48 protein-coding genes, 11 tRNA genes and 3 rRNA genes (2 of these 62 running past the window's edge) are annotated in these 57,671 nt (G+C 46.5%); 58 read left to right on the top strand and 4 right to left on the bottom strand.

What is annotated here, in order from left to right; translation table 11 throughout:
- From dnaX to ACR8BL_RS15770, 50 genes are all read left to right on the top strand, one after another.
- Positions 1-1,308, top strand: the 3' portion of a protein-coding gene (gene dnaX, locus ACR8BL_RS16015; RefSeq protein ID WP_434748545.1) for a DNA polymerase III subunit gamma/tau. It extends 438 nt beyond the left edge of the window; the window shows 1,308 of its 1,746 coding nt (coding positions 439-1,746); the start codon falls outside the window, past its left edge; its stop codon occupies positions 1,306-1,308.
- 61 nt (positions 1,309-1,369) lie between these two features.
- The gene (locus ACR8BL_RS16010; RefSeq protein WP_366291911.1) at positions 1,370-1,681 is read left to right on the top strand and encodes a YbaB/EbfC family nucleoid-associated protein; all 312 of its coding nucleotides are present in this window, start codon (positions 1,370-1,372) and stop codon (positions 1,679-1,681) included.
- A 35-nt stretch (positions 1,682-1,716) separates the two neighbouring features.
- Positions 1,717-2,316: a recombination mediator RecR gene (recR, locus tag ACR8BL_RS16005; RefSeq protein ID WP_434748544.1), complete on the top strand. Its 600-nt coding sequence runs from the start codon at positions 1,717-1,719 to the stop codon at positions 2,314-2,316.
- A 200-nt stretch (positions 2,317-2,516) separates the two neighbouring features.
- Positions 2,517-2,786 carry a DUF2508 family protein gene (locus ACR8BL_RS16000; protein WP_434753142.1) on the top strand — a complete coding sequence of 90 codons (270 nt, stop codon included), beginning with the start codon at positions 2,517-2,519 and terminating at the stop codon, positions 2,784-2,786.
- Between the two features lie 47 nt (positions 2,787-2,833).
- Entirely contained in the window at positions 2,834-3,103 is a 270-nt protein-coding gene (locus ACR8BL_RS15995) for a pro-sigmaK processing inhibitor BofA family protein (protein ID WP_434748543.1), read from the top strand.
- A gap of 392 nt (positions 3,104-3,495) precedes the next feature.
- Positions 3,496-5,051, top strand: a 16S ribosomal RNA gene (locus ACR8BL_RS15990).
- A 130-nt stretch (positions 5,052-5,181) separates the two neighbouring features.
- Positions 5,182-5,298 (top strand): 5S ribosomal RNA (rrf, locus tag ACR8BL_RS15985).
- Between the two features lie 34 nt (positions 5,299-5,332).
- Positions 5,333-5,409: transfer RNA gene (locus ACR8BL_RS15980), tRNA-Ile, on the top strand.
- 91 nt (positions 5,410-5,500) lie between these two features.
- A tRNA-Ala gene (locus ACR8BL_RS15975) sits at positions 5,501-5,576 on the top strand.
- Positions 5,577-5,778: 202 nt separating this feature from the next.
- Positions 5,779-8,704: ribosomal RNA gene (locus tag ACR8BL_RS15970) — 23S ribosomal RNA — on the top strand.
- The 16S, 23S and 5S rRNA genes sit together here with 10 tRNA genes alongside, the layout of an rRNA operon.
- Before the next feature lie 80 nt (positions 8,705-8,784).
- Positions 8,785-8,876: transfer RNA gene (locus tag ACR8BL_RS15965), tRNA-Ser, on the top strand.
- 42 nt (positions 8,877-8,918) lie between these two features.
- A tRNA-Met gene (locus tag ACR8BL_RS15960) sits at positions 8,919-8,995 on the top strand.
- A gap of 9 nt (positions 8,996-9,004) precedes the next feature.
- A tRNA-Val gene (locus ACR8BL_RS15955) sits at positions 9,005-9,080 on the top strand.
- A gap of 5 nt (positions 9,081-9,085) precedes the next feature.
- Positions 9,086-9,161, top strand: a tRNA-Thr gene (locus tag ACR8BL_RS15950).
- A 9-nt stretch (positions 9,162-9,170) separates the two neighbouring features.
- A tRNA-Asp gene (locus ACR8BL_RS15945) sits at positions 9,171-9,248 on the top strand.
- A gap of 19 nt (positions 9,249-9,267) precedes the next feature.
- Positions 9,268-9,340 (top strand) — tRNA-Phe (locus ACR8BL_RS15940).
- A gap of 11 nt (positions 9,341-9,351) precedes the next feature.
- A tRNA-Tyr gene (locus ACR8BL_RS15935) sits at positions 9,352-9,437 on the top strand.
- Between the two features lie 7 nt (positions 9,438-9,444).
- Positions 9,445-9,517 (top strand) — tRNA-Lys (locus ACR8BL_RS15930).
- 150 nt (positions 9,518-9,667) lie between these two features.
- Positions 9,668-10,864 carry a PucR family transcriptional regulator gene (locus ACR8BL_RS15925; RefSeq protein ID WP_434748542.1) on the top strand — a complete coding sequence of 399 codons (1,197 nt, stop codon included), beginning with the start codon at positions 9,668-9,670 and terminating at the stop codon, positions 10,862-10,864.
- A 103-nt stretch (positions 10,865-10,967) separates the two neighbouring features.
- A complete protein-coding gene (locus ACR8BL_RS15920) occupies positions 10,968-12,092 on the top strand; it encodes an ABC transporter ATP-binding protein (protein ID WP_434748541.1) in 1,125 nt (374 codons plus the stop codon).
- Between the two features lie 402 nt (positions 12,093-12,494).
- Positions 12,495-13,433 carry an HPr(Ser) kinase/phosphatase gene (gene hprK, locus ACR8BL_RS15915; protein ID WP_434748540.1) on the top strand — a complete coding sequence of 313 codons (939 nt, stop codon included), beginning with the start codon at positions 12,495-12,497 and terminating at the stop codon, positions 13,431-13,433.
- Between the two features lie 191 nt (positions 13,434-13,624).
- Positions 13,625-14,659 carry a prolipoprotein diacylglyceryl transferase gene (gene lgt / locus ACR8BL_RS15910; protein WP_434748539.1) on the top strand — a complete coding sequence of 345 codons (1,035 nt, stop codon included), beginning with the start codon at positions 13,625-13,627 and terminating at the stop codon, positions 14,657-14,659.
- A gap of 6 nt (positions 14,660-14,665) precedes the next feature.
- On the top strand, positions 14,666-15,322 hold the full coding sequence (gene ppaX, locus ACR8BL_RS15905; RefSeq protein WP_434748538.1) for a pyrophosphatase PpaX: 657 nt from the start codon (positions 14,666-14,668) through the stop codon (positions 15,320-15,322).
- Entirely contained in the window at positions 15,319-15,861 is a 543-nt protein-coding gene (locus tag ACR8BL_RS15900; RefSeq protein WP_434748537.1) for an acyltransferase, read from the top strand. The genes ppaX and ACR8BL_RS15900 overlap by 4 nt, the downstream gene beginning before the upstream one ends.
- 572 nt (positions 15,862-16,433) lie before the next feature.
- Entirely contained in the window at positions 16,434-17,633 is a 1,200-nt protein-coding gene (locus ACR8BL_RS15895; protein ID WP_434748536.1) for an ATP phosphoribosyltransferase regulatory subunit, read from the top strand.
- A gap of 1 nt (position 17,634) precedes the next feature.
- On the top strand, positions 17,635-18,294 hold the full coding sequence (gene hisG, locus ACR8BL_RS15890) for an ATP phosphoribosyltransferase (protein WP_434748535.1): 660 nt from the start codon (positions 17,635-17,637) through the stop codon (positions 18,292-18,294).
- A 142-nt stretch (positions 18,295-18,436) separates the two neighbouring features.
- A complete protein-coding gene (gene hisD / locus ACR8BL_RS15885) occupies positions 18,437-19,741 on the top strand; it encodes a histidinol dehydrogenase (RefSeq protein ID WP_434748534.1) in 1,305 nt (434 codons plus the stop codon).
- Positions 19,734-20,375: an imidazoleglycerol-phosphate dehydratase HisB gene (hisB, locus tag ACR8BL_RS15880; RefSeq protein ID WP_434748533.1), complete on the top strand. Its 642-nt coding sequence runs from the start codon at positions 19,734-19,736 to the stop codon at positions 20,373-20,375. The genes hisD and hisB overlap by 8 nt, the downstream gene beginning before the upstream one ends.
- A 3-nt stretch (positions 20,376-20,378) precedes the next feature.
- A complete protein-coding gene (gene hisH, locus ACR8BL_RS15875; protein WP_434748532.1) occupies positions 20,379-20,993 on the top strand; it encodes an imidazole glycerol phosphate synthase subunit HisH in 615 nt (204 codons plus the stop codon).
- Between the two features lie 27 nt (positions 20,994-21,020).
- On the top strand, positions 21,021-21,755 hold the full coding sequence (gene hisA, locus ACR8BL_RS15870) for a 1-(5-phosphoribosyl)-5-[(5-phosphoribosylamino)methylideneamino]imidazole-4-carboxamide isomerase (protein WP_434748531.1): 735 nt from the start codon (positions 21,021-21,023) through the stop codon (positions 21,753-21,755).
- A 30-nt stretch (positions 21,756-21,785) separates the two neighbouring features.
- Entirely contained in the window at positions 21,786-22,547 is a 762-nt protein-coding gene (gene hisF, locus ACR8BL_RS15865) for an imidazole glycerol phosphate synthase subunit HisF (protein WP_253498773.1), read from the top strand.
- Positions 22,540-23,286 carry a bifunctional phosphoribosyl-AMP cyclohydrolase/phosphoribosyl-ATP diphosphatase HisIE gene (gene hisIE, locus ACR8BL_RS15860; protein WP_434748530.1) on the top strand — a complete coding sequence of 249 codons (747 nt, stop codon included), beginning with the start codon at positions 22,540-22,542 and terminating at the stop codon, positions 23,284-23,286. The genes hisF and hisIE overlap by 8 nt, the downstream gene beginning before the upstream one ends.
- 14 nt (positions 23,287-23,300) lie before the next feature.
- A complete protein-coding gene (hisJ, locus tag ACR8BL_RS15855) occupies positions 23,301-24,140 on the top strand; it encodes a histidinol-phosphatase HisJ (RefSeq protein WP_434748529.1) in 840 nt (279 codons plus the stop codon).
- Between the two features lie 89 nt (positions 24,141-24,229).
- Entirely contained in the window at positions 24,230-25,177 is a 948-nt protein-coding gene (locus tag ACR8BL_RS15850) for a ribose-phosphate diphosphokinase (RefSeq protein ID WP_434748528.1), read from the top strand.
- Between the two features lie 262 nt (positions 25,178-25,439).
- Complete coding sequence (locus ACR8BL_RS15845; RefSeq protein WP_434748527.1) at positions 25,440-27,701, top strand: helix-turn-helix domain-containing protein; 2,262 nt, start codon at positions 25,440-25,442, stop codon at positions 27,699-27,701.
- A 497-nt stretch (positions 27,702-28,198) separates the two neighbouring features.
- On the top strand, positions 28,199-29,785 hold the full coding sequence (locus tag ACR8BL_RS15840) for an extracellular solute-binding protein (RefSeq protein ID WP_434748526.1): 1,587 nt from the start codon (positions 28,199-28,201) through the stop codon (positions 29,783-29,785).
- A gap of 105 nt (positions 29,786-29,890) precedes the next feature.
- Positions 29,891-30,787 (top strand): ABC transporter permease, encoded by an 897-nt coding sequence (locus tag ACR8BL_RS15835; protein WP_434748525.1) that lies wholly within the window; start codon positions 29,891-29,893, stop codon positions 30,785-30,787.
- Positions 30,788-30,865: 78 nt separating this feature from the next.
- On the top strand, positions 30,866-31,738 hold the full coding sequence (locus ACR8BL_RS15830) for a carbohydrate ABC transporter permease (protein ID WP_434748524.1): 873 nt from the start codon (positions 30,866-30,868) through the stop codon (positions 31,736-31,738).
- Between the two features lie 55 nt (positions 31,739-31,793).
- On the top strand, positions 31,794-32,747 hold the full coding sequence (locus ACR8BL_RS15825; protein ID WP_434748523.1) for a sugar phosphate isomerase/epimerase family protein: 954 nt from the start codon (positions 31,794-31,796) through the stop codon (positions 32,745-32,747).
- 135 nt (positions 32,748-32,882) lie between these two features.
- Positions 32,883-34,628 carry a hypothetical protein gene (locus tag ACR8BL_RS15820; protein WP_434748522.1) on the top strand — a complete coding sequence of 582 codons (1,746 nt, stop codon included), beginning with the start codon at positions 32,883-32,885 and terminating at the stop codon, positions 34,626-34,628.
- 209 nt (positions 34,629-34,837) lie between these two features.
- Entirely contained in the window at positions 34,838-36,577 is a 1,740-nt protein-coding gene (locus ACR8BL_RS15815) for a tetratricopeptide repeat protein (protein ID WP_434748521.1), read from the top strand.
- A 194-nt stretch (positions 36,578-36,771) separates the two neighbouring features.
- The gene (gene trxB / locus ACR8BL_RS15810; RefSeq protein ID WP_434748520.1) at positions 36,772-37,731 is read left to right on the top strand and encodes a thioredoxin-disulfide reductase; all 960 of its coding nucleotides are present in this window, start codon (positions 36,772-36,774) and stop codon (positions 37,729-37,731) included.
- A gap of 165 nt (positions 37,732-37,896) precedes the next feature.
- On the top strand, positions 37,897-38,928 hold the full coding sequence (locus tag ACR8BL_RS15805) for an AI-2E family transporter (RefSeq protein WP_434753141.1): 1,032 nt from the start codon (positions 37,897-37,899) through the stop codon (positions 38,926-38,928).
- A 406-nt stretch (positions 38,929-39,334) separates the two neighbouring features.
- Positions 39,335-40,285, top strand: coding sequence for an ROK family glucokinase (locus ACR8BL_RS15800; protein ID WP_434748519.1), 951 nt, complete (start codon positions 39,335-39,337; stop codon positions 40,283-40,285).
- Positions 40,286-40,336: 51 nt separating this feature from the next.
- Positions 40,337-41,236 (top strand): RNase adapter RapZ, encoded by a 900-nt coding sequence (gene rapZ / locus ACR8BL_RS15795; protein WP_434748518.1) that lies wholly within the window; start codon positions 40,337-40,339, stop codon positions 41,234-41,236.
- Between the two features lie 13 nt (positions 41,237-41,249).
- On the top strand, positions 41,250-42,236 hold the full coding sequence (locus ACR8BL_RS15790) for a gluconeogenesis factor YvcK family protein (RefSeq protein ID WP_434748517.1): 987 nt from the start codon (positions 41,250-41,252) through the stop codon (positions 42,234-42,236).
- 6 nt (positions 42,237-42,242) lie between these two features.
- A complete protein-coding gene (gene whiA / locus ACR8BL_RS15785; RefSeq protein ID WP_434748516.1) occupies positions 42,243-43,175 on the top strand; it encodes a DNA-binding protein WhiA in 933 nt (310 codons plus the stop codon).
- Positions 43,176-43,399: 224 nt separating this feature from the next.
- Complete coding sequence (locus ACR8BL_RS15780; RefSeq protein ID WP_342553700.1) at positions 43,400-43,669, top strand: HPr family phosphocarrier protein; 270 nt, start codon at positions 43,400-43,402, stop codon at positions 43,667-43,669.
- 171 nt (positions 43,670-43,840) lie between these two features.
- A complete protein-coding gene (locus ACR8BL_RS15775) occupies positions 43,841-44,596 on the top strand; it encodes an SIMPL domain-containing protein (protein ID WP_434748515.1) in 756 nt (251 codons plus the stop codon).
- 368 nt (positions 44,597-44,964) lie between these two features.
- A complete protein-coding gene (locus ACR8BL_RS15770; RefSeq protein WP_434748514.1) occupies positions 44,965-46,062 on the top strand; it encodes a stalk domain-containing protein in 1,098 nt (365 codons plus the stop codon).
- 232 nt (positions 46,063-46,294) lie between these two features.
- On the opposite strand, the gene clpP is transcribed toward ACR8BL_RS15770, so the two are convergent.
- Both clpP and ACR8BL_RS15760 read right to left on the bottom strand, forming a co-directional pair.
- Positions 46,295-46,891, bottom strand: a complete 597-nt coding sequence (gene clpP / locus ACR8BL_RS15765; RefSeq protein ID WP_434748513.1) for an ATP-dependent Clp endopeptidase proteolytic subunit ClpP — start codon at positions 46,889-46,891, stop codon at positions 46,295-46,297.
- Positions 46,892-47,070: 179 nt separating this feature from the next.
- A tRNA-Arg gene (locus tag ACR8BL_RS15760) sits at positions 47,071-47,145 on the bottom strand.
- Between the two features lie 497 nt (positions 47,146-47,642).
- Between ACR8BL_RS15760 and ACR8BL_RS15755 the strand changes: the two genes are divergently transcribed.
- The 6 genes from ACR8BL_RS15755 (at position 47,643) to eno (ending at position 55,034) form a co-directional block, all read left to right on the top strand.
- A complete protein-coding gene (locus ACR8BL_RS15755; RefSeq protein ID WP_434748512.1) occupies positions 47,643-48,668 on the top strand; it encodes a sugar-binding transcriptional regulator in 1,026 nt (341 codons plus the stop codon).
- 126 nt (positions 48,669-48,794) lie between these two features.
- A complete protein-coding gene (gap, locus tag ACR8BL_RS15750; protein ID WP_062837744.1) occupies positions 48,795-49,802 on the top strand; it encodes a type I glyceraldehyde-3-phosphate dehydrogenase in 1,008 nt (335 codons plus the stop codon).
- A 149-nt stretch (positions 49,803-49,951) separates the two neighbouring features.
- Positions 49,952-51,133, top strand: coding sequence for a phosphoglycerate kinase (locus tag ACR8BL_RS15745; protein ID WP_434748511.1), 1,182 nt, complete (start codon positions 49,952-49,954; stop codon positions 51,131-51,133).
- A 33-nt stretch (positions 51,134-51,166) separates the two neighbouring features.
- Positions 51,167-51,919 (top strand): triose-phosphate isomerase, encoded by a 753-nt coding sequence (gene tpiA / locus ACR8BL_RS15740; protein WP_434748510.1) that lies wholly within the window; start codon positions 51,167-51,169, stop codon positions 51,917-51,919.
- A gap of 1 nt (position 51,920) precedes the next feature.
- Positions 51,921-53,465: a 2,3-bisphosphoglycerate-independent phosphoglycerate mutase gene (gene gpmI / locus ACR8BL_RS15735; protein WP_434748509.1), complete on the top strand. Its 1,545-nt coding sequence runs from the start codon at positions 51,921-51,923 to the stop codon at positions 53,463-53,465.
- 282 nt (positions 53,466-53,747) lie between these two features.
- Positions 53,748-55,034: a phosphopyruvate hydratase gene (eno, locus tag ACR8BL_RS15730; protein ID WP_434748508.1), complete on the top strand. Its 1,287-nt coding sequence runs from the start codon at positions 53,748-53,750 to the stop codon at positions 55,032-55,034.
- Between the two features lie 150 nt (positions 55,035-55,184).
- On the opposite strand, the gene ACR8BL_RS15725 is transcribed toward eno, so the two are convergent.
- On the bottom strand, positions 55,185-55,553 hold the full coding sequence (locus ACR8BL_RS15725; RefSeq protein ID WP_434748507.1) for a hypothetical protein: 369 nt from the start codon (positions 55,551-55,553) through the stop codon (positions 55,185-55,187).
- 99 nt (positions 55,554-55,652) lie between these two features.
- A complete protein-coding gene (locus ACR8BL_RS15720) occupies positions 55,653-56,453 on the bottom strand; it encodes a DUF6597 domain-containing transcriptional factor (protein ID WP_434748506.1) in 801 nt (266 codons plus the stop codon).
- 211 nt (positions 56,454-56,664) lie between these two features.
- Between ACR8BL_RS15720 and secG the strand changes: the two genes are divergently transcribed.
- Entirely contained in the window at positions 56,665-56,898 is a 234-nt protein-coding gene (gene secG / locus ACR8BL_RS15715; protein ID WP_434748505.1) for a preprotein translocase subunit SecG, read from the top strand.
- Between the two features lie 581 nt (positions 56,899-57,479).
- Positions 57,480-57,671 carry the start of a ribonuclease R gene (gene rnr / locus ACR8BL_RS15710; RefSeq protein WP_434748504.1) on the top strand. 2,613 nt of this gene lie beyond the right edge of the window, so the window shows 192 of its 2,805 coding nt (coding positions 1-192); it begins with the start codon at positions 57,480-57,482; the stop codon falls past the right edge of the window.

Raw genomic sequence — 57,671 nt, 5'->3', positions numbered from 1 at the left:
CCGCCACATGTAATGTTTATTTTGGCAACGACAGAACCACATCGTTTGCCGGCTACGATTATATCGCGCTGTCAGCGATTTGACTTTCGCCGGGTATCCCTGGAGGAGCAGACAGCTAGACTGACTTTGATCTGTGAACAGGAAGGTATGGAAGCAGATCATGATGCATTACAGTACATTGCCCGTTTATCTGATGGGGGGATGAGGGACGCGCTCAGCGTTCTGGATCAAATCTCTTCATTTACCGATGGGCGAGTAACGTATCAGCAGGTTATGGATATGACTGGTGGTATTGCCTCGGAGCAATTTGCCAAGCTCGCAGCTTCCTTGCTCAAAGGAGATGTCGGTCATATTTTACAGATGATTGAAGGCTTTATGCACGAGGGTAAAAGTGCGGACAAGTGCATGGAGAATCTGCTCTATTACTTCCGTGATCTGCTGATGATCAAAATGGTACCGGATGCGGACAAGCTGACGGATCGAGTGCTGAATCCGGAATCGTTTCGAGATATGGCGGAATCCTTCACGAAGGAACAGTTGTTCCAGATGATCGATACGCTGAATCGGTACCAGAGTGAGATGAAATATGCAGTTCAACCGCAGACATTATTTGAGGTGGCTCTGCTTAAACTGTGTAGTATCCCGGCTTCAGGTGGAGCGGTTGTATCGGTTGGGGCAACTTCTCCATCAACACCAGCTGATGCCGGAGAGATCAATCGGTTGAAACAACAGCTAACCGAGCTCGAGAAGAAGCTTGACCGGGCGCTCAAAAGCGGTTTGTCGGGTGGAGAGGCTGCTTCAAGTGCTCCTGCTCGGCCAGCATCGCGCGCGCCAATGTCCAGGGCTAACGCCCCGGTGAAGCTCCCGGCAAATTTGGATCAATATATTGCGCGCAAAGGGTCTCCGGAGTTCGCGGAGATCAGCAAAAAGTGGAGCCAGATTCTGCAGCGTGTTAAAGAGGAGAAGGTTACGGTTCATGCCTGGTTTATGGATGGAGAACCGGTTTCGCTGCTCGAAGACAACGTGCTGGTCGCTTTCAAAAACAACATCCATCGTGAAACAACAGAGAAGCAGGCGAATCGTGATGTCATTGAGCGGGTGCTTTCCGAACAGCTCGGGCGTCAAGCGCGACTTGTGACGATGATGCTCAGAGATTGGACTGGCGCGATGGAAGGAGCTTCTGAGACGCCAAAGGAGGATTTTAAGCTTGAACCTGAGCATGAAGATGGTGGTTCAGGTGATAAGCAGCCTTGGATTGATGAAGCTATTCAGTTATTTGGCGAGGGTCTTGTAGTCATTAAAGAGTAGTGCAATGAAATAAATGAAGTGTGTATATATTGAGATAACCACAATAAAGGAGATGACGGATATGAATAACATGAACCAAATGATGAAACAAGTGAAGAAAATGCAGGAGCAGATGTTGAAAGCGCAGGAGGAGCTTGCGGACAAAACAGTCCAAGGGACTTCTGGTGGCGGGGTTGTAACAGCTGAAGTAAATGGACATAAAAAACTGCTCTCTATTACCATCAAGCCTGAAGCGGTAGATCCGGAAGATGTTGAAATGCTTCAAGATCTTGTGATGACTGCTGTTAATGATGCTATGGCCAAAGCGGATGAGATTGCCAATAAGGATATGGGCAAATTTACAGGCGGCATGAATATTCCGGGGTTATTTTAATTTAAATTAATCCTGTCCAAAGGAGACACAACCGATTGTATTATCCTGAACCGATAGCTAAGCTGATTGACGCCTTCACCCGTCTTCCGGGGGTGGGTCCAAAGACGGCGGCGCGTTTAGCTTTTCATGTGCTTAACATGAAGGAAGATGACGTTATTGATTTTGCCAAAGCACTCGTCAGTGTGAAGCGTAATCTTCATTATTGTTCTGTGTGTTGTAATATTACGGATACGGACCCTTGCCGGATTTGTCAGGATAAGTCGAGAGATGGTTCTGTCATCTGTGTAGTTCAAGATTCGAAAGATTTGGTGGCTATGGAACGTACCAAGGAATTTGATGGATACTATCATGTATTGCAGGGGGCAATCTCTCCGATGGAGGGAGTCGGTCCGGATGATATACGTTTGAAAGAACTCTTGACGCGTTTGAGTGATGAACGGGTTAAAGAATTGATTCTGGCGACGAACCCGAATATTGAGGGTGAAGCTACAGCGATGTACATTTCCCGTCTAGTGCGTCCATTTGAGATTAGTGTTACCCGTATTGCCCATGGACTGCCTGTGGGTGGAGATCTGGAGTATGCGGATGAGGTTACACTCTCGAAAGCGTTAGAAGGTCGCAGGGAAATGCGCTAAGGGTCATTGTTGTCTTTCAGCGTGATAAAGATGTAATTTTTTATAAAACTAAATGTACAAATCGATTGTAACTACAGGGGAGAGCCGCGAGCTCTCTCTTTTTTTTTGCGTTAAAACATAAGTCAAAGTTCTAAGTTTGTCCCCTTCTTGATATGTATGAGAATGTGCTGTGTAGAAGAAAAGGAGGGGGAATTGTGTTGATGTGGCGTTTAACTCAAAGGTTAGGGGAGAAGCGGAAGAGAGAGCTGGCGGATCTGGAGGCGGAGCAGATTTATGTGGATGTGCAGAAGGCTAAACAGGAGTGGGAACGTGCGATGAGACAGTTTGAAGACGCGCTGGGAGAGGACGAGATTGATTATGCCATCTATGTGCTTGAAGCGGCAGAGAGGAAATATCAAATTCATTTAAAACGGGCGAAAAGGTTAATTGGGGTGGATATGGCAACTACTAAGCAAGAAGTTAGCATTTAGTGTGGTACGTTTAGAGGGTGTCTCGATTACAGTTGGAGGTGATGAATATGAAGAGCATTATTCTGGGAAGTATATTGGTGGCATCTCTGTTGGCACTTGTTATCGTTTTGTTTAGAAAACGAATAGGATTATCGATTTTTACATCGATCGGAATTCATCTGGTACTGGTGGCAGCTGGAATCTATATCGTAAATTACTCTGGCTGGGTAACAGGGATGTATATCCCGTTGAACCCTGCAACGATAGGGACGGTTACTGTTTTAGGTCTACCGGGCGTTGGGCTATTGTTAGGGTTGAAGTTTTCTTTGTTTGGGTAGTTGACTATTGGGAAAGATATATGGTACATTATATCTCGTTGCTTTGCTTGCTTGGTTACACGCTTTACTTGAAACGAACGAAGTTCACTGTGAACTTCGAAAAATAATTTCAAAAAAAGCTTGACCGAAACAAACAGAGTGTGGTATATTATAAAAGTCGCCGCTGAGACAAAATGGTGACAAAAAAACAAGTTTGATCTTTGAAAACTGAACAACGAGTGAGTGAACATTCTGCTTGCAGAATGAACGCGAAAGTTCGAGACAAGCCTTGGCTTGGGTCGACTGGAGCACAAATGAGATTTTTAATCTCGTCAGATTCAAAATGAGCTTATCGCTCTTTTCAATACCCCGATGAGTTTGATAGCGTTTAACGACGCTGACCAAATTCATCTTCATTGGAGAGTTTGATCCTGGCTCAGGACGAACGCTGGCGGCATGCCTAATACATGCAAGTCGAGCGGACTTGAAGAGAAGCTTGCTTCTCGGACGGTTAGCGGCGGACGGGTGAGTAACACGTAGGCAACCTGCCCTCAAGCTTGGGACAACTACCGGAAACGGTAGCTAATACCGAATACTTGTTTTCTTCGCCTGAAGGAAACTGGAAAGACGGAGCAATCTGTCACTTGGGGATGGGCCTGCGGCGCATTAGCTAGTTGGTGAGGTAACGGCTCACCAAGGCGACGATGCGTAGCCGACCTGAGAGGGTGATCGGCCACACTGGGACTGAGACACGGCCCAGACTCCTACGGGAGGCAGCAGTAGGGAATCTTCCGCAATGGGCGAAAGCCTGACGGAGCAATGCCGCGTGAGTGATGAAGGTTTTCGGATCGTAAAGCTCTGTTGCCAGGGAAGAACGCTTGGGAGAGTAACTGCTCTCAAGGTGACGGTACCTGAGAAGAAAGCCCCGGCTAACTACGTGCCAGCAGCCGCGGTAATACGTAGGGGGCAAGCGTTGTCCGGAATTATTGGGCGTAAAGCGCGCGCAGGCGGTCATGTAAGTCTGGTGTTTAATCCCGGGGCTCAACCCCGGATCGCACTGGAAACTGTGTGACTTGAGTGCAGAAGAGGAGAGTGGAATTCCACGTGTAGCGGTGAAATGCGTAGATATGTGGAGGAACACCAGTGGCGAAGGCGACTCTCTGGGCTGTAACTGACGCTGAGGCGCGAAAGCGTGGGGAGCAAACAGGATTAGATACCCTGGTAGTCCACGCCGTAAACGATGAGTGCTAGGTGTTAGGGGTTTCGATACCCTTGGTGCCGAAGTTAACACATTAAGCACTCCGCCTGGGGAGTACGGTCGCAAGACTGAAACTCAAAGGAATTGACGGGGACCCGCACAAGCAGTGGAGTATGTGGTTTAATTCGAAGCAACGCGAAGAACCTTACCAGGTCTTGACATCCAACTAACGAAGCAGAGATGCATCAGGTGCCCTTCGGGGAAAGTTGAGACAGGTGGTGCATGGTTGTCGTCAGCTCGTGTCGTGAGATGTTGGGTTAAGTCCCGCAACGAGCGCAACCCTTATATTTAGTTGCCAGCACTTCGGGTGGGCACTCTAGATAGACTGCCGGTGACAAACCGGAGGAAGGTGGGGATGACGTCAAATCATCATGCCCCTTATGACCTGGGCTACACACGTACTACAATGGCCGGTACAACGGGCAGCGAAATCGCGAGATGGAGCCAATCCCAGCAAAGCCGGTCTCAGTTCGGATTGCAGGCTGCAACTCGCCTGCATGAAGTCGGAATTGCTAGTAATCGCGGATCAGCATGCCGCGGTGAATACGTTCCCGGGTCTTGTACACACCGCCCGTCACACCACGAGAGTTTATAACACCCGAAGTCGGTGGGGTAACCGCAAGGAGCCAGCCGCCGAAGGTGGGATAGATGATTGGGGTGAAGTCGTAACAAGGTAGCCGTATCGGAAGGTGCGGCTGGATCACCTCCTTTCTATGGAGAATCGTTTCCCGCGTGGAAACATTCAAAAAGTCTTCAGGAAGTATGCTTCCGAAGCGAGCTTTACTTCGTAAAGTTTTTAACTCACTCGTTGCTCAGTTTTGAGAGCTCAAACTCTCAAACGTTTGGTGGCGATAGCGAAGGGGTTCCACACGTTCCCATCCCGAACACGACCGTTAAGCCCTTCAGCGTCGATGGTACTTGGACCGCAGGGTCCTGGGAGAGTAGAACGCCGCCAAGCGTAACCCATTATGGGTTCGATAATTTTATAATGTGGGCCCTTAGCTCAGTTGGTTAGAGCGCACCTCTGATAAGGGTGAGGCCGGTGGTTCGAGTCCACCAGGGCCCACCATTTAAACTTCATAAAGTGTTTTTGTACGGGGCCCCCGAAAAGTAATCGGAATAAACTTCGTAGCCATACTTCACTTTTTGGGGTGAATTATGGGGCCATAGCTCAGCTGGGAGAGCGCCTGCCTTGCAAGCAGGAGGTCAGCGGTTCGATCCCGCTTGGCTCCACCAACAAGATTTTATAAGCTTGTTCTTTGAAAACTAGATATCGAAACGAAACAAACGCGAATTAGAACATTCCTTTTTAGCTGAACTTGTGTATAACAAGTTTCAATAAAAACGGTAGATTGCTGGAGCGAGTGATCGAAATGGAGCAACTTTTGGCTTTGCGCAAGCAAACCAAGCGGAGCGACAGCTCGAACACGAGCGCAATGGTTAAGCTACTAAGAGCACACGGAGGATGCCTAGGCGCTAGGAGCCGATGAAGGACGTGGCGAACAACGAAACTGCCTCGGGGAGCTGTAAGCAAGCTTTGATCCGGGGATGTCCGAATGGGGAAACCCAGCTGGGGTAATATCCAGTTACTCACAACTGAATACATAGGTTGTGTAGAGGCATACCAAGGGAACTGAAACATCTAAGTACCTTGAGGAAGAGAAAACAATAGTGATTCCGTCAGTAGCGGCGAGCGAATGCGGAGAAGCCCAAACCAGAGAGCTTGCTCTTTGGGGTTGTGGGACGTCTCACATGGAGTTACAAAGGAACCGGTTAAGCGAAGAGGTCTGGAAAGGCCCGCCAAAGAAGGTAAAAGCCCTGTAGTTGAAAGTCTGTTCCCTCCGAGACGGATCCCGAGTAGTGCGGGGCACGTGAAACCCCGTATGAATCCGGCAGGACCATCTGCCAAGGCTAAATACTTCCTAGCGACCGATAGTGAAGCAGTACCGTGAGGGAAAGGTGAAAAGCACCCCGGAAGGGGAGTGAAATAGAACCTGAAACCGTGTGCTTACAAAAAGTCAGAGCCCGTTTTAGGGGTGATGGCGTGCCTTTTGTAGAATGAACCGGCGAGTTACGTTCCCGTGCAAGGTTAAGGTGAAGAGCCGGAGCCGCAGCGAAAGCGAGTCTGAATAGGGCGCCATAGTACGTGGACGTAGACCCGAAACCGGGTGATCTACCCCTGTCCAGGGTGAAGGTGCGGTAACACGCACTGGAGGCCCGAACCCACGCATGTTGAAAAATGCGGGGATGAGGTGGGGGTAGCGGAGAAATTCCAATCGAACTCGGAGATAGCTGGTTCTCCCCGAAATAGCTTTAGGGCTAGCCTCGGAAAACAGAGTCGTGGAGGTAGAGCACTGATTGGGTGCGGGGCCCGCAAGGGTTACCAAGCTCAGTCAAACTCCGAATGCCATAGACTTACTTCCGGGAGTCAGACAGTGAGTGCTAAGATCCATTGTCAAAAGGGAAACAGCCCAGACCATCAGCTAAGGTCCCCAAGTGTGTGTTAAGTGGGAAAGGATGTGGAGTTGCACAGACAACCAGGATGTTGGCTTAGAAGCAGCCACCATTGAAAGAGTGCGTAATAGCTCACTGGTCGAGTGACTCTGCGCCGAAAATGTAACGGGGCTAAACACACCACCGAAGCTATGGCTTGATGCATTGCATCAGGGGTAGGGGAGCGTTGTATAAGGGTTGAAGGTGTACCGTAAGGAGCGCTGGACATTATACAAGTGAGAATGCCGGTATGAGTAACGAAAAGATCAGTGAGAATCTGATCCGCCGAAAGCCTAAGGGTTCCTGAGGAAGGCTCGTCCGCTCAGGGTAAGTCGGGACCTAAGGCGAGGCCGAAAGGCGTAGTCGAAGGACAACAGGTCGAAATTCCTGTACCACCGTAAATCGTTACGAGCAATGGGGGGACGCAGTAGGGTAGTGACGCGGACTGATGGATGTCCGTCTAAGCAGTAAGGCTGATGTGTAGGCAAATCCGCACATCGTAAGGCTGAGCTGTGATGGGGAGCGAAAATTACAGTAGCGAAGGTCATGATCTCACACTGCCAAGAAAAGCCTCTAGCCAGATGAAGGTGCCCGTACCGCAAACCGACACAGGTAGGCGAGAAGAGAATTCTAAGGCGCGCGGAAGAACTCTCGTTAAGGAACTCGGCAAAATGACCCCGTAACTTCGGGAGAAGGGGTGCCCCGGTAGTGTGAATAGCACGAGGGGGCCGCAGTGAAAAGGCCCAAGCGACTGTTTAGCAAAAACACAGGTCTGTGCGAAGCCGTAAGGCGAAGTATACGGGCTGACGCCTGCCCGGTGCTGGAAGGTTAAGGGGAGTGGTTAGGAGTAATCCGAAGCTGTGAACCGAAGCCCCAGTAAACGGCGGCCGTAACTATAACGGTCCTAAGGTAGCGAAATTCCTTGTCAGGTAAATTCTGACCCGCACGAATGGCGTAACGACTTGGGCGCTGTCTCAACGAGAGATCCGGTGAAATTTTAATACCTGTGAAGATGCAGGTTACCCGCGACAAGACGGAAAGACCCCATGGAGCTTTACTGCAGCTTGATATTGAATTTGGGTACGATCTGTACAGGATAGGTGGGAGCCTTAGAAGCATGAGCGCCAGCTTGTGTGGAGGCACCGTTGGGATACCACCCTGATCGTATCTAGGTTCTAACCTGGTGCCCTCATCGGGTACGGGGACAGTGTCAGGTGGGCAGTTTGACTGGGGCGGTCGCCTCCTAAAGAGTAACGGAGGCGCCCAAAGGTTCCCTCAGAATGGTTGGAAATCATTCGAAGAGTGCAAAGGCATAAGGGAGCTTGACTGCGAGACCTACAAGTCGAGCAGGGACGAAAGTCGGGCTTAGTGATCCGGTGGTACCGCATGGAAGGGCCATCGCTCAACGGATAAAAGCTACCCTGGGGATAACAGGCTTATCTCCCCCAAGAGTCCACATCGACGGGGAGGTTTGGCACCTCGATGTCGGCTCATCGCATCCTGGGGCTGAAGTAGGTCCCAAGGGTTGGGCTGTTCGCCCATTAAAGCGGTACGCGAGCTGGGTTCAGAACGTCGTGAGACAGTTCGGTCCCTATCTGTCGTGGGCGTAGGAAATTTGAGAGGAGCTGTCCTTAGTACGAGAGGACCGGGATGGACGTACCGCTGGTGTACCAGTTGTTCCGCCAGGAGCACCGCTGGGTAGCTATGTACGGACGGGATAAGCGCTGAAAGCATCTAAGCGTGAAGCCCCCCTCAAGATGAGATTTCCCAGTATGTAAGACCCCTTGAAGACGACGAGGTAGATAGGCTGGGGGTGGAAGTGCAGCAATGCATGGAGCTGACCAGTACTAATCGGTCGAGGGCTTATCCAATAGCAAGTTTGGTTTGCGTGAGTTTCGTTTCGAATCTAGTTTTCAAGGAGCAATCCTTGAACAATGTTTAGATTGTCTTTGGAGAGATACCCAAGTGGCTATAAGGGGACCCTCTGCTAAGGGGTTAGGCTGCGTAAGCGGTGCGAGGGTTCGAATCCCTCTCTCTCCGCCATCTTTACCTAAAGATGGACAAGCAATCAAACATCAATAATATGGCGGTGTAGCTCAGCTGGCTAGAGCGTACGGTTCATACCCGTAAGGTCGGGGGTTCGATCCCCTCCGCCGCTACCATATTACCCAGGAGGCTTAGCTCAGCTGGGAGAGCATCTGCCTTACAAGCAGAGGGTCGGGGGTTCGATCCCCTCAGCCTCCACCATATACGCCGGTGTAGCTCAACTGGTAGAGCAACTGACTTGTAATCAGTAGGTTGGGGGTTCAAGTCCTCTCGCCGGCACCATTAATGCATGGAACCGTGGTGTAGTTGGCCTAACATGCCTGCCTGTCACGCAGGAGATCGCGGGTTCGAATCCCGTCGGTTCCGCCATTAATTCTTAATTAAATACGGCTCGGTAGCTCAGTCGGTAGAGCAGAGGACTGAAAATCCTCGTGTCGGCGGTTCGATTCCGTCCCGAGCCACCTTTAATCCTGGAGGATTAGCGAAGTGGCCAAACGCATCAGACTGTAAATCTGCTCCCGTACGGGTTCGGTGGTTCGAATCCATCATCCTCCACCAGTTTTATGAGTCATTAGCTCAGTTGGTAGAGCACCTGACTTTTAATCAGGGTGTCGAAGGTTCGAATCCTTCATGACTCATCTTAAAAAAGAGTGATTGATCATTAATTTGATCGAACACTCTTTTTTTGCATGACCAGAAATAGAACAAACTACTCGATAAAGAGCGCCACACACCAAGATATGATAAACTAATGATAAAAAATAAAGCAGAGTGGTGACGTTCATTATATGAAGCTCATACCTGATTTAAAACAGCAAATTGAATTCGTTATAAACACCACATTGGACGAATATGAAATCACATTGCATGAGTGGATGCAATCTATTAATAATCTGATGGGTTCGGACGAAAATAAACCACAGATCATGCGAAGCGAAGCTGGTGAAGGAGAACTTGAGTCTGAAGCAAATTCATACATTTCATCAGATATTGTAAGTTTACACAATGGTGAGCGTGTTTTTTTTAAAGTTGGCATGAATGAGCAAGAAAGAAGCATTGTATGCTGGGGATGTGATGCTGGATCAATTACAATGGAGAATCGTCGCCTGATCGAGTTGCTAATTCTCAGCAATGCAAGGTCAACTCCTAGCGGTGAAACACCGCAACTTGTGAACGACACTGACAAACAACTATCCTCACTTGGAGTATGGCTTCAAGAGCAGATTAAGGCTTATCAGACAGGCAGTCCAGAACCCCTGCCCGAATCATTTACTTCTATAGCGGGATTTCAGGAAGAGAAGGTTCTTTTTCTCTTGCAAGGCGAGACCCCGGATTCTCAGCGTGTGCACACCAAAGTGTTGAATAAGCTGTTGGAAAGCTATTTTGGTGAAGGGATTACTTTAATACCGCTTGGAAAGCAGGAATGGCTCTTTATGGGTGATGAAGAAATTGTCACTGGTGAGGCAGATGAAGACACAGCGGAGGCGAGGAAAGATTCGCTCAATGCATTTTGTATGGGATTATATGAGTTGGTTGCCAGTGAGTTCGCAGGAGTGTTCCATCTTTCTGCTTCACTGCCGTGTAATCCAAAAGAAGCGCTGGTTCAGGTGACTGCCCTACTGCGGGAGAGTATGCATCTTGGACGTTCCTTCCATGTCACTCAGCACATTCATCTTCCATGGGATTTGCAGCTGGAGCAATTGGTGGACAGTATATCGGAGCATCAAAGGCTGCGCTTTATTCGCGATACTGGCAAGGGCACACTGATTTTTAATGACAGCGAGACGTTGGCCACACTGGAAACCTTCTTTACTCTAGACTGTAACGTCAGTGAGACAGCGAAGCGTTTGTTTATCCATCGCAATACGCTGGTGTATCGCCTAGATAAGATCAAACAGGAGATTGGTTATGATGTTAGACACTTCAAAGGCGCGATTGTTGTGCAACTTTTATTGCTAATGTACAAAGTGACGAAAAAGGTTTGATATTTTTGTGCAGTTTGCGAATAGTCAGATAACCAAGGAATAGGGTATTATAAATATACAAATTGTATTCGATTACAAAATGATCTCTGAGGAGGCAACAATCATGGCAGGAGTACGTTTAGAGCATATTTTCAAAAAATACCCGGGTTCTGATAAAGCAACTGTAGTTGACATTAACCTGGACATTAAAGATAAAGAATTTCTGGTACTGGTAGGTCCGTCCGGTTGTGGTAAATCAACAACACTGCGTATGATCGCAGGCCTTGAGGAAATTTCTGAAGGTAAACTCTATATCGGTGACCGTGTCGTTAATGATGTTGCACCTAAAGACCGCGATATCGCGATGGTATTCCAATCCTATGCCTTGTATCCGCATATGAGCGTATATCAAAACATGGCGTTTGGTTTGAAATTGCGTAAGGTTAAGAAAGACGAGATCGACAAACGTGTACGTGAAGCAGCTAAAATCCTCGACATCGAGCACTTGCTTGAGCGTAAGCCTAAAGCATTGTCCGGTGGTCAACGTCAACGTGTCGCTTTGGGACGTGCGATTGTCCGTGACCCACAAGTCTTCTTGATGGATGAGCCTCTTTCCAACTTGGATGCTAAACTCCGTGGACAGATGCGTGCGGAAATCACTAAACTTGCTAAACGTTTGGAAACAACTGTTATCTACGTAACGCATGACCAGATCGAAGCAATGACGATGGGTGACCGGATCGTAGTTATGAAGGATGGTATCATCCAACAGGCTGCTTCTCCAGAAGAGCTTTATAACCACCCGGCTAACCTGTTCGTAGCTGGTTTCATCGGTTCCCCGACAATGAACTTCATCTCGGGTAAACTGGCTGAGCAAGGTGCAAGTCTTCACTTCGTAGCTCCTGGTGTGGACGTTGAAATCCCACAAGGTAAAGCACAAGTGCTGAAATCTAGAGGATACATTGGTAAAGAAGTGATTCTGGGTGTTCGTCCAGAAGACATTCACGAAGAGCCGGTATTCCTGGAAGCATCCCCGAACTCTGTATTCTCTACTCACGTAGATGTAACAGAGAACCTGGGTCACGAAATGCTCCTCTACTTGAGCGGTGTAGGTAACGATACTACAATCGCACGTGTAGACGGACGTTCCAACACTCGTGATGGTTCAACAGTTAAAATGGCCATTGACATGAACAAAGTTCATATCTTTGACAAAGAATCCGAAGTTAACGTACTTCTTCAAGACTAATCCTACTGAAGATCCTCGGTAACGATGGAATCTGGAAGTAACGCAATTATATAATGTAAATCGAGCCCCTTCCGTTTTTGCAGGAAGGGGCTTTTTTCAAGATTATTGAACGCATAAATATTTCAGTGGAGAAGCGGGTTCAGTACCGTTTTTCATCACAAGGTGTTTATTAATGAAAAGCAAGGATAGCGTGGAGTCTGCGATTGCATTCGATCCAAAATTCATTTAAGATTATTTGAAGGTCTGTCCTTAAAATGCTGTACGTTGGAGCATAAAAGATCAACATCTTAAAGACGAAACGACCTGATTATGAGTTCTGTTGTGAATACGCTAATAATGGAAAGAAATGATACACGAATTGAGGTACATAGAGGCACAGCGAATGCTGAAAGGAAGAGACAAATGGCGAAAAAAGTGAAAGTATCCGAATTGGTACAACAGTTTCAGATGGAAGTGGTTTCGGGGTCTCAGGGACTAAAGAGATTCATCACAGTAGATGATCTTAACCGTCCTGGACTGGAGATGGCCGGTTACTTTGAATATCACCCAAAAGAACGGGTACAACTGCTGGGAAGAACAGAGCTGGCCTTTTTTGCAATGCTGCCTGAACAAGATCGTCGTGAACGTATGCAACGTCTTTGTACAGAGGAGACACCTTGTATTGTAGTGACACGCGGACTGGAAGTTCCACAGGAACTGATTGATATCAGTGAAGAGCAGAATCTGGCTGTACTCCGCAGCAACATGGCAACAACCATTCTTTCCAGCCGTATTACTGGCTTTCTAGAAGGTAAGCTTGCACCAACAGCTACTATTCACGGTGTATTGTGTGATGTGTATGGTGTAGGTATGTTGATCACAGGCAGCAGTGGTATTGGTAAAAGTGAAACCGCTCTTGAACTTGTAAAACGCGGTCACCGCTTGATTGCCGATGACGCTGTGGAAATCCGCCAAACGTCCGACTTTCAACTTCACGGCACGGCACCGGAATTAATCCGTCACCTGCTTGAAATCCGAGGTGTCGGTATTATCAACGTAATGACTTTGTTTGGTGCGGGAGCTGTACGTAATAATAAACGAATCACATTGGTTGTTCGTCTTGAAGCATGGCAGCAGGATAAACAGTATGACCGTCTCGGACTCGATGAAGAGACCACACGTATTATCGATACCGATGTACCTCTGGTTACCATTCCGGTTCGTCCTGGACGAAATCTAGCTGTAATTATTGAAGTGGCTGGTATGAACTATCGTTTGAAACAGATGGGACTTAATGCTGCACTCCAATTTACGAACAAGCTGACAGCAACCATCTCAGAAGATATGGAAGATATGGACTAAGATGAACGAAGAAAGGTTGCACGGATCAGCTGGAATAGCAGGGTAGGAAAAACCAGGCAACGGGCTTTAAATATAAAGTTTAAAGTTTTCATGAAGCATGACACTTGGCGGTCTGCGCACTTCTAACATGAAGGTTGTTGCAGGCTCCAACGGGCATGCTTACAGATGTGAATTGATAGGAGTGTGAATGAATGGATACATTATTACTGTTGAACCCCATCGCGTTTTCTATTGGCGCATTAAAGGTTCACTGGTATGGGCTTATTCTGGGGACTGCGGCGCTTTTGGGTCTGCTGCTTGTCATTCGGGAGGGCAAGAGATTTAATATCCCGCAAGAAGTGTTCATGGATATGGTTTTGTTAGGTGTACCTTCTGCAATTATTGGAGCCCGGATCTATTACGTGGCATTTAAGTGGGAAGATTATAAGGGCAACTTCTGGGATGTCTTTAAAATATGGAATGGCGGTATTGCGATCTACGGCGCACTGATTGGTGCCATTATATGTGCAGTCATTTTCTTCCGTCGTAAAGGATATAACTTCTGGCGTATGGCGGACATCTGTGCACCTGGACTGATTGTAGGACAGATGATTGGACGTTGGGGTAACTTTGTCAACCAAGAGGCGTATGGTGGTCCAGTAGAGGAATCATTTTTGAGAGACAAGTTGCACTTGCCAGACTTTATTGTAAATCAAATGAACGTAGAGGGTGTATTTCATCATCCGGCCTTTCTGTATGAATCCGTATGGAGCTTTGCAGGGTTGATCCTGTTGCTGGTGCTCCGTCGTCAAAAGTTCATGCGTGCAGGCGAAATGTTCATGTCTTATTTCATCTGGTATTCCATTGGACGATTCTTCATTGAAGCTGTGCGTACGGATAGTCTGGCATTCCAGGCTCCGGAATGGGTCGCTTCATTCGTGAACGGATTATGGTCTCCAATGACTGCATTGGGATTCGAACAAGGATATTTAGATCCGGCGTACGGTAACGTGCGAATTTCACAGTTGCTTGCGATTGGCATTATCGTTGTCGCTATCGTTTTCATTGTCGTAAGAAGAGTAACGGGAAAAGCAGATGCACGATACAGTGATCCGATCGTCTCATCAAAAGTTGCTGTAGATGACATTGGATATACGGCAACAGTAACTGGTGAAGAGGAGAAGGTAACAACCACACCAAGCTCAACTCAAGATGATTCGAAGCAAGTTGAAGATAAAAAGGAGTAATGCAACGTGATTAACACGGTACTGTTCGATCTGGATGGAACGATTATTGATACCAATGAGCTAATTATCAATTCCTTTCTGCATGTAATGCAAGGCTGGAATCATGCTGCCCCATGGACAAGGGAACAGATTATTCCGCATATGGGAGGCACATTGGAGCAACAAATGCGAACCTTTTCAGGTCAGGAAGAGGTATCGGAGTACGTCAAAGGTTATCGGGCTTATAATGATATTCATCATGAAGCGATGGTTAGACCTTTTCCCCACGTAATCGAGGTGGTTGAAGCTTTGGATCGTGCAGGTATTACGATGGGTGTGGTGACTACCAAAATTCGTCCTTCTACATTAAAGGTGCTGGAGCGCTTTGATTTACTTAAATATATGAAGTCCATTGTGACTGTGACGGATGTAACTCATCCTAAACCTCATGCAGAACCGGTGCAGAAAGCGATGGCAGAGCTGGGGTCTAACCCTGCGCATACATTGATGGTGGGTGACAGTCCTGTGGATATTCAATCGGCACAAAATGCAGGGGCTCTCTCCGCTGGTGTAGCCTGGTCGCTTAAAGGCGAGCAAGTGCTGAGCGGGTATAAGCCGGATTATATTTTGCATGATATGAGAGATTTGCTGAATATGGTTCTTGCAGGAACAGGTCGTTCATGAGAAAAGTAACCCGCTATCCGGTGGATAGCCAAAATGCACTTTGGCATATCTACAAGACAGTGAGTCCGTGGAAGGGCGTTCATAATTTTATCTGGATTCAGTTGTCACGGTACTGCCCTGTTTTGCCTCTCAAGAACTGGATTTATCGGCGAATGCTCGGTATGAAGGTAGGGAAACATACGGCCTTTGGCCTGATGGTGATGGTGGATGTATTTTTTCCGGAAAAAATAACGATTGGTGAAAACTCGGTGATTGGTTACAATACCACGATTCTGGCTCACGAGTATCTTATTAAGGAGTACAGACTTGGTGAAGTTATTATCGGAGATAATGTACTGATTGGAGCGAATGCAACGATTCTTCCAGGGATAACGATCGGGGATGGAGCGGTAGTTGCTGCCGGAGCCGTGGTGCATAAGGATGTTGCTCCAGGGGCTTTTGTTGGAGGAAATCCTTTGCGTGATTTGTCACGTTCGGCAGAACCGACGGAAGAAATGGTGTTCAAAACGGATGAACCCTCTCAGCGCAAGCTGCATTAAGTGAAGAAGTCATCACGTTTGCGAGTTTAAGGGATACAAAAGAGGATGTATGAAGTGATACAGGTGATACATGAATCGTTTTATGAACGAATGCATGGAGGGAAGAGCTGCTGAGGGCAGCTTTTTTCGTATACAAAACTTGAATTGAAGCCAACGATAAGGGGCCGTAAGATATGAACAGGACAAGGTTGCCTAGCCTAGTTAGGTCATCAAGAGCAGTCATAGCCTAAGTTTGTTGACGATACAACGGAATCCATGTTATCATATCCCATATCCTTTAGTTTGTTAGCACTTTACCATGTGAAAGCAATTGAGACTAAAGATGACCCACGAGTAGTATAGCAGGGTCACTTGTGAGCGTATAAGTTGAATCTATCATGGAGAGTTGTAGGTTTTACATTGAGTTAAGGTTACAAACATAGAACGGGGATTTGTCATACATAAATCCTGTTGAGATAGAGCTTTTAAAAGGTAAAGCTGTTATATAACTTCTGTCATCAAAGTGAGTATGTAAATATCTTTAGTCAACTTATATAACAATCCAAATTCTTGACTCGGGGTGAATTATATCCATGTCTAAACCAAAAGGCTTTGAAAAACCAACGGGCTTCCGTGACTATACACCACATGTGGTATCCAAGCTGCGTAAGATTGAACGAAATGTACTGGAGTGCATGGAGCGCTGGGGTTATCGCCAGATCATAACTCCAACGATTGAATATTACGACACGGTAGGAGTGGCTAGCTCTACATCGGATCGCAAATTGTTTAAATTGTTGAACAGCCGGGGTACGACACTGGTTCTGCGTTCTGATCTGACGGCTCCGATTGCACGTGTAGTATCATCGATGCTCAAAGATGAGGCGTTGCCGCTGCGTCTGTCCTATCATGCGAATGTATTTCGTTCCATTGAAGAGGAAGCCGGGCGTGAGGCTGAATTTTTCCAAACAGGTGTTGAACTTGTGGGGGACGATTCGCCTGAGGCAGATGCTGAAGTGGTTGCACTTGCAATTGCCTCTTTACAGGCCGCGGGTGTGTCTTCTTTTAAGATAGCGATGGGGCATATGGGCTTTTTGAATGGACTGCTGGAAGAAGTAATTCCAGGTCAGACGGTGGAGCAGGAGCAATTGAAGGAAGGTTTGCTTGGACGTGATTACGTGGGCTACCGCCAATCCATTGAAGCTTTGAGCCTGGAATCTAAGCAGAAACAGCAGCTTGAAGCGATTTTACGTCTGCGTGGCGGGAAAGAAATCTGCACACATGCGAGCGAACTTAGCTCAAGTGTTGAAGCTGCACAATCCATTGCACATCTGTGTGCAGTATTTGAAGTGTTGGAGGCTTACGGTGTCTCCGAGCATGTGCTGATTGATCTGACGATGATCGGGGATTTCTCCTATTATACAGGCATGACGTTTGAAGGATACGCAGCAGAGCTGGGATCACCGGTATGTAGTGGCGGACGATATGATAATCTGTTGCAGCAGTTCGGACGTGCACTTCCGGCTACCGGATTTGCATTAAAAACAAACCGGATTATTGATGGTGTCCATGGCATTACTATTGAAGAGAAGAAAACGATACGTATTGAATATAGCCCGGATCGCCGTGCCCAGGCATTGACCGAAGCAGCGAGATTGCGCAGTTTGGGTCAAAACGTAGTTACATCTCTACTTGCTGATAAAAAGGAAGAGACGACGCCTGTAACGAGCGAAACAACTGCGGGGCTGGATGAACAGGTCATAATCTATAGATCGCAAAAAGGAGGACACTGAGATGTCGGATATTCTGAAGGTGGCAATGCCCAAAGGCCGCATCTATAAAAAGGCCTCCAAATTGTTCCGCGAGGCAGGTCTGGATATTCCAGAGGACGTGGATGATACACGCAAACTGGTCATTGAGGTACCAGAAGCCGGGATGGAGTTCATTATGGCCAAACCTGTGGATGTGCCAACGTACGTGGAGTATGGTGTTGCCGATATCGGTATTGTTGGGAAAGACGTATTGCTGGAAGAGGATCGGGATGTGTATGAACTGCTGAATCTGGGCATTGCGCAGTGCCGTATGTCGGTGATTGGGCTACCGGACTGGAAGGCAGGTATCCAGCAGCGAGTGGCGACCAAATATCCGCGAATCGCTTCCCAGTACTTCCGTGAGCAAGGGCAGCAGGTTGAGGTTATTAAGCTGAATGGTTCGATCGAGCTTGCTCCCCTGATTGGACTGGCTGATCGAATCGTCGATCTGGTTGAGACCGGGCAGACACTTCGTGAGAATGGACTTGTGGAAATGACGGAAATTCTGAACATTACCAGCCGTCTTATTGCGAATCGAGTTAGTTATCGAATGAAAAATGCCCGGATTCAGGCACTGTGTGATGCACTTCAATTGGTGATTCCTGGCGGGAATGAAGTTTCTGCGGGAAGTTCGAGAAGATAATGAAGAGATTAGTAAAGAATGATAGCGAACATATCCGTGAACAGGGATAATGGATAGTTAAGTACGCAATTACAATGAAGTAGTCAAGTGACGTTGATATATACGCGTTAATAGGAAATAGATACGTAAGGAGGTTGTACGGATGAAGATTGTACCAGCACGGGAATTTGATCTGAAGCGGGAAGTGGAGTACGGCACGCCAGAGCAAAATGAAACGGTACGGCGCATTGTCGGTGACATTCGCCGGGAGGGTGATGCGGCACTGCTGCGTTACACGGAGCAGCTGGACCGCACGAAGCTGACGGCTGCGCAATTGCGCGTGCCGCAGGAGGAGCTCCAGGCGGCGTATGCAGCCGTGGAGCCATCTTTTGTGACGGCGATTCGTCAAGCCGCCGTCAACATTCGTGCGTTTCATGAGAAGCAGAAACGCAATTCGTGGATGGACTGGCAGCCGGATGGCAGTCTGCTCGGCCAGGTTATTCGGCCGCTGAAGCGAGTCGGCGTGTATGTCCCTGGGGGGAAAGCAGCGTATCCATCGTCGGTGCTGATGAATGTGATTCCGGCACAGGTCGCAGGCGTGCCGGAGATTGTGCTTGTCACACCGCCGTCGACAAACGGCGGTGAAGGCATTAATCCGTACATTCTCGTGGCTGCCGCGGAAGCGGGCGTGAACGAGATGTACCGGGTTGGCGGCGCGCAAGCCATCGCCGCCCTTGCTTACGGCACGGAGAGCATTGCCCCGGTCGACAAGATCTGTGGACCGGGAAATATCTACGTGGCGCTCGCGAAGCGCGAGGTATATGGGGCAGTCGATATCGACAGTATCGCCGGCCCGAGTGAGATTGTGGTGCTCGCCGATGATACGGCGAACCCGGTGTATGTCGCCGCGGACTTGTTGTCGCAGGCGGAGCATGACGAGATGGCATCGGCTATTCTCGTCACGAATTCGGCCTCGCTGGCGGAAGCCGTGCAGGCCGAGGTGCAGCGGCAGCTGCATGTGCTGCCGCGGCGCGATATCGCTGCTGCTTCGGTGGAGCAGTATGGCGCGATCATCGTGGTCGATTCCATTAATGAGGGAATCGATATTGTGAACCGGCTTGCACCAGAGCATCTGGAGATTATGGTGCAGGAGCCGATGGCTTACGCTGGCCGGATCGAGAATGCTGGAGCCATCTTCCTCGGGCCGTATAGTTCCGAGCCGGTGGGTGATTATTTCGCTGGGCCGAATCACATTATTCCAACGAACGGAACCGCCCGGTTCAGTTCACCGGTGGACGTGGATGATTTTATCAAAAAATCAAGCTTGATATATTATAGTAAAGAAGCATTGCTGCAGAACGGAGCAGCCATTATTGAATTAGCTCGTCATGAGGGGTTAGAAGGACATGCTCGTGCAATCGCTGTACGTTTAGAACAGGAAGGTAAGGTGGAATCGGACAATGGATAACCAGAATAAGAATGCAGACCAAGGTGTGGAGCTTCAACATAAAGGTACAGTTCGCCAGGCAGAGGTCGACCGCAAAACGAACGAAACCAATATTCAGCTATCATTCAACGTAGATGGCACAGGACAATCCAATATTGAAACGGATGTGCCGTTTCTGAACCATATGCTTGATCTGTTCACCAAGCACGGCCAGTTTGATCTGAACGTACAGGCTCGCGGAGACATTGATATCGATGATCACCACACGGTTGAAGATATCGGCATTTGTCTGGGACAGACACTATATCAAGCGCTGGGTGACAAACGCGGCATTAAGCGTTATGCTAGCGTATTTGTACCGATGGACGAAGCGCTCGCTCAGGTTATCATCGATGTGAGCAACCGTCCGCACTTTGAATACCGTGCTGAGTATCCTTCACAACAAGTAGGAAGTTTTTCGACTGAGCTGGTGCATGAATTTCTGTGGAAACTGGCACTCGAAGCGCGGATTACGCTGCATGTCATTGTGCACTACGGTCAAAACACACATCATATGATCGAAGCCGTCTTCAAGGCTCTCGGACGTGCGCTGGATGAGGCGACGATGATTGATCCACGAGTAACAGGTGTGCCTTCCACGAAGGGAGTGCTGTAGGCGATGGCGATTGCAATTGTCGATTACGGTATGGGTAACCTGCACAGCGTCGGCAAAGCGGTCGAACGTCTTGGCTATGAGGCGCTGGTTACGGGTGACCGGGAAGCTATTCTAGCAGCAGATGGTGTTATTTTGCCGGGGGTTGGTGCCTTTGGTGATGCAATGGTGCATTTGCGGGAAACAGGTCTGGATGCAGTCGTTAAAGAAGCCGCTGCTGGAACAAAACCGCTTCTTGGCATCTGTCTGGGCATGCAGCTGTTGTTCAGCTCCAGTGAGGAGCACGGCGAACATGAGGGACTGGACATTTTACCGGGAAAAGTGGTGCGCTTCGCACCAGGTGAACTGAAGGTTCCGCATATGGGATGGAACCGTTTAGAATTTCTACACCCCGAAAATTCGCTCTTCGCGGGTTTGGACGCAGGTCATGTATATTTTGTGCACTCGTATCATGCGCTTACGGAGAATAAAGGAGATCTGCTGGCCGTTACGGATTACGGACATCCGGTTACAGCGATTGTGGGCAGGGGATCAAACTTCGGCATGCAGTTCCATCCCGAGAAGAGTGGGGAACTTGGCATGAAGCTGCTTGGCAATTTTCTGTCTTTGACTGAATCTTAAATCTAATCCATACTCAGGAGGCTTTGTATGTCATCTTTTATCCTATATCCGGCGATTGATATCCGGGACGGCAAATGTGTAAGACTGGTGCAAGGAGATTATAATCAAGAGACAGTATACAACGAAGATCCGGTTCAGGTTGCAGTTGAATGGGAGAAGCAGGGCGGTACATATGTTCATCTGGTGGATCTGGATGGTGCAAAAGCGGGACACCCGGTCAACGATGAGCTGATTGGACGTATTGCGTCCGCAGTGAATGTACCTGTGCAGGTAGGCGGCGGGCTCCGTACGGTAGCAGATGTAGAACGTTTGTTAGGGCTGGGTGTGAGCCGATTGATTATTGGCACAGCGGCGATTGAGGATCGTGCTTTTACGGAAGAAGTATTAGGACGTTATGGAGATAAAGTGGCAATTGGTATTGATGCGCGCAATGGATATGTTGCAACCCGCGGATGGCTTGAAACTTCTGAAGTACAGGCTGAAGTGCTGGCGAAGGAACTCGCTGCTTATGGAGCAGAAACGTTTATCTTTACGGATATTTCCCGTGACGGCATGATGCAGGGGCCTAATGTTGAGGCGATTGTGTCTCTTGCCAAAGCGAGCGGACGAACAGTCATTGCATCTGGTGGTGTCAGTGTGATGGATGATCTGCTTCGCTTGAGTCGTCATGCAGCCGATGGTGTTGGCGGGGCAATCGTGGGTAAGGCCTTGTACACAGGCAGTATTGATCTGGCTGAAGCGGTACGTTTGGTGAACAAATAACGGATTATCGGTTAGAGAGGAAGAGGCAACATGCTGGCAAAAAGAATCATTCCCTGTCTGGACGTGAAGGACGGCCGGGTTGTTAAAGGCGTGAACTTCGTCAATCTCCGCGATGCGGGTGACCCGGTAGAGCTGGCGGCCCTGTATGACCGCGAGGGCGCGGATGAACTCGTATTTCTCGATATCTCCGCCTCGGTGGAAGGACGCGAAACGATGGAGGAAGTCGTAAGGCAGACGGCAGGTGAGATTGCCATTCCGTTTACGGTAGGTGGCGGGATCTCCAAAGTGGAGGACATGAAGCGTATTTTACGTGCAGGCGCGGATAAAATTGCAGTCAATACAGCGGCAGTACTTAATCCACAGATCATTGCGGATGGCGCACGCCGCTTTGGCTCGCAATGTATCGTGGTTGCTATAGATGCCAAGTATAACGAGGCTTGGGGGGAGTGGGAAGTATACACCCATGGCGGACGGAAACCATCGGGCATTAAAGCATTGGAGTGGGTTAAACAAGCCGAGGAGCTGGGCGCGGGCGAAATTTTGCTAACCAGTATGGACGCTGATGGCACCAAGGACGGTTTTGATCTGAAGCTGACCGCAGCCGTGTCCGAATCGGTAAGCATTCCGGTTATTGCATCAGGTGGTGCAGGTAAGGAGTCTCACTTTTACGATGTATTCACAACAGGCAAAGCGGATGCGGGTCTGGCCGCAACGATTTTCCATTACAAAGAGATTGCTGTACCGGCACTAAAACAACAATTAAGAGAACAAGGGGTGGAAATCCGTGACTAAAGTAAGCGATGAGATCAAGGAACAACTCTCCTTGGAGCAGGTTGTGGAGCACATCCGCTGGGATGAAGGGTTGGTTCCTGCGATTGTGCAGGATGTGGATACCCGTGAAGTGTTAATGATGGCTTATATGAATCGTGAATCTCTGAAGCTGTCGCTGGAATCCGGAGAAACCTGGTTCTGGTCACGTTCACGTCAGGAGCTCTGGAATAAAGGAGCTACATCGGGCAATGTACAGAAGATCGTTTCTTTGAAGTATGACTGTGACGGCGATACGCTGCTGGTTGAGGTTAAACCGAAGGGACCAGCTTGTCATACAGGTGCGGTAACATGTTTCCACAATGAAATTATGGGTTTACCAGCAAATAGAGCGGAACAAGATACCAAAGAAGAAGCGAGAAGCACAGCAGCATCAAGCACGAGCTCTTCAACTGATGCTGAGAGCCGCTTTGAGGTACTGGCTGAACTGGAATCTGTCATTGCGGAGCGTGAACGCGAGCGTCCGGAAGGCGCATATACCACGTATCTATTCGATAAAGGCGTCGATAAGATCCTGAAGAAGATCGGTGAGGAAGCTTCCGAGACAATTATTGCCGCGAAAAATAAAGACAACGACGAGCTTCGTCTCGAAGTCAGTGACCTGATGTACCACTTGCTCGTGTTGCTGCAAGAGCGCAAGCTGCCGCTGGATGACATCATGTCCGAGCTAAGTCGCCGTCACGAACGGCCGCGCCGCGATTAGGAGGCGAAAGCTAAATGCGTATAGACTACCATACCCATCATGAACGCTGCGGGCATGCCGTTGGCCAGCTTGAAGAATATGTGCAGCGCGGGATCGAGATCGGCCTATCCCAGATTGGCTTATCGGATCATATGCCGCTGCTGCATGTTGATCCAGCAGCGTATTATCCGGAGATGGCTATGCCTATGGATGAATTGCCTCGATATGTTGAGGAATGTTTCTCCTTGAAGGAGAAGTACCGAGGACAGATTGATGTCCGTGTAGGCCTCGAAGGTGATTATATTGAAGGCTGGGAAACAGAGATTGGCTCCATAATTGAGCGTTATCCATGGGATTACGTCATTGGTTCAGTACATTTCCTGGGGGAATGGGATATTACCGATTTTCGGCAGACTCACCATTGGGAAGGTAAGGATGTCCTTGGAGTATATCGTCAGTATTATGATGCAGTAAGTAAAGCAGCCGCAACAGGTATGTATGACATTATAGGGCACTCGGATGTGATCAAACGTTTTGGTTATGTGCCATCACCTGATCAGACCGAGGAACGTATTGCACTGGAGAATGCGGCCTTGCAAGCCATTGCAAAAAGCGGCTGCGCTATGGAGCTGAATGCGTCAGGCCTATCCAAGCCTTGTGCGGAGATGTTTCCGAGTCGGAGAATGCTAACTGAGGCGCTTCGTTTGGACATTCCTCTTACAATGGGGTCGGATGCACATGATCCCATGAAGTTAGGTGACTATTTGCCTGAGGCGGAGGCGCTTTTACATGAACTCGGCTGTGAGCAAGTTGCTGTGTTTGAAAGCCGTCAGCGTACGTTCATTCCTTTAAATGTAGACAGCAGTGGAGTATAATAGGGGAAAGTGAACCTTTTATACAAGTTGAATTGTTCAACTTAACTATACAAGGGAATATGATAGGGGATACCCCTCGGGAGGGCATTATGCAGCATTCGTTACGTATTTTTTCCGGTTCATCTAACCCTAAGCTTGCAGAACAGGTATGCGATAAGCTGGGAGTACAACTGGGCAAGATTAAGCTGTCCCGGTTCAAGAGCGGAGAAATATACGTTCATTACGAAGAATCGATCCGCAATTGTGATGTATTTTTAATACAGTCTTTGTCTCATCCCATTAATGAGCTGTTTGTCGAACTGCTTGTTATGATTGATGCGGCAAAACGAGCTTCTGCACGTACAGTGAACATTATTGTTCCGTATTATGGTTATGCTCGTCAGGAGCGGAAGTCGGCTCCGCGTGAGCCAATCTCGGCCAAGATGGTAGCCGACGTATTAACGACAGCCGGAGCGAACCGGGTCGTTACGATTGATCTGCATGCAGCAGCTATTCAGGGCTTCTTCAACATTCCGGTGGATCACATGACATCACTGGATCTGATCAGTGAGTACCTGCTTAGCAAAGAGATCAAAAATCCGGTGGTCGTTTCTCCTGATGCAGGACGAGCATCCATGGCAGAGAAGCTGGCGAATCGTCTGGATTCTCCTTTTGCGATCATGATCAAGAAACGCCCAAGTCATAACGAATCCATCATTACACATGTGATCGGGGACGTTGAGGGACGAACACCGATCATTATCGAGGATCTGATCGATACAGGTACAACCATTGTGAATGTGGTTGAAGGTTTAAAGGAACGGGGTGCAGAGAACGCATATGTTTGCGCAACTCACGGCTTGTTCTCGGATGGAGCAGTAAGCAAATTAAATCATCCATCGATTACCGAGGTTGTGGTAACAGACTCGATTGCATTGCCGGAGGACCATCCGGACTGTTTTAAAGTATTACCCGTTGCACCTATGCTCTCACGAGCCATCCGCATCATTGTAGATGGCGGTTCCATGGCGACTCTGTTTAAGGATTCCGGTATATAATTTTATGATTAACGGGTGTTTCACAGCCTAATCTGGTTTTACGTTCCGTGTCTGAGTACATTTTTACTCAGCACGGTATTTTTATTTTGACCCCGCTTGTTCAATTCCGTGCTTGGCTGTTTGATCGCTTGTGATATAATAACTATTATTAAGAATGATAGCGTTTTATTATAGATGAATCTGGAATGGTTTTGTTACGGATACTAAACAGTAGAACCACGGCTGTAGGATATTGACATCGTGGAGTGAGGAGTGGGGTCTATTGTCGCGGACTTGGTATTATCGGTTACTCTTTTCGTATTTCCCTATATTTTTCTTTACGATGACGATACTCATTTTTAGTGCTTTTGTCTTCATTAATGATATTTCCAAAGAAGAGACCAGGAAGGCTGATCTAATATCTTCCAGTTATCTTGCGACTACGCTGGATCATACGATTCGGGACATTGAACTGGCTGTGACAGAGAAAGTGCAATACGAGCCGGCGTACAGGCTTTATTTTAACGAAAATAATCCAAACAATTCGGATACGGTATATACCATTGCACAAAACTTACGTGAGATGATGAACTCCTCTTCATGGATTCAATCCATATACCTCTATGACAAGCAGCACCAACGTGTGATAACGGTGAGTGGTTCAAGAGAAGTGGAAAGCTTCGGAGACAAAGAATGGATAAGTCAAACGCTAAAAGGTACTATGGGTCAAGGGTGGCAGCCTGTTCGGGAGATTGAATGGGACGATGTGCAGAAGACACCAGTACAAGTGTTGACCGTCAATAAAGAAATGCCACTGCCTTTTGGCTCAGAAGGTCTATTGGTCATCAATATCAAGATGAGTAGCATCAAGCAGAGCGTGGATGGGATGGTTAATGGAAAGCTCTCTTTCCTGGCGATAACCGACCAAGAGGGCAGGATTATCTATAATGCACATTCTGATAAAGAGAGTGCACTCGAAGGTACCAAGTTAAATGAACTACCTTTGCATCGATTGGGATGGACACTTACTAGTGGCATCAAAGCAGGTAATTTGTTTGGTTGGGTGTCTGTTGTTTCTTATGTCTGGGTAGTCATTGCAGTTTTGACGGTAATCTGTGCAATTATCTATATCGTGTATGTAACCCGGCGGAACTACAAGCCAATTCAAATCATCATGAATCGGATTGAATCTCAACAGATCAAGGCGTTTGAACAGTCCGGTGCTCGTATGGATGAGATGAAAATGATTGACGGTGTGCTTGAAAATCTGATCAATCATATGATGGATTATGATAAAAAGAGCCGGGAAAATGTGCTGATGCAGCGGAGTAAACTGTTTAGCGCTCTGTTACATGGTGACCATGTGGACAATGCCGCAGGACAATTGTATGAGGTATCCCCATTTGATGGGGCTCATGAAGCTTCTCGCTTTATCGTGGTTGTTGGGGATATTAACCGCTATGAGAAGGGGTTTCAGGAGAAATTCACCAGAGGAGAGCAAAATACACTGAAGTTCGCTCTGATGAATGTATTGCAGGAGCTATCTCGAGATACGGAAGTGCAATGCTGGACAGAATGGATCAGTGTAGATCGGATTGCTATTCTTTTCTTTTCGAAGGAAGAAACGCAGCAGGGACAGGATTTAGCCAAACAGATCCGATTGGTTGCTGAGGAATGTAAATCCTGGGTAGAACAGAATCTTCGAATTTCCCTCAGCTTTGGCATTGGACCTGTTGCTGAAGGAATTGGGGCGATCCATCAATCGTTTACAGCCGCTGAAGCAGTGATGCAGCGTAAGCTGCTGATGCATGGTGATGTGGGTGAAGCAGAGACAAGTGAAATGCAGCATCCATTGCTCGAGACCTACACGTATCTGCAAATGATTGCAGACTTTGTCAAACGGTTCAGGATGTCGAGTGGACAGTGGAGAGAGCAATTGGAGGATATTTTTAAGGAGTTTGAGCGAAATAAACTGCCAGATGATGAGATCCGTTCCCTGATTCAGGCGATGCTCCAAATGCTCAGCCGTGAAGTCTCTATGATGTCGGAAGGGTTACAGAAAGAACTGTCTGAGGAAAACATCAACAATTGGCTGAAAGCGATGGAAGAAGCAGAGTCGCTAGAAGATGTTAAGGTGCTGTTGTTCGATAGTCTTACCGATCTGTTCCGGACATACGTTGCTGTTACGGAAACGAAGAGCTATAAAGCTATGGTTAATGAAATGAAAAAATATATCGAGGAACAGTTCACCAATCCAGATTTGTCTCTTAAACATTTGAGTGATCGTTTTCAGATTTCGGGAAAGCACGCCAGCTATCTGTTTAAGACTGAATTTAACATGAAGTTTGTTGACTTTGTGACCGACCTTAGGATGAAAGAAACAGAAAAGTTGTTGCTGGATACAGACCATTCCTTACAGGATATCGCTTTGAAAGTCGGTTATGCAAACGGGATCACACTCGGACGTGTGTTCAAGCGGGTCACAGGGATTACTCCTGGAGATTATCGTCGGATGAAGAAAGACTCAAAGACAGCGGATGAGTGACTTGAGTCAAAATTCTAGGGATTTAAATTGAATGAATGTGTTAGTTTTTCGTACATGATGAAAGAGTTGATTTCTAAAATCAGGGTGAATGATTGCAATGAGTCTCCATAATATATGGAGATATCACATGCAATGGTTCACCTTGTTTTGTTTATTTGACAATGCCAAAAATGAAAGCGCTTGAAAAATTTCAAAATAAACATGATGCTTTCATGATCATGTCAGAAGATGTTCCATCATTACACCGGCATGTTATTTACGAATTTAGTCAGTGTGGGAAAATGGTTTATCTGTACCTTACACATAAAGACGGAGGAAGTACTGCTGAAGCCTGGTACCATAGGGTTTTCGGGCATTATGGCAGTCTGCGAAAATAAGCATAGGAGGCAAACTGAAACTCTTTTATTGATGTACACGATTTTAGTCAGTTGTCTGGGGTCACAATAGTATGGAATACTCAGAGCAAGCTTTAAAACATTCACGTAAAGCCAAAGGGGATGAACAGAATGACAAGAAAAGGGAGTCTAAAGAAGTTAATGGGTTTGGCACTTACAGCAGTAATGGGTGTCTCACTACTTGCGGGGTGCGGATCTTCAGACAACAAATCAGCAGAAGGCGGAGCATCGGGTGATGGAAAACGCGTCACATTAAAGGTGGAGCTTTTCGACCGTGGTAAAACACCTTCCCAGTACACGATTTCAAACAACTTTATCTCTCAAATGATTCAAAAGAACTTTGGTGATCCAAACAACATTGACGTACAATTCGTACCTGTTCAACGTTCTGAGGAAGTAACCAAGCTGAATGTCCTGATGGCCAGTGCTTCGGACGTTCCGGATGTTGTCTTCGTTTATGACTCCAGCGTGTTTTACCGCTATGCACAACAAGGCGGTTTGACAGATGTAGGTGATCTGATTAATCAGTATGGACCGAATCTGAAAAAGTTTTTGGGCGAAGATACATTAAAGTTTGGTCAAGTTGAAGGACAACAGTTCGCCATTCCGGGTAAACGTGCGATTACAGCTCGGTATAGCTCCTTTGTTCGTCAAGATTGGTTAGATAAGCTGGGAATGCCAGCACCTAAAACAACAGATGAGTTGTATAACACCTTGAAAGCATTTAAAGAAAAAGACCCTGGCAAGGTGGGAAGTCAAAACATCCCTATGGGTTTTGCGCTTGCACCAGCTTCCTATGAGCCACTGATCTACTCTTTCATCAAGCCAATCGCTGGGGATAAAACATATTCTCAACGTTATGAATTACCTCTGCATGAAGGATTTAAAGAATCGATGCAGTTCCTGAACAAGCTGTACAACGAAGGCCTGATCAGTAAAGATTTCAGTTTGGATAAGGATAAAACTCAGTTGAATAAAGACGTTGCCAATGGAAATACTGGTTTCTTCTCTGAAGATGTGGACTCCATTTTCTGGCCAGATGGATCTTATGATCTGTTGAAAACAAACAAACCGGACAGCAAATTGGCTCCGCTGGATGCATACACCAATGCAAATGCTGATGGAAAACATATCAAGTCCCGTTATGGATCAAATGGTATGTACATCATGATTCCAAAGAGCAGTGAACGTGCAGCAGAAGCGATTAAATATCTGGATTGGATGGCTTCCGATAAAAACCTTACTGCCATTTATGATGGTGTGGAAGGCGAGAACTATGATCTGGTAGACGGTGTTCCAGTTGCTAAAGCAGACGCTACTCAAGAAGCAAAAGATCGTTTGTTCAACGCAGGTGATACAGCTATCATCTCGAACGGTAAAAACCTGGGTGATCAAGCCTTGAATGAAAAAGCATGGATTATGGGATTCCCTCCAGCCAATCAGGAAATCTTGAAAAAAGCACTTGAAGTTGCAAACACAGATACGGTTGGACCAATTGTCTTCAGTAAGCCAATTCAGGCTGAGATGAAGTACAGTACAGCACTGTCAGACAAATTGGACGTTATTATCGTAAAAACAGCTATGGCAAAACCAGCTGACTTTGACTCAGTCTTTGAAAAAGAAATGGCTGACTTCATGTCCCTGGGTGGAGCAGATCTGAAAAAAGAGCTGGAAGCTGCTGAACAATAAGATCGACATGAAATATATGTAAATTGAAGGGTTTCGATGAGGCCTGTGCCGTCGCTTCTGGGCGGCGGCATAGCGTTTCTTCGTTTGTGAGGAGGAGAGAGAGACATGACCACATACTTGAAGAGATACTGGCAGCTGTATGCGTTAATTTCATTGCCTCTGATTTACTTTATCATTTTCCGTTATGGACCGATGTATGGTGTGCAGATCGCGTTTAAAGACTTCAACTTGTTCCAAGGGATTAACGGTAGTAAGTGGATCGGCTTCGATGCTTTTCGCGAAGTATTCGCAATGCCGGATTTCTACACTACATTACGTAACACATTTATGCTGAATTTTCTTGATCTGATCGTTTCATTCCCTGCTCCAATTATTCTGGCGATTATGCTCTATGAGGTACGATTCAAATGGTTTAAGAAGATCTCACAAACCATTCTGTATATTCCTCACTTTATCTCTTGGGTTATCATCGGGGGGATTGTATACCAGTTGTTTGGTAATCAATCCGGTATGGTAAACGGAATACTGGAGAGTCTAGGCCTGAATTCCATACCATTTTTGACAGAAAAAAATCCATGGCTTGTTACTTACCTGTTTACAGGTGTGTGGCAAAGTGCTGGGTGGGGAACCATTCTATATCTGGCTGCATTAACCGGTGTGAACAAGGAATTGTTCGAAGCAGCTGAGATTGATGGCGCAACGCGGCTGAAGAGAATCTGGCATATTACACTGCCAAGCATTAAACCAACCATTGTAACCTTGCTTATCCTTAATCTTGGAAACATGGTCAGCATCGGTTTTGACCGGCCTTTCGTTATTGGTAATACGGCTGTTCGTGAATATTCCGATGTACTTAGCACCTTCGTATATAGAATGGGTATACAATCCGGGCAGTATACACTTGCAACGGTTGTAGGCTTATTCCAGGCAGTTGTTGGACTGATCTTTGTCCTCGGTTCCAACTATATTTCGAAGAAAACGACGGGAGAAGGTATTCTCTAAACGCTCAAGAGCAATCAGATGTATGCCCTTCGGCTTGTTGTATATATAGACCACCATTAGTAAAGGAGTTGTGTGCAGATGAGTGACCGCACCTCGAACCGTATTTTCGATATTGTAAATGTCACCTTCATTACTTTGTTTGTCATATTCTGTCTTGCTCCGTTTCTACACACCATTGCCATATCCATGAGTTCGAACCGGGCCATTACATCAGGTGAAGTAACGATCTTCCCGAAAGAGTTCACCTGGGATGCATACGGTCAAGTATTTTCAGATAGTTCCATGATTTATTCCCTAGGATTTACAACGATCCTTACGATTATAACGACTTTATGTTGCATGCTGTTTACGATTGCTGCAGCATACCCGCTAACGAAGAAGAAATTAAAAGGCCGTAAGCTGTTTATGTACATCATTATCATCACGATGTTCTTCAGTGGCGGTATTATTCCTGAGTATTTGTTGATTCGTGATCTTCATTTGATAAACTCGGTATGGGCGTTGATCCTACCAGGGCTGGTGAGTCCATTTAACTTGATTATCTTGATTTCCTTCTTCCGCGGGATACCGGATAGTCTGGAAGAGTCTGCCGAGATTGATGGAAGCTCTCATGTCCACACACTCTTTAAAATTATTTTGCCACTGTCTTTGCCCGTAATTGCTACGCTATCTCTGTTCTATGCGGTCGGACGCTGGAATGGCTTCCAGGATTCACTGATGTACATTAACGATCCGAAATTATATCCACTGCAACTGAAGCTTTATCAGATGGTACAGAACAACATGGTAAGTGAGCTTACATTGATGGAGGGTGCAAACCGTACAAGATTAACACCAGAAAGTCTCAAGGCTGCTACGGTTGTCTTTGCAACAGTACCGATCCTGCTTGTATATCCTTGGTTGCAAAAGTATTTTGTTAGTGGCGCAATGCAAGGAGCAGTTAAAGGTTAATTCGTAGTCCCCATACACGCAAACATCACAATCGGGGAAGGAGAAGGAATGTATTATGCAGGGAATTGACAAGGGAGAATACTCATTCTCGACATGCTGGAATATCAGGAGACATCCTGTAGGAGAAGACATGATTCGGGAAATTGCAGGACTCGGCTTTCGCCGGGTGGAGCTTAACTATAATGTGACGAAGGAAATGCTCACTACAATTGAGCCGATGATCGAGCGGGGAGAGATTGGGGTATCCAGTGTGCACAACACATTCCCTCATGATCCTGATCCTGATTACGGGACGGATTCTGTGCTGCTCGGTTTTGAGGATGAAGTCAAGCGAAAACGGGCCATTGATCTGCTTGTCGGATCAGCTGAATATGCGCATCGTTATGGAGGGGAAGCTGTTGTTGTTCACCCAGGTGAAGTGCCTTTCCCGCATGACATCAGCAAGGATCTGGAGAAGTTGTACCGTGAGGAAGGGACGGATTCGCCGCAATATCGCAGCAAATGGGCAGAGTTAATGGAACGGCGCGAAGCTCTGAGTGCAGGCTATATTGAGAAAATTATCATCAGTCTGGATGAGGTTTGCAACCGGGTGGTGTCCAAAGGACTGAATGTCCGTTTTGGGATCGAAACCCGCTCAAGACCACAACAGATTCCCACGCTTGCTGAAGCGAAAACGATCATCCAGGCTCTCAAGGGTGCCCCGGTCGGAATTTGGTACGATACGGGTCATGCGATTATGATGGATCGATTGGGACTATATGATAGTGTAGGCGAGATGCAGGGATTGATGGATGATATCGTTGGCGTTCATATCCATGAAACGCTAGGGCTCTCCGATCATTGGTGCCCGTACGTTCACAGTAAGGATATGCACTTCTATGATGCGTATCTTCCCATGATCCGTAAAGCACAGGTGAAGGTATATGAACTGAAGTCAGCGTGTGAACCGGAAGCGATTCATGAAAGTCATGATCTGCTCATGCAGAAACTTGCGAGTGTAGAAGCATAAATAGGTAGAGTGATAAGATCGGTTGGCTTGGGCTGCAAGAGCGCATAGCCTGCTGATCTTATCTTTATCTTTTGATTAGGACTCTATTTGTATGGATTGAAGGCATTAAATGGATGGATTGAAGGGGGACTGTAGATGTATAGACAATTGGTAGAAAGCAACGACAGAGCCACGGAACGAGGCATAGAGCGGCAGATACTTGACCCGGAAAGTCGTTACTATGGTGGAACAATGGATCCTTTTTCAGGTGTGGCTTGGGTTAATCATACGACGGGAACACCGACGGATATGTGTTTCTGGGGAGCAGCAATTTCTAATCAGGACTCCAAGTATTATCGAGACGAGGACTTGCTGGAAAGATTGCGACTTGCTAGTGAATTTGTGCTGTGTCACCAGCACAGTGACGGATCGATATCACCCGGCTGGACCAACTATCATTCCCCGCCAGACACTGCGTTTGTTGTTGTAGGGTATTCGCAGTTATATCAACTCTTGAATCAACAGGATTGGGCTCCACTGAAGCCTGTACTGGATAATATGCGGTTGTTTCTGGAACGGACGATCCCAGTGATGTTAACAGGAGGCTGTCATACACCAAATCATCGTTGGGTTTTATGTGCCGCACTTGGTTTTCTACATGAAATTTTCGGAATAGAGGAAGCAGTACAACGCGCGGAGCAATGGCTGGCGGAAGGCATTGATATTACCCCGGATGGAGAGTGGACCGAACGCAGCAACGGGATCTACAATGCGGTGAGTGATATTATGCTGATTCATGCAGCCCGTTTGTTAAACCGCCCTGAATTGTTGGAGCCAGTACGTCTGAACCTTCGGATGATGGTATATCTGGTACACCCTACAGGTGAAATTGTCACCGATTATTCAGGTCGCCAGGATCTGGGCAGTATACATGGCTTGTCTTCCTACTATCTGCCTTACGCAATGATGGCCAAACTGGATACAGATCCGCTCTTTGCAGGTATGGCGGCATGGGCAGCGAGCGATTTGACAGATCCAGGCGTGTGCTCGGTGAATGCTCTCGTACGATTGTTACTTGAGCCTGAGCTTCAGCAGACTAGCGGAACAACGGATGCAATTCCGGATCACTATGAAGTTATGCTGAATGAGCATTTTGTACGGGAAAGTTACGTGAGCCAGATGGAGAACGTAGGTCATTATGGACGAATCTCGCATAGCCGTATGCACACGGATTTTGGTGCCCCTGTTGCCCGAATTCGTGCTGGAGAGACTAGCGTAACCGTCATGACGGAGGTGCCGTCAATTTTTGCACTTCGTCACGGCAAGGTACGCCTGCTGGGAGTTCAATTGGCTTCATATTTCAACCCTGGATATGTACCGATGCAAAGTATGACTCGTCTCCCTCAGGGGTATCACCTGACCGGGGAACAGAAGAAGGGGTATTACGGTCCTGTTCCTTCGGCTGATCTACCAGCATCAGCTTCTTCATCGATCAGCCCGTGGTATTTGCTGCCGCATCAGAGCCGGGCACTCACACATGAGCAGACGTTCCGTGTTGGTGCGGAAGTACTGCAGACCGCGAACGGATGGACGATGCATCTGACCGGAGAGGAACCACAGGATATCATGATGCAGTTATCCTTTGTATTTGGAAGTGAAGGAGAGCTTAGCTGTGAGGATGGTATAGAAACCAGTGATGGAAGCATTCTGTGGAAAAGCGGCAAGTTGCGTTACAGCTGCGGGGAAGACTGGCTTGAAATTAATGGGGGCGAGATGGGACATCTGGCGGCAAATGTTCGTGAAGCTAAGACGCCCGAGAATTGCAAGATTGTACTGGTTAATTTCATGACTCCCTTTGATAAAACGCTAGATATAATGCTTTCACCGTCACTGACGAAATAAACGGTTAAACTCCATTTCTCTAAGTACAAGTAATGGACTGACCAAAAACCTGAAATAAAGATGGTACTTCATTCAAACCGGGATGAAGTATCGTCTTTATTTTTTGTATTTTTTTCATAAACGACATGAAACTACATATAGCGAAGAGGGCCTAAAGATGTGGTATACTGAAGAGTATGAATGAAAGCAAAGAGGAGGTGCCTTGGAAGATGAAGGGCAAGCTAGTGCGGACCGAGGGTCACCTTGCCAATATTATACCGATTCACTTGGATGCTTCTTTCTTTTTTGAAAGAGCTGTCCGCTCGCTGGACCGTAATCATGTCGACAAGGCATTGAAATATTTTCGTAAAGCTGTTGAATACGAGCCGGAAAATCCGGTGAATCATTGTAATATGGCGGGTATATTATCTGAAAAAGGGGACTACGAAACCTCCAACGCCATTCTGGCGAATGTGTTGGAAGTGGTCGACCCATCGATGACGGAATGTTATTTCTACATGGCTAACAATTATGCCAACATGGATCAATTTGAGGAAGCCGAGCGTGCACTGGTTACCTATTTGGAGGAAGACACGCAGGGTCAGTTCATGACGGAAGCAGAAGAAATGATGGAGCTTTTGTATTATGAGCTGGATCGACCTGCCAAATTAAATCGAATCAAGTCACGCAAAGGTGTTGTGGAGCATGATCAGGCGCGTGAATTGCTGGAAGAGGGCAAGTTCGCCCAAGCTGCAGAGCTGCTTGAGGACATGTCACCCGATTATCCGGATTATCTGGCTGCCCGTAACAATCTGGCTCTTGCGTATTATTATATGGGACTGTTCTCCAAAGCAAAAGAGACCATCGCTGAAGTGTTGGAACAGGAACCGGGCAATCTGCACGCACTCTGTAATCTGGCGATCTTCTATCAGAATGAGAATCGGACGGACCAAGTGCTGCTATTGATCCAAAAACTGCGTGTGATCGTGCCATACCAGCACGAACAGGTGTACAAGCTGGCTACGACGATGGGAATTCTAGGCCAGCATGATGCAGCCTATCTTCATTTCCGCCGGTTGCTCAAGGTAGAGGAGACAGCTGCTGATCCAGCCCTTGCGCATTACGCAGCAGTGGCGGCATACAACACGGAACGCTATGACATTGCGAAGCGGCTGTGGCATCATGTGAACAAACTTGATCCTGGTTCAGAGGTGTCTCGTTATTACCTGGAAGGCCTCGAAGCGGTACTTCAAGGGCTACAGGAGCCGAACAAGTTAAGCTACCATTACCACCTTCCTTTTGATGAGCAGTTCCAGCAATGGGAGGATTATGGCAACGGCATTCCGGAAGAGATGAAAAATGATCCATTGATTCGTTCGTCTTTCTTCTGGGCGCTGCGACATGGTGATCAGGCAACCAAGCTGCAAGTTATTCATGCGCTTGGCATGATTGGTGATTACGAAGTACAGCAGGCGCTGCAACTTTTTATGGATGAACCTGGCGAAGAACCTGCTTTAGTCAAGGCGGCACAGGATATTTTACATGATCTTCAGATGGCTGAGCGCCTTGAACCTGAATCTAAAGTATCCCGCCCCTTTACTTCGGAGGCTCTGAAATCCATTCATAAGAATGGCAAAACGGAGATCACGGAGAAGTTGGAAACAGGAAAGGTGCCCCATTGGCAGGCTGTAGTTGAACGGGCTCTGCAAATGTCTGAGGCGAGAACTGAACTGCAGCAGGAGATGGAACGAATCTGGATGGATTACGTCTCCAGGGTACGCCCGGATCTTTCTGGTTCCAAACAGATTGAAGGATGGGCTGCTGGACTGGAGTATCTGGCTTCGAAAAACCGCAGCCGGCCAGTGACGTATCAAAGCATTGCTGAACGTTATGGCATATCTGCATCTACTGTCAGCAAATATGCAAGACAGCTCAATCAAATCTGCAGCGCAACTCCGCCAAATGGTTAATTCCACTCACATCCAAGCCTTGTAAAACGTTGTAACCAAGTTTGCAAGCATGCTCGTCTTGAGGAGAAGGATACATTAACCGTAAAAACGGGTAAACTTAACGAATAGGTCTCAAAATGCCTGTAGGATATCATCTTGGCAAGTTATTCGCGACCATTACACATCTCAACCTGATGAAGGAGGCTGTATCTAATATGTCTAAATACAGAACGATTGTGATCGGAACCGGACCTGCGGGTCTGACAGCAGCGATATATCTGGCTCGTGCAAATCTGAATCCGCTGGTGATTGAAGGTCTACAGCCAGGCGGGCAATTGACAACGACTACAGAAGTTGAGAACTTCCCGGGTTTTCCGCAAGGAATCATGGGTCCGGAACTGATGGACAACATGCGAAAGCAAGCGGAGCGTTTTGGTGCTGAATTCAAGAATGGCTGGGTGGAAGAGGTTGATTTCAGCAAGCAGCCTTTCAAAGTGAGTGTGGGTGGTATTGGTGAGTTGGAAGCAGATTCCATCATTATCTCCACAGGCGCTTCGGCTCGTTATCTCGGCATTCCGGGAGAGCAGGAGAATGTAGGGCGGGGAGTAAGCACATGTGCGACATGTGACGGATTTTTCTTCCGTGGTAAAAAAATCGTTGTGGTGGGTGGCGGCGACTCCGCCATGGAGGAAGCAAGCTTTTTGACTCGTTTTGCCACAGACGTTACGCTGGTTCACCGCCGGGATGAGCTTCGTGCATCTAAGATTATGCAGGATCGTGCTCGCAGCAACGAGAAAGTGAAATGGGCCTTGAATCGAACTCCGCTTGAGGTTGTACCTGAAGCAATGGGTGTCAAAGGGTTGAAGGTGCGCAACAATGAAACCGGTCAGGAAGAACTGCTTGAAGCAGACGGGGTATTCGTTGCCATCGGGCACACACCGAACACCGGATTCCTTGGCAATGCAATTACGCTGGATGAGCATGGTTATGTTGTAGTTAAGCCGGGTACAACAGAGACGAATATTCCGGGTGTGTTTGCTTGTGGAGATGTCCAGGATACAAAATATCGTCAGGCGATCACAGCGGCAGGATCGGGATGTATGGCAGCGATGGATTGTGAAAAGTTCCTGGAGGGAAGCATCGTGCACGATTGGAGCGAAACGCTGGATAAGTAACAAACATGACAGCTCTCTGGATTGAAATAAATTGGTTATAAGAGACAACGGGAAGTCTCGTAAACTGAGAGAAGCCGGAGGGCTTCTCTTTTTTTGAAACTATGGTGGGCATGATTTCGTATACATAAGGGGTATATTAGCTGTGAGGTGAAGAAGTTGGGGGAAATGATAAAGGATTGGTTGCATAATGCAACAGTTAGGCGTTTCTTGATCTTGCTGTTGTTCTGTTTAATTTTGTTCAGTATGGGAAGTATGCTTCACATGATTTTGCTGTTGTTCCTGGTGACCTACGTCATGAACAGGCTGCAGCATCTCATTACCAAAGGTTTAAATCGCTTTTTTCCAGTCGACTATAAAGTCGTGGTCATTCTACTGTATATCATTGTGATTGCCGGAATTGTGCTCGGTATATCCAGGTATTCACCACGGATTGTGGATCAGGTTGTACAGTTGACGAATGAAATCATGAAATTTCTCGACACAGCCGATGGCGATAATTTTGCCTCTAAGATCGCAGGATACCTGCAGTCTTTTGACATTAAAAATTATACGAACGAAGCGCTGAAATACATTTTTGCCTTTAGTAAATGGCTGGAATTCATCCTGCTCGTTATTATTTTGAGTCTGTTCTTCCTGTTGCAGAAAAAAGAAATTTATAAATTCACGTCCAAATTTAAAACAAGTAAAATCGGTTGGTTCTATAATGAAGTGGCATACCTGGGCGACAAATTTGTATCTTCTTTTGGTAAAGTAATTGAAGCGCAGTTGTTAATTGCCGTATTTAATACGGTGCTGACGATGCTCGGATTGTGGATCTTAGGATACCCTTATCTGTTCGCATTAACGATTATGGTCTTCCTGCTCAGTCTGGTGCCTGTAGCGGGGGTTATGATCTCCCTTGTGCCGCTCTGTCTGATCGGGTATCAAATGGGCGGAATGCAGATGAGTATCATCGTGATTATTTTGATCATTGTAATTCATGCGTTGGAAACCTATTTCCTGAATCCAAAACTGATGGCACACAAGACCAAATTGCCGATGTTCTACACCTTTATCGTGCTGATTCTGTCGCAACATTTTCTCGGAATCTGGGGCTTGATCATTGGTATTCCAATCTTTGTTTTCATGCTGGATATTCTGGATGTTAATAAGATGGAGAAGACCGATGAGCCTGTACGCGTAGAGTCGAAGCTTTAGTTAGTGTCTGGCTGAGTGAATGGGTGGAAATTGAAAAGACGTCTCCAGTGCTTCGCTGGAAGGCGTTTTTTTGCTATACCCTCACCTGAGGTGAGGGGTATCGTGAGTGATTAGTAAACATTGTCATGAAGTTCAGATGACCATTGTCATTTTGTATGAATGGAACGAGTGCTGATGAAATATCATGAGTTGAGGCTTCCCTTTCTAATAGGGAAGGAGGAAACGTAGTGTTTCAATAGATTATAAGGAGGATGTATACGTATTCAAAATGGTGTGTGATGTCGTTCACAACCCTGCCAAAGCATGGTGTGCGTGAGGTCTTCTCGTCTTGACCCCGGCGTATCCTTCAATTATAGTTGGTACGTAGGACTTAAACTATTATAGATAGATAAAGGTGGCTTGCAGCATGTCTGAGAAAATCTACGTTGGGGTCGATCTCGGCGGAACAGCAATCAAGGTCGGTATATGTGATGATCAAGGTCAGCTTATGCATACGTATGAAGGGCCGACGGAAGTAGATCAGGGCGTTGACACCGTTATCGCCAACATCGAGAAGTATGTCCGTCATATTGTTGCCGAATCGCCATACAGCTGGGAACAGCTTGAAGGTGTCGGTGCAGGAGTTGCCGGGTTCACCAATGTACGCGAAGGTATTATTGTTCATGCTCCTAACATTGGATTTCGGAATGTAGCCATTCGTTCGGTTCTTGAAGAACGTCTGGGCAAGCCTGTTAAAATAGATAATGATGCAAACGTTGCTGCACTCGGTGAAGCTTGGGCTGGAGCCGGCAAGGGTGTAGACAATTGTATATGCTTCACACTCGGTACAGGTGTTGGCGGTGGTCTCATCCTGAATGGTAGAATTTATCAAGGTTTTTCAGGTATGGCAGGGGAGCTGGGTCACATCAGTGTGGTACCTGATCTGGAAGCGATCAAGTGCGGATGTGGTAAAATGGGATGTGTAGAGACAGTATCATCTGCAACAGGTATCATACGTATGGCGAAGGATGCCGTTGAGCGTGGGGACCATACGTCACTTGCACTGGTAGACAAAATTGCTGCCAAGGAAGTATTTGATGCGGCCAAAGCAGGCGATGAAGTTGCACTGCGGATTGTAAATCGCGCAGCGTACTATTTGGGCAAATCCATGGCAACCGTAGCAGCTGTGTTGAATCCGGAGTTGTTCATTGTTGGCGGTGGTGTATCCAAGGCAGGTGACTTCCTGTTTGATGAAATTCGCACCGTATTCGCTCAATTGACTCCGGAACCGCTGCAGCAGGGCGTCCAGATTCTAGAAGCTACGCTGGGTAATGATGCAGGTATTGTAGGTGCAGCAGGTCTCCTCTTGCGTTCGTAGTAACCTCGTAACACGATAATCCGACAGCAATATGATAAGGAGGGGACATTTATGCTTGACGGTGAGGGATCACCAGGCACAGGCGCCACGCTCATTATCATTACGGGCATGTCCGGAGCGGGTAAAACGATAGCTGTGCAGAGCCTGGAGGATCTGGGTTTTTTCTGTGTAGACAATTTACCACCTGTTTTAATTCCCAAATTCGCAGAGTTGATCGAACAGTCCAATGGTAAGATCGGCAAGGTAGCGCTGGTCATCGATCTGCGAGGACGTGAATTTTTTACGGCATTGTCCGAGTCTTTGAATTATATTAAGGATCATTTTACCATTCATTGCGAAATTTTATTTCTGGATGCGACAGATTCTGTGCTGGTACAGCGTTACAAAGAGAGTAGACGCAGACATCCGCTGGCTCCGGAAGGGATGCCGCTCGATGGCATTAAGCTGGAGCGCAAGATGCTGGAAGAACTCAAAAATTCAGCAACGCAGGTGCTGAATACCAGTACGATGAAGCCGGCTCAATTGAAAGAGCGCATCATCTCAAGGTTCTCCCACTTGGAGACCCAGATGTTGTCGGTGAATATAACGTCTTTCGGATTCAAATACGGTATTCCGATTGATGCGGATCTCGTATTCGATGTTCGTTTTTTACCGAATCCGCATTATATTGATCATTTGCGGCCGAATACAGGACAAAATAGTGAAGTGTACGAATATGTAATGAAATGGCCGGAAACGCAAGCGTTTCTGACCAAACTGCTGGATATGCTGCATTTTCTGATTCCGCAATACCGGAAGGAAGGCAAAAGCCAGGTTATCATTGGAATCGGCTGTACCGGGGGCAAGCATCGTTCGGTAGCAATATCGGAATATTTGGGCAAAATGCTGGGAAGCAGTGAGACTGAAGCCGTTACCGTAAGCCATCGCGACGCTGACCGGGATCGTCATTGAAGAGGGTGAAGGGATGAAAGAGGCCGGACCACGGAGAGAACGTCCGAGAATCGTTGTAATGGGCGGTGGAACCGGATTATCCGTGATGTTGCGTGGTTTAAAAGAAAAGCCGATGGATATCACGGCCATCGTTACGGTTGCCGATGACGGTGGGAGTTCAGGCATCCTGCGTAGTGAGTTGCAAATGCCGCCTCCCGGCGACATTCGTAACGTACTTACCGCGCTGGCGGATGTGGAACCACTGCTTTCAGACATGTTAAAATATCGTTTCAATACAGGGGCGGGGCTTGCAGGCCACAGCCTGGGCAATCTGATATTGGCTGCGATGACGGATATATCAGGCGACTTTGTGACTGCTGTGCGGGAACTTAGCCGCGTGTTTGCCGTTAGAGGTCAGGTGCTTCCGGCAGCGGGTCAGGCTGTTGTGTTACATGCCGAGATGGAGGATGGGTCGATTATAACAGGCGAGTCCAAAATCCCTGAGGCAGGTGGGCGCATTAAACGTGTTTTCCTTGAACCGGATCACGTGGAGCCGTTGCCAGAAGCTGTAGAAGCGATACGCCAGGCGGATGCGATTCTGATTGGTCCAGGCAGTCTATATACCAGTATCCTTCCTAATCTGCTTGTACCCAAACTGGCAGAAGCTGTTGTCGAAACGGAAGCAGTGAAGATGTTTATCTGTAACGTTATGACACAGCCAGGTGAAACCGATAATTATACGGTGAGTGATCATCTTAAAGCGGTTCACGAGCATATCGGTCATCAGCTCTTTGACTACGTGATTGTTAATAATGGTGATATTCCGTTGCAAGTGCAGAATAAATATGCGGAAAAAGGAGCAAAGCCAGTTGTGCTCGATATGAATGTGCTGAAAAGCTCAGGTTATCAGGTTGTCGCAGATACCCTTGTTTTGTTCAAAACCTACCTGCGCCATGATGCCGACAAGCTCAGTCATCATATTTATCAGCTGGTTCAAAATTGGATGTTACGGAAGAGGTGAAGTCCCATGTCATTTGCAGCACAGACCAAAAAAGAATTAACGATGATTGAAAGTGAAGCGTGCTGCGAACAGGCGGAACTTTCAGCCCTCATCCGTATGCTGGGTTCGGTGCAGTTATCGAATAAAAAAGTCATCTTGGATATTTCGACAGAGAATGCTGCCATTGCAAGAAGGGCATACTCTCTGCTTAAAAAACATTTTCAAGTGCATACGGAATTGTTGGTTCGCAAAAAAATGCGGCTGAAAAAGAACAATGTGTACATTGTTCGTGTTCCGTCTATGGTTCAGGAGATCCTAAAGGAGTTACACATCGTCTCCGAAGGATTTTTGTTTACTCCTGGCATTAATGCAGAGCTACTGGAGAAGAACTGCTGTAAGCGAGCATATCTTCGCGGTGCGTTCTTGGCGGGAGGATCGGTTAATAATCCGGAGGGTTCCTCATATCATCTGGAGATTGCGTCCATGTATGAGGAGCATTGTCAGGCACTGGTAGACCTAGCGAATGAATTTCATCTCAATGCCCGGTGTATAGAAAGGAAAAAAGGATTCATCCTATACATTAAGGAAGGTGAGAAAATCATTGAGCTGCTTAGTATCATTGGTGCTCACCAGGCCCTGTTTAAGTTCGAAGACGTACGAATTATGCGGGATATGCGTAACTCCGTCAATCGGATCGTCAATTGTGAGACAGCTAATCTGAACAAAACGATTGGGGCCGCGGTCAGACAAATCGACAATATCCGTCTGCTGCAAAGGGAAGTAGGCCTGGAGTCTCTTCCGGATAAGCTGCGTGAGGTGGCCGAGGTAAGGCTTGCTCATCCAGATATCAATCTAAAGGAAGTTGGCGAGTTGCTGAAAGGCACAGTGAGCAAATCAGGCGTAAACCATCGCCTTCGGAAAATTGATGAGCTGGCTGAGAAAGTGCGTGCGGAACGTTAGGTTAATCGTTCGAATGAAGGGTCTAAGTTGTGGATTTAGGCTACTTAATCAGGGTAGCCTGGATGGTTCAGGGCAGAAGAAGAGGGAGCTTTGGCGTTCGTTTTCTACTCGTAGAAGCAGGCTATGTTTTTTCTTCTAGTGTCCAGCACGGGTTAATGGTATAATGTTGTATAAATATAATTGTGTATTTAATGTCCAGATTTCATAATAGGGGGTAAGTTTCTATGACAAAGCACCCGGTAGTTGTCCGTTTGAAAACGGGTCTCCATGCCAGACCTGCAGCACTGTTCGTTCAAGAAGCGAATAAGTACTCATCTGAAGTGTTCGTCGAGAAGGACGATAAAAAAGTAAACGCTAAAAGTATCATGGGAATCATGAGCCTTGCAATTAGCACCGGTACGGAAATCCAGATCAGTGCAGAAGGCGCGGATGCCGATCAGGCTGTAAACGCTTTAGTTAGTCTGGTGAGCAAGGAAGAGCTTGAGAATCAATAAAAGTGAATCCGCATTAATGATTAAAGAAGTCCCGCAAGGGGCTTTTTTGCGTTTCGTATAAATTTTATATATTCGGAGCCGTCAAGTGCAACATTATGGAATTTGTCCCGTCTGTTAAGGTATCAAATCGCTTCAAGTTTGAGAAGTTAACATATGAGGAGGTTATTCGTAATGCGTAAACAATGGATGAAACCGATTGGTGCAGTGTTGGTGGCGAGTTCTTTGCTCGTTGGAGGTACAGCTTGGGTTACGCCAGGAAACTATGCTTATGCCGCAGAGGTTCAGGGAGTACAGCAAAATGTAATTAATGTCGTTGGTAAAGGTGAGATTCAGGTGAAACCGGATATCGCCTATCTATCTATTGGTGTGAACAGTACAGCCGAAACCGCAGCATCCGCTCAAAAGGCCAATGCGGCGAAAATTCAAAAAGTCACCAATTTGCTGAAAAACACATGGAAGATCAGTGCAGACGATATCCAAACCAGTCAATTCTATGTGCAACCAAACTACACGTATAGTGAAAAAGATGGAGAGAAAATTAAAGGGTATACAGCACATCATACATTGACGGTGACATACCGCGATATGAACAAGATTGGTGAATTGCTGGATGCAGCATCCCAGGCAGGTGCCAACAATATCGAAAATGTACGTTTCACAGTAGAGAATCCGGAGAAATACGAATCCGAGGTTATTGCTAAGGCAGTAGCTAATGCTGATGTAAAAGCCGGAGCAATTGCCAAAGCAGTTAAGCGCCAGCTTGGAACTGTTCTTTCGGTGAGTCAACCAGATGCTAATGTTCCTGTGTTCTATGCGAATGAAGCTCTAATGGCGAAAGCAACAAGTGATTCGAATGCAGGTACACAGATTGAAGCGGGTCAGGTTAAAGTCAGTACTGTTCTCAATATCACGTATGAGATGAAATAAGAGATTCTGCTTGGTAGAGACCTAAAATGATTAAATATCAAGAATTTAAAATAATGACAAAAAACACTGTCGTTCAGGCAGTGTTTTTTTGTTGCACATGCTGGCTTTGAGGAAGTGAGGGCTATAAAATTTCAGTGTTACTTATTGAAAAGGAGACGGAATCATGTCGTTTTTGTAGCATTTTTCTTGACAAAACGTTCATTTTCTACAGTTTTTATCGTACGATTTTCATCAACATTGTAACTGGAGCTGTAAACCTTTCCGAAAACGGGTTAATTATAATAAAGAGGTAAGCGTATGGCCAATGCAATCTAATTCAATTTACATACGCAATAAACCTGATGGAATAGTAGAGAGGAGTTTTATATATGAAAACATGGAAAAAGTGGACGAGTGCATTATTGGCAGCAGGTGTAATTATGGGAGGCAGCACAGCTTGGGTGGATCAATCGGTTCAAGCCGCTTCCGTAACTTCCAAAGTGACTACACCCGCTGAGGTGACGCTGAAATCAGGCGGTAAAACGATGACGCAAAAAGGTTTGCTCCAAGGTGGGTCGACTTGGGTGTCGCTGACAGCGGTCAAAGATGTAGCAGGCGGTACACTGAAATATGATGCTAAAACCAAGTCATATACGGTAACAGCAGCGAGCAATGCAATGACCATCAGCCTGACGGATGGACAGCCAAACGTCTACATTAACGGTTATTACCCTCAGGTGGAAGCCAAATTGATTCAGGGGCGATTGTACATTCCGTTCTCTGCAATGAGAGACTATTTGGGTGTGCAAGGTAGCTGGGATGCCAAAACAAAAACGCTAACCCTGAGCAAAGTGAAACAAAATAATGTGCAGGTGAAATCGACAAAAGCCAATGTAACTGTTAAAAATGCTGAGGTGGATGTGCAATATCCGCAAGTGAGCGGACTGGCGAGCAAAGAGGCCGAAGCGGCGATTAACAAAGTGCTCAAAGATGAAGTAGACACCGCTGTTGCTGCTTTCAAAAAACAAACGTCTGAATTCGGTGGAGCAACTGCAAAACGCCCGTATGCGTTCGAAGCTTCGTATGTGGTGACTTACAATGAGAACGGCGTACTGGGTCTGATCACTCAACGTTATGAGGACTATGCTGGAGCACATGGCATGACTTCTCGCTCCGGTCATACGTTTGCTCTCGACACAGGCAAAGAGCTTACACTGGATGATGTAATTGCAAACAGCAAGTCGATGCGTGAAACGATCAGCAAAAAGGTTGGCGAGCAATTGAAAGCGAACACGGGATACCTGAGCGGTTACAAAGGTCTGAATAAAGACCAGGATTTCTACGTGACGCCAACAGGTGCAGTTGTATTCTTCCAGTTGTATGAGTACACAGCGTATGCCGAAGGTTTCCCTGAAATCAAATTCACGTATAAGGAAATTCTGCCTAAGGGCACAGCGCCGTTTAGCAACGTAACTTCTGACAAGTAAGTTCGTCTGGGTTAAATTAAATCAAGAGCACTTATATCATTCTTCTCGTGAAAAAATAATAAACAAGAAGTCCCCGTCAAAGTAAGATGACGGGGACTTCTTGTTATGCAGGCAACACACCCCACTGACGGGTGTGAACTTGCCTGTTTGCTTGAAAATAACACAAGGCGGGCTCACCTATATATCGGTGAAGCCCGCCCTGCGATGATTCCGCTAGCCACCAGGCAGCAGTTTAGATGCCTTGAGCGCCTACGTTTTGGATTACTTTATCGATGATACCGTAATCGGCTGCTTCAGCAGCACTCATGAAGTAGTCACGATCTGTATCTTTCTCAATACGCTCCAGGGGTTGACCTGTGCGCTCGGAGATGATGCGGTTCAGCGTGTCACGCATTTTCAAAATGCGACGTGCGCGGATTTCGATGTCCGATGCTTGACCTTGTGCACCACCAAGTGGTTGGTGAATCATGATTTCACTGTTAGGCAACGCAAAACGTTTACCTTTTGCACCAGCATTCAGCAGGAATGCACCCATAGAAGCCGCCATACCTACACAGATGGTAGATACATCCGGTTTGATGAATTGCATTGTATCGTAGATCGCCATACCCGCTGTGATAGATCCGCCTGGGCTGTTGATGTATAAGTGAATGTCTTTCTCCGGATCTTCGGCTGCCAAGAACAACATCTGTGCCATGATGGCATTCGCCACAACGTCATTCACGTCGCTACCAAGAAAAATGATACGATCCTTCAGCAATCTGGAATAAATATCATAAGCGCGCTCACCCCGGTTGCTCTGTTCAACGACCATTGGAATATAACTCACGTGAAAAACCTCCTCGGAAATGTAAATGTTAAATGGGTGTTTATATTTAAACTGTTACCGTATTAACCACATAATAAACAATCTCAAACAAAAAGTCAAAGAAAGTCAAACTAACTTTGAAAAAAAAGAAACCTTTTCGGTTTCGTTGGTTAAATGCATTATGAGCTGTTAAAAATAAGTGGCGCGCCCGCCAAGAATCGAACTTGGATCTCAGGCTTCGGAGGCCTACGTCATATCCATTGGACCACGGGCGCACATCATGTGACAGCAATAATGATTATAGCTTATGAACTATTGAATTGCAAGCAGTTGCTTTGGTTAGAGATCGTACGAGTCACGTTAGAGTGAACGCATTGGTTCTTCCGATCTGCATGATTTGAGTTGTTTCACAGGTGGTTTGGAATGGTTCCGAAATGATCATTATAAAGAAGAAGGGATAAAGCTTGTATTTCGGTACATGCTATAAGAGGTTTTGGACATGCCATATGAAAATGAAACAAAGCAACATATAGATACTATTTATGTATCTCTTCTATATATGGTGTGAGATCCGTTGCTTCTTATCTTAACGTGTAGAGGTTGTGAAAACAGGCGCGTATAGATGCCTGCTAACGTATCGACATAGGCAATCGAAACACTTGCATATCGCGTCAGTTTTAGGTAGAATGAATGTGGGACTTAAAAAGTTAACCCGGGACATTTTGAGGCCATGATTGAAGCTTGGAACAAGAAGCTTGCGGGAGTGGAAAGCATGCGAACGATTTTAGAAGTGCAAAAGCAGCTTCTGCCCGATCTCATGGATGTCTTGAAAAAGCGGTATACGATTCTTCACCAGATCATGTTATCGGATGTGATTGGGCGGAGAACGTTAGCTAATTCCATGCAGATGACCGAGCGGGTTCTGAGAGCTGAGACTGATCTGTTAAAGGCTCAGGGACTTATCGAAATTGACAGTGCTGGTATGAAGATCAGTGAGGCAGGGTACAATCTGCTGCAGCAGTTAGAACCTGTCGCGAAAGAGCTGTTTGGATTATCCGAGCTGGAAGAACGAATCAAGCAAGCCTACGGTCTGCAGAAGGTAGTTGTAGTTCCCGGCGATTCGGACGTATCTCCATATGCCAAGCGGGAACTTGGAAGAGCCGGAGCGAAGGCTCTCGGCAGCATCATGAGTGATAACGACGTTGTCGCCGTTACAGGCGGATCAACAACGGCTGGAGTCGCAGAACAACTCACACCACCCACTTCGCTGAAGGGTGTCTGGTTTGTACCAGCGCGCGGCGGACTGGGAGAAAGCCTGGAAATTCAGGCGAATACGATCGCATCCACGATGGCAAAGCGGGCAGGGGCCCAGTATAAACTCCTGCATGTACCGGATTTGCTTAGTGACCATGCCTATGAATCGCTGATCCAGGATCCGGGTGTTCAGGAGATTTTACAGCTGATCAGGCAATCACGCATCGTAATCCATGGCATTGGTGATGCTGTGGAGATGGCGAAGAGACGCAAGCTTGCACCGGAGATCATCGACGAACTTCAGGAGCAGGGGGCCGTATCGGAGTCCTTCGGGTATTATTTCAATGGTCAGGGTGAGGTGGTACATACCATGCTTACACTGGGTATGCGGCTTCAGGATATTGAACGCACCGATGTTGTCATCGGTATTGCGGGTGGCAAAAGCAAGGCAGCTGCCATTCATTCTGTACTGCGATTCGGGCAGGAGGATATTCTGATTATTGATGAGGCAGCGGCCGAGGTCATTGTCGCAGATATGGAATAGTTATCGTTACCAGAGATGAGATCAGTTTTATTTTCAACACAACTCTTGTTGTCTTGACGGACTTCACCGTCTGTCTTGAATATATAGTTTCATAAAAATTAATCAAAACTTGGGAGGAACTTACTCATGATTAAAGTAGGTATTAACGGTTTTGGACGTATTGGACGCTTGGCATTCCGCCGTATTCAAAATGTAGCAGGCATCGAAGTAGTAGCAATCAACGACTTGACTGACGCTAAAATGCTGGCTCATTTGCTCAAATATGACACAACTCAAGGTCGCTTTGATGGCGATGTTGAAGTACACGATGGCTTCTTCAAAGTGAACGGCAAAGAAGTTAAAGTACTTGCTAACCGTAACCCGGAAGAACTTCCTTGGGGCGACCTGGGCGTAGATATCGTTCTGGAATGTACTGGTTTCTTCACAACAAAAGAAGCAGCTGAGAAACACTTGAAAGGTGGAGCTAAGAAAGTTGTTATCTCCGCACCAGCTACTGGCGACATGAAAACCATCGTTTACAACGTAAACCATGAGATTCTTGACGGTACTGAAACTGTAATCTCTGGCGCATCTTGCACAACGAACTGCCTGGCACCTATGGCAAAAACACTGCAAGACAAATTCGGAATCGTTCAAGGTTTGATGACTACAATTCACGCTTACACTGGCGACCAAAACACGTTGGATGCTCCACACCCTAAAGGTGACTTCCGTCGTGCCCGTGCAGCAGCTGAAAACATCATCCCTAACACGACTGGTGCTGCTAAAGCAATTGGTCTGGTAATTCCTGAACTGCAAGGAAAATTGGATGGTGCAGCTCAACGTGTACCAGTAGCTACAGGTTCCCTGACTGAGCTTGTAACTGTTCTGGGCAAAAAAGTTACTGCTGAAGAAGTTAACGCAGTAATGAAAGAAGCTTCCGATCCACAAACTTTCGGATACACTGAAGACGAAATCGTATCTTCCGATATCCAAGGAATCACTTTCGGTTCCCTGTTTGATGCAACTCAAACTAAAGTTCTGACTGTTGGCGACCAACAATTGGTTAAAACTGTAGCTTGGTATGACAACGAAATGTCTTACACAGCTCAATTGGTTCGCACATTGGAGCACTTTGCAAAAATGATCAAGTAATATCTGTAATAACATAGAGCGGAAACAGATTGTTATTGTTTCCGCTCTTTATATATGGATATTTAGTAAATTTCTCATGAACACCAGGACTAACAAGGGATTCAGCTCTTGAAAGGTTCACCAAATACATGGGTGCGGAGGAAATAGAGATGAACAAAAAAAGTGTACGTGATATCGAATTGAATGGAAAACGGGTATTCGTGCGTGTAGATTTCAATGTGCCGCTCGAAGATGGTAAAATTACAGATGACAAACGTATTCGTGCAACACTGCCTACGATCAATTTCCTGATCGAAAAAGGTGCTAAAATCATCTTGGCGAGCCATATGGGACGTCCAAAAGGTGAAGTTGTAGAATCCATGCGTTTGACTCCAGCAGCGGAGCGTTTGTCTGAATTGCTGGGCAAACCGGTTACTAAAGCGGATGATTCCGTTGGAGAAGCGGTTAAAGCTCAAATCGCGGCGATGAACGATGGCGACGTGTTGTTGCTTGAGAACGTTCGTTTCCACGCAGGCGAAGAGAAAAATGATCCGGAACTGGCAAAACAATTCGCTGAACTGGCTGACGTATTCGTTAACGATGCGTTTGGTGCGGCACACAGAGCGCATTCTTCTACAGAAGGTATCGCTCACTTGCTGCCAGCAGTATCCGGTCTGTTGATGGAAAAAGAGCTTGAAGTGTTGGGCAAAGCGATTTCCAACCCTGAGCGTCCTTTCACAGCGATCATCGGTGGTTCCAAAGTAAAAGACAAAATCGATGTGATCGACAACCTGCTGAACATTGCAGACAACGTAATCATCGGTGGCGGTCTGTCCTACACATTCATGAAGGCTCAAGGTTACGAAGTAGGTCAATCCCTGCTGGATGAGTCCAAACTGGATGTAGCACTGGGCTTTATCGAAAAAGCAAAAAAATTGGGTAAAAACTTCTACCTGCCAGTGGATATCGTAATCTCTGACGACTTTAGTGCCAATGCAAACACCAAAATCGTTGAAGTTGGCGACATTCCTGCAGACTGGGAAGGCATCGACATCGGTCCTAAAACACGTGAGATTTATGCTGACGTTGTTAAAAACTCCAAACTGGTTGTATGGAACGGACCAATGGGCGTATTCGAAATTGAGCCATTCTCCCACGGTACTCGTGCAGTAGCAGAAGCTTGTGCTACAACATCTGCATACACCGTAATCGGCGGCGGCGACTCTGCAGCAGCAGCTGAGAAGTTCAAATTGGCTGACAAAATGGATCACATCTCCACAGGTGGCGGTGCATCGCTCGAGTTCATGGAAGGCAAAGTGCTTCCAGGTGTAGTTGCATTAAACGACAAGTAAGCTTTAAGCTATAGCATGAAGGAGTTGAAACCAATGAGAACACCAATTATCGCGGGTAACTGGAAAATGTTCAAAACGGTTTCCGAATCCAATGACTTCATTCAGGAAGTTAAAGGAAAAGCGGAAGTCGCAGGCGTAGAAACAGTAATCTGCGCACCTTTTACAAACTTGCCATCCCTGGTAGAGGCTGTGAAAGGCACTAACATCAAAATCGGTGCACAAAATCTTCACTTCGAAGACAATGGTGCATTCACTGGCGAAATCAGCGGTGTCATGCTGAAAGAACTGGGTGTGGATTACGTAATTATCGGTCACTCGGAGCGCCGTCAATATTTTGCGGAAACCGATGAGACTGTCAATAAAAAGTTGCATGCAGCATTCCGTCACGGACTGACTCCAATCTTCTGCCTTGGTGAAACGCTTGAAGAGCGCGAAGCGAACCAAACAAAAGATGTATGCAAAGTACAAACAGAAGCGGCTTTTGCAGGTCTGTCTGCAGAGCAAGCGGCACAAGTCGTTATCGCTTATGAGCCAATCTGGGCGATTGGTACAGGTAAATCCTCCACATCCCAAGATGCGAATGAAGTTATTGCTTACATCCGTACATTGGTGAAGGATCTGTACAACGAGCAGGTTGCAGATGCAGTTCGTATTCAATACGGCGGCAGCGTTAAACCGGAAAACGTAACAGAATACCTCGGACAAAGCGACATCGACGGCGCACTTGTTGGCGGTGCCAGCTTGCAGCCGGCTTCGTTCATCGCGCTTGTTGAGGGGGCGAAGTAAGATGACAGCTCCAAAACCTGTAGCATTGATCATTATGGATGGCTTCGGTCTACGTAACACGGTGGAAGGCAATGCGGTAGCGCAAGCCAAAAAACCAAACTATGACCGTTACATGAGCCAGTTCCCACATACAACTTTGACTGCTTGCGGTGAAGCTGTAGGTTTGCCAGAAGGCCAAATGGGGAATTCCGAGGTAGGTCACCTGAACATCGGTGCCGGCCGGATCGTATACCAGGATTTGACCCGTATCTCCAAATCGATTCGTGACGGCGAGTTCTATGACAATGAAACACTTGTCAAAGCGGTGCGCGAAGCGAAACAGAGCGGTAAAAAACTTCATCTCTACGGCTTGTTGTCCGATGGTGGCGTACATAGTCACATCGACCACTTGTTCGCGATGCTGGATCTGGCTAAAAAAGAAGAAATGAATGACGTGTATATTCATGCCTTCTTGGATGGCCGTGACGTTATGCCAGACAGTGGTAAAGACTTCATGCAGAAGCTAATCGCTAAAATTGATGAAGTTGGTGTAGGTAAAATTGCAACGGTACAAGGTCGTTATTATGCGATGGACCGTGACAAACGCTGGGAGCGTGTGGAGAAATCCTACCGCGCCATTGTTTACGGCGATGGACCGAAATACACTGATCCTCTCAAAGCAGTTGAAGAATCGTATAATAAATCTATATTTGACGAGTTCGTTGAACCAACGGTCATCGTTAAAGCGGATGGTGAGCCGGTAGGTCTGGTGGAGAGCGGTGATTCCGTCATCTTCCTGAACTTCCGTCCTGACCGTGCAATCCAGTTGTCGCAAGTATTTACGAACTCCGATTTCCGTGGTTTTGAACGTGGACCGAAGTTCCCTGTAGGCTTGCACTTTGTATGCTTGACGTTGTTCAGCGAGACGGTTGAAGGTTATGTGGCTTACTCGCCAAAAAACCTCGACAATACGCTGGGTGAAGTGTTGGTACAGAATAACAAAAAACAACTGCGTATTGCAGAAACAGAGAAATACCCGCACGTAACCTTCTTCTTCAGCGGGGGCCGTGATGTAGAGCTTCCGGGCGAAACTCGCGTGTTGATCAACTCACCTAAAGTTGCAACGTATGACCTGCAACCAGAGATGAGCGCTTATGAAGTAGCCGATGCAGCAGTCCGAGAGATCGAAGCGGATAAACATGATGCAATTATCTTGAACTTTGCTAACCCGGATATGGTTGGACACTCCGGTATGCTGGAGCCAACGATCAAGGCGGTTGAAGTGACGGATGAGTGCATGGGTCGCGTTGTCGATGCGGTACTTGCCAAAGGCGGCGTGGTACTGATCACAGCCGATCACGGTAATGCGGATATGGTGTTTGATGAGCAAGGACGTCCGTTCACAGCTCACACAACAAACCCGGTTCCGTTTATTGTGACTGATCCGAATGTAACCTTGCGTGAAGGTGGAATTCTGGCCGATATCGCGCCAACGATTCTTGACCTGATGCAACTGCCAAAACCGGCAGAGATGACAGGTACTTCCGTTATCGCTACCCGTAAATAAGCTGTACAGCCACCATATATGAAATTGGGAAGTTTGGCGTTTACCCCTGAACGGAGGCAGCAGAAATCGTCTGAAGAAGCGTTAGCTAAAAGCTTTCGAAAGAAAGCTGGCATCGTAAGCATAGGCTTCGCCTTTATCACATGATTCCAACTTATGAGAATAAGTTCAAAGGAATCAGGGGATAACAGCGATCGGAAGACGATTCTGCTGACGTAGTGAATAAGGGGAAACACAAGTGGTCCTAATTTTTAATAAATTCAAATTTAAAGGAGATTATCACACATGACTATTATTTCTGACGTGTACGCTCGCGAAGTCCTCGACTCACGCGGTAACCCTACAGTTGAAGTTGAAGTATACCTGGAGTCCGGCGCAATCGGACGCGCAATCGTTCCATCCGGTGCATCCACTGGTGCCCACGAAGCCGTTGAGCTTCGCGATGGTGACAAATCCCGTTACCTTGGTAAAGGTGTACTGCAAGCTGTTAAAAACGTAAATGAAACCATCGCTCCAGAAGTGATCGGTATGGACGCTTTGGATCAACTGGGTATCGACAAATTGATGATCGCTTTGGACGGTACGCCTAACAAAGCTAAATTGGGTGCAAACGCAATTCTGGCTGTATCTATGGCTGTAGCTCGCGCTGCTGCTGACGCTCTGGAACTTCCGTTGTATGTTTACCTGGGCGGATTCAATGCTAAAGCATTGCCAGTACCAATGATGAACATCATCAACGGTGGTGAGCACGCGGACAACAATATCGACGTACAAGAGTTCATGGTATTGCCAGTTGGCGCACCAAGCTTCAAAGAAGCTCTTCGTGTAGGCGCAGAGATCTTCCACAACCTGAAATCCGTACTGAGCTCCAAAGGCTTGAACACAGCTGTAGGTGACGAAGGTGGATTTGCACCAAACCTGGGTTCTAACGAAGAAGCAATCACTACAATTATCGAAGCAATCGAAAAAGCAGGTTACAAACCAGGCGTTGACGTATTCCTGGGTATGGACGTTGCTTCCACTGAGTTCTACAAAGATGGTAAATACACTTTGGCTGGTGAAGGTAAATCTTACACTTCCGCTGAATATGTTGACCTTCTGGCTTCATGGGTTGAGAAGTACCCAATCATCACTATTGAAGACGGTATGTCCGAAGATGACTGGGATGGTTGGAAATTGCTCACTGAAAAATTGGGTGACAAAGTACAACTCGTTGGTGACGACTTGTTCGTAACGAACACAGACCGTCTTGCTAGAGGTATTGAGCAAGGTATCGGTAACTCCATCCTGATCAAAGTGAACCAAATCGGTACACTCACAGAAACATTCGATGCAATCGAAATGGCTAAACGTGCAGGATACACAGCTGTAATCTCCCACCGTTCCGGTGAGTCCGAAGACAGCACAATCGCTGACATCGCTGTTGCAACAAACGCGGGTCAAATCAAAACGGGTGCTCCTTCCCGTACAGACCGTATTGCAAAATACAACCAATTGCTTCGTATCGAAGATCAATTGGATGAGCTTGCTCAATACAATGGTCTTAAAGGTTTCTACAACCTTAAAAAATAAGCTTGGCAAACCGATGAAAGACAGACCAGTTCCTGGTCTGTCTTTTTGTGTTGTACTATACACTGTGATCCATTGGAAGCAAGTGATGCTATGTGCGAATCTGGCCTGAGCATGACATGCTCTCAGCCAACTCGGCTGTGTGTTGTTTGTTTAACGGATGGCTGTTACAAAGAGGAAGAGGAAAATAGCCATGGAAATATTCACAATTTCGAGTAGTAATAGTGGTTTGCTCATTTTTGTGGGTGATTTAGGGAATATGCTAGCAAGATCAACGGCGTATACTATAAAGTAAAGAACGGCTATCACCTGAGCCATCAAAATAGCATGGGGAGATGAAACTAACAGAAGATAGCTTGCGATGTACGATCCAACCCCTAACAAAATTAAAAATACGTTAAACCCCCAAAATACGATTCCCTTGAGCTTGGAGAAATCCCGATTTTCAATAGGTCCACCCGGAACAAGGATTTCCAGTAAAGTTACATTTAAGAATACAATTACGCTTGCTATAATCATCATCGTTACATACGCCTTCCTTTCTACTTATCATCGTTGTGGCTAGAGTATATCAAGTTAGAAAGTCTGGTGTATTGTAAAAAATAAGCATGCAATCAGTAGTTATGATCGGTTGTTGTGACGTAACATAAAGCCAAGAGTTAGTTCTTCGCTTGAGCAATCAAGCTCATTTACCGTTTTGCCTGCAAATTTTTTGCAGGTTTTGATGAAATGAGACTGATCGTAATAATGCTTATATATGTCGATGCTTCTTTGTGTATTCAGAACGTTCTGTTGGAACTTCAAGATATCTCCGTAAGCTTTCGGGGTTAAACCTACATAGCGTTTAAATGTTCGCTCAAGCGTACTTATGGAGATTCCGAAATATGATGCCATGTGAGAGACATTCAGGTTTCCGCATCGTTGCTCGATATAAGAGAGCATGTGATTGGCACTGCGAGTGTCCATTGAATTTGAGCTAATTTGCTCAAGGAAATATTCATTAATAGCTTCAATGAGTGAATCATGATTCTGGGCATTTTTTATTTTTTTTCGCAGTTGTTTCATTCCTGGGGATATGTCATCTACTGAGCATATTCGCTCGGTTAGTTGAGAGATGGGGTAGTTAAAGGATTGAATATATCCCAAAGGGGTAATTGAAATGCCAACTTGGTACAGGTTCTCTCCGTATTGCACATGTTTTGCCCTTTTAATCTGACCGATAACTGCTGAATCAGGGATGAGAATGCGATTTATTTTGTCGATAAGATGGTATGGGGAGCCGAAATTGAAAATGATATTGATATGGCCTAGTGGCATGATAATATCTTGTCTGTTCGTTGGGGGGAGCTTTTCTGTTTTTGCAATCCATATGTAATCAATACTGCTTTTCAGGGCGTCTGTGGCTTGAAATGTTTGGATCATCTGGCCCTCCTACTATTTTGTGAATAAGAATATGAATGTCTCAGGTAATATTATAACGTGAATCTGACCGTATTATCATGCATAATATATGAGATGTATGTGCTAATTTGTATCAGTTGTACTACTTGTATCACACCCATAGCTATGCTACAATTAAAGTAACTGTTTTTATGGTCAGATGTGATGCCCACATGGGTAGGAGGTGGAAAGAATGGATATTGCTTTGAAATTGCTGCTCGTTGTTTTCTCGATCGGTCTAATCACTGTAGTATTGCTGCAGCACGGGAAAAGCGCTGGTTTGGCGGGTGCCATCTCCGGTGGTGCGGAACATCTTTTCGGTAAAACGAAAGCGCGCGGATTGGATCTTTTCTTGCAACGTGCAACGGTGGTTCTGGGTGCAGGATTTATGATCTTGTCTGTTATAGTTACGATTGTTTCGAAGTAACTTGCAGTCAGGTCACAAGAAAGAAACCGAATAGCTGAAGCCAATGGCTTAACGGATAAACCTTCGTTTCGTGCAGAAACGGAGGTTTTTTAATAGAATTTTATTCATCCAAAGTTTACCAGTATGTATTAAGCCACTCAGCTATCTAGATTCTTCGTTTAATATATAAACAATTGATTTGCTTTCTACTTCTGTTCGATTCCCCCTTTCTTTGATCCATACATCCCAAATAAAAGCAGGTATGTCCTGGTTAGTCCTGTATATTACTAATGTTATATACTGGTGTTGTGCCGTTTTTACAGTACAGGTGATTCGAGTCAGATCGGGCATAACACTTGCTGCATAAACTGTCTGAAGGAGTATATTCGAGTGTCAGGCTGGCAGAGGCACAAACCAAGGTGCTTTTTTGGCGAGCTACGGATGGGCTGGATTGAATTCGTGTATACTAGGGTATGAAGATAGTAAGGCCGCGGTATTCATCATCATTTACTGCACGGTACCTGTATGAATACAGCACGGATTCCGATACATAAAGAGAAGAGATCAGACTATACTCTTACGTTTCCCGAGGTGAAAAACTAATGATAACCGAACAACAATTGCTTGATTTCATGCGGGAGACCGCTTATAAACCGATGACCTATCAGGAGTTGGAACAGCACTTTCAGATTGAAGATGCTGCTGATTTCAGAGCCTTTTTGATTATGCTGAATACGCTGGAGGAATCGGGCAAAATATTGCTGACGAGCAACAATCGCTATGGTATGCCTGAA

Origin of the sequence: Paenibacillus amylolyticus (assembly GCF_051136285.1) — a bacterium.
Classification (GTDB): Bacteria; Bacillota; Bacilli; order Paenibacillales; family Paenibacillaceae; genus Paenibacillus; species Paenibacillus amylolyticus_F.
The sequence above is the reverse complement of the archived record's forward strand: the minus strand, read 5'-3'. Positions and strand labels throughout refer to the sequence as shown.

Coding starts and splice junctions, on each gene's coding strand:
- ACR8BL_RS16010 (WP_366291911.1), top strand. CDS start 1,370: ATGAATAACATGAACCAAATGATGAAACAAGTGAAGAAAATGCAGGAG.
- ACR8BL_RS16000 (WP_434753142.1), top strand. CDS start 2,517: ATGTGGCGTTTAACTCAAAGGTTAGGGGAGAAGCGGAAGAGAGAGCTG.
- ACR8BL_RS15995 (WP_434748543.1), top strand. CDS start 2,834: ATGAAGAGCATTATTCTGGGAAGTATATTGGTGGCATCTCTGTTGGCA.
- ACR8BL_RS15925 (WP_434748542.1), top strand. CDS start 9,668: ATGAAGCTCATACCTGATTTAAAACAGCAAATTGAATTCGTTATAAAC.
- ACR8BL_RS15920 (WP_434748541.1), top strand. CDS start 10,968: ATGGCAGGAGTACGTTTAGAGCATATTTTCAAAAAATACCCGGGTTCT.
- hprK (WP_434748540.1), top strand. CDS start 12,495: ATGGCGAAAAAAGTGAAAGTATCCGAATTGGTACAACAGTTTCAGATG.
- lgt (WP_434748539.1), top strand. CDS start 13,625: ATGGATACATTATTACTGTTGAACCCCATCGCGTTTTCTATTGGCGCA.
- ACR8BL_RS15900 (WP_434748537.1), top strand. CDS start 15,319: ATGAGAAAAGTAACCCGCTATCCGGTGGATAGCCAAAATGCACTTTGG.
- ACR8BL_RS15895 (WP_434748536.1), top strand. CDS start 16,434: ATGTCTAAACCAAAAGGCTTTGAAAAACCAACGGGCTTCCGTGACTAT.
- hisG (WP_434748535.1), top strand. CDS start 17,635: ATGTCGGATATTCTGAAGGTGGCAATGCCCAAAGGCCGCATCTATAAA.
- hisD (WP_434748534.1), top strand. CDS start 18,437: ATGAAGATTGTACCAGCACGGGAATTTGATCTGAAGCGGGAAGTGGAG.
- hisB (WP_434748533.1), top strand. CDS start 19,734: ATGGATAACCAGAATAAGAATGCAGACCAAGGTGTGGAGCTTCAACAT.
- hisH (WP_434748532.1), top strand. CDS start 20,379: ATGGCGATTGCAATTGTCGATTACGGTATGGGTAACCTGCACAGCGTC.
- hisA (WP_434748531.1), top strand. CDS start 21,021: ATGTCATCTTTTATCCTATATCCGGCGATTGATATCCGGGACGGCAAA.
- hisF (WP_253498773.1), top strand. CDS start 21,786: ATGCTGGCAAAAAGAATCATTCCCTGTCTGGACGTGAAGGACGGCCGG.
- hisJ (WP_434748529.1), top strand. CDS start 23,301: ATGCGTATAGACTACCATACCCATCATGAACGCTGCGGGCATGCCGTT.
- ACR8BL_RS15850 (WP_434748528.1), top strand. CDS start 24,230: ATGCAGCATTCGTTACGTATTTTTTCCGGTTCATCTAACCCTAAGCTT.
- ACR8BL_RS15840 (WP_434748526.1), top strand. CDS start 28,199: ATGAACAGAATGACAAGAAAAGGGAGTCTAAAGAAGTTAATGGGTTTG.
- ACR8BL_RS15835 (WP_434748525.1), top strand. CDS start 29,891: ATGACCACATACTTGAAGAGATACTGGCAGCTGTATGCGTTAATTTCA.
- ACR8BL_RS15830 (WP_434748524.1), top strand. CDS start 30,866: ATGAGTGACCGCACCTCGAACCGTATTTTCGATATTGTAAATGTCACC.
- ACR8BL_RS15825 (WP_434748523.1), top strand. CDS start 31,794: ATGCAGGGAATTGACAAGGGAGAATACTCATTCTCGACATGCTGGAAT.
- ACR8BL_RS15820 (WP_434748522.1), top strand. CDS start 32,883: ATGTATAGACAATTGGTAGAAAGCAACGACAGAGCCACGGAACGAGGC.
- ACR8BL_RS15815 (WP_434748521.1), top strand. CDS start 34,838: ATGAAGGGCAAGCTAGTGCGGACCGAGGGTCACCTTGCCAATATTATA.
- trxB (WP_434748520.1), top strand. CDS start 36,772: ATGTCTAAATACAGAACGATTGTGATCGGAACCGGACCTGCGGGTCTG.
- ACR8BL_RS15805 (WP_434753141.1), top strand. CDS start 37,897: ATGATAAAGGATTGGTTGCATAATGCAACAGTTAGGCGTTTCTTGATC.
- ACR8BL_RS15800 (WP_434748519.1), top strand. CDS start 39,335: ATGTCTGAGAAAATCTACGTTGGGGTCGATCTCGGCGGAACAGCAATC.
- rapZ (WP_434748518.1), top strand. CDS start 40,337: ATGCTTGACGGTGAGGGATCACCAGGCACAGGCGCCACGCTCATTATC.
- ACR8BL_RS15790 (WP_434748517.1), top strand. CDS start 41,250: ATGAAAGAGGCCGGACCACGGAGAGAACGTCCGAGAATCGTTGTAATG.
- whiA (WP_434748516.1), top strand. CDS start 42,243: ATGTCATTTGCAGCACAGACCAAAAAAGAATTAACGATGATTGAAAGT.
- ACR8BL_RS15780 (WP_342553700.1), top strand. CDS start 43,400: ATGACAAAGCACCCGGTAGTTGTCCGTTTGAAAACGGGTCTCCATGCC.
- ACR8BL_RS15775 (WP_434748515.1), top strand. CDS start 43,841: ATGCGTAAACAATGGATGAAACCGATTGGTGCAGTGTTGGTGGCGAGT.
- ACR8BL_RS15770 (WP_434748514.1), top strand. CDS start 44,965: ATGAAAACATGGAAAAAGTGGACGAGTGCATTATTGGCAGCAGGTGTA.
- ACR8BL_RS15755 (WP_434748512.1), top strand. CDS start 47,643: ATGCGAACGATTTTAGAAGTGCAAAAGCAGCTTCTGCCCGATCTCATG.
- gap (WP_062837744.1), top strand. CDS start 48,795: ATGATTAAAGTAGGTATTAACGGTTTTGGACGTATTGGACGCTTGGCA.
- ACR8BL_RS15745 (WP_434748511.1), top strand. CDS start 49,952: ATGAACAAAAAAAGTGTACGTGATATCGAATTGAATGGAAAACGGGTA.
- tpiA (WP_434748510.1), top strand. CDS start 51,167: ATGAGAACACCAATTATCGCGGGTAACTGGAAAATGTTCAAAACGGTT.
- gpmI (WP_434748509.1), top strand. CDS start 51,921: ATGACAGCTCCAAAACCTGTAGCATTGATCATTATGGATGGCTTCGGT.
- eno (WP_434748508.1), top strand. CDS start 53,748: ATGACTATTATTTCTGACGTGTACGCTCGCGAAGTCCTCGACTCACGC.
- ACR8BL_RS15725 (WP_434748507.1), bottom strand. CDS start 55,553: ATGATGATTATAGCAAGCGTAATTGTATTCTTAAATGTAACTTTACTG.
- ACR8BL_RS15720 (WP_434748506.1), bottom strand. CDS start 56,453: ATGATCCAAACATTTCAAGCCACAGACGCCCTGAAAAGCAGTATTGAT.
- secG (WP_434748505.1), top strand. CDS start 56,665: ATGGATATTGCTTTGAAATTGCTGCTCGTTGTTTTCTCGATCGGTCTA.